This window comes from Lysobacter sp. DMC97, from assembly GCF_056313745.1.
Genome location: NZ_JBQUZR010000004.1, coordinates 338,585 through 394,575, shown reverse-complemented (window position 1 = coordinate 394,575; position 55,991 = coordinate 338,585). Strand labels below are relative to the sequence as shown.

Here is a 55,991-nt window from a genome sequence, read left to right as displayed (position 1 = left end):
TTGCCGGCGCCGCCGCGGCCGTCGTGGATGCGGTACGTGCCGGCCGAGTGCCAGGCCATGCGGATGAACAGCGGGCCGTAGTGGCCCCAGTCGGCCGGCCACCAGTCCTGCGAGTCGGTCATCAGCGCGGTGAGGTCGGCGACGACGGCGTCGAGATCGAGCGTGGCGAATTCGGCGGCGTAGTCGAAGTCCGCGCCCATCGGGTCGGCCTTCGACGAGTGCTGGTGCAGGAGATCGACGTTCAACTGGTTCGGCCACCAGTCGCGGTTGCCGCGGTGCGCGCCGGTCGCGGGGCGGGCGGCGCCCGAAAACGGGCACTTCGGTTCGGTCGTCATGGGGGTCGCTCCTGAAGGGGTGCGCCCACGGTAGGCCTTTGCGAGGGATCGTGAAAATCGTTTGTTTCGACGATTTCGATAGTCAAAGACTATTTATCGATGCCCGGATGCCAGACACGACGACGGCGGGCCTGCGCCCGCCGTCGTGTCGATGCCGCGGGCGTGCGCGATCAGCGGTTGCCGCCACCCAACAGCCCGCCGCCGATCTTCAGCAGGTCGCCGAGGCCGAGCTGGCCGTCGCCGTCCTGGTCGAGCACGGCACCCAGCAGGCCGCCGCCGACGCCGCCCTGCTGGCGGACCGCCTGGTGCTCCTGGCCGAGGATCGCCCCCAGCACCTGCGCCGTGGCGCCGCCGCCGAGGCCCGAGGCCGCCGCGGGCGCACCGCCACCGCCATCCGCGCCGCCGCTGAACATGCGCTTGGCGAGGTAGGCCAGCACGATCGGCGCGAGGATCTTCATCAGCTGCCCGGCGCGGTCGCTGCCGAGGCCGGTCGCGGTGCCGAGGTGCTGCTCGGCGGTCGCCTGCTGGCCGCCGAAGATGTGGCCGAGCATGCCGGCGCCGTCGGTCTGCCGGGACTGCGCGCCGCCGAGGACCATGCCGAGCAGGCCGCCGAGGTCCGGGGCCGCGGCGTGGTCGCGCTGCAGCGCGCCGAACAGGGCTTCCGCGCCCTGCGGCTGGCTGGCGTTCTTGCCCAGCGCGCCCATCAGCAGCGGCAGGGCCGCCCCGACCGCGCCCGCCGCCTGGCCGTCGTCGACGCCGAGCTGCTGCGCGATCTGCTGCAGCGGCGCGCCCTGAAGCTGGGAAAGGAGGTCGTTGGTGAGTGCGGTCATTGCGGGACTCCAGGTTCGGGCGGCCATGCCGCGGAAGAGACGGCTACTGTAGCGCCGGCCCTGCAATCGATGTCGCGGTTCCGGGCTTTTTCGAAGCAGCGGACGCGCGGGCCCGCTCGACCGGCGCCGCTCCCCCGCGGATCGCGGCGATCTGCGTCGCGACGGCGTCTGCGCATCGTCCCGTTCCCGCCGTTCCATGATTGCCTGCCGGGAATTGCCTGTCGGAAGCGCATGTGGCAGCGTCCGGGTCATCCACGGGTGCGGGTCCGGTCGTCGCCGAGCGGAAGCGAGGTGGACGCTGCGCGGACCAGGCCCGTATCTCCGCGGCAGGACGACCGGCGTCCCGCCGCGCATCCCCGACCGAGGACGCCATGGGACGCCTGACCTTCGCCATCAACCTCACCCTGGACGGTTGCGTCGACCATCGTGAAGGCATCGTCGACGACGAGACGCAGGCCTTCTTCATCCGTCTCATGGACGAGAGCGGCGCGATGCTGTGGGGCCGTGTCACCTACGAGATGATGGAAAGCCACTGGCCGGCGGTCGCCCGCGGCGATGCGGCGGTGCCGCCGGTGATGCGCGATTGGGCGGTCAAGCTGGAAGCGAAGCCGAAGTACGTGGTGTCCACGACGCGCCAGGATTTCCCGTGGTCGCACAGCCACCACATCGCCGGTGACCTGCGTGCCGGCGTGCAGGCGCTCAAGGACGCGACGCCGGATGGCGTGCTCCTCGGCAGCGGCCGGCTCGCGGCTGCGCTGGACCGGCTGGACCTGATCGACGACTACCGGTTGCTGGTCCACCCGATGATCGCCGGCCACGGCCCGACCCTGTACGCAAGCGGGTTGCCTGCCACGCGACGACTCGACCTTGTCGCGGCGACACCGCTGCGCAACGGTGCGGTCGCCATGCACTACCGGCGCGCGCGCTGACGCGCGGCCCCGGTGCAGTTGCCTGGCTGTCGCCTCACTCGCCCATGATCACGTCGAAGTCGCCGGCGAGCACGCGGTCGATGCGGCCCGTGCGCCAGCCGCGCACGGCGTCGCGCACCAGCGGCGAGGGCGCGGCGCGGTAGCGGCGGCAGATGCGCAGGTCGTCGTCGGCGGGCGGCTGCGCGGGCCGCGTGCGGCCGGGCAGGTCGGGGGCGACGCGCACCGCGCAGGCGACGCGCTGCACGCCGTCGTCGCCGTCTTCCTCGGCGACGTGCAGGCCGTGCTCGGCCTCCAGCAGCGCCAGCGCGCCGAACCCGCTCACCGCCAGCTGTGCGCGGCCGCGCTGCGGGTCCTGCGCCAATACGTCGACGCGCATGTTGCGGCGCTCGGCCCACGCCATGTACATCGCCAGCCACTGCTGCCACCAGCGCCGGGTGCGCGCGGGATCGCGTTTGAGGTCGGCTTCGCCTACGACCAGCCACAGCAGCGCGTCCTGCGGCTGCCGGTCGGCCACCGCGTCGACCGCGAGCTGCATCAGCCACAGCAGTTGCGCGTGGCGACCGATGAAGCCGGCGTCGGCGCCGTCCCGGGCCAGCCGCGCATCGAGGCGCTGTGCGGTGTCGAACGCGTCCTCGATGCGGTGCCGGCGTTCGATCCGGTCGAGCACGACGAAGCGCTCCGGCGCATTCCAGAACTCCGACGCCTGCATCGTCGCGTAGTCCGCGTCGCGCGCTGCGGTCCAGACATCATCGGCCAGCATCGATCCGAGTCGCACGAACGCGGTATGCAGCGCGGTGATCGCCGCCGGTGACGCGTCCGGCGCATGGACCAGCGCACGCGGATCGGTGTCGACGTTCGCGACGACCGCGGTCGTCGACGCCGCCTGCGCCGGCGCGTTCGGATCGACGAATTCGACTTCAAGCCGATCGCCGGCGCTGCGCACGAACAGGAACTGGTCGCCCTGCGGCGTGCGGTGCTCGACGATGCTGCGCGCCAGCGGCGCGAGCAGGTGCTGTTCGATCGCGCGGCGCAGCGGACGCGCGCCGAGGTCGGGCGTGAAGCCGCGGTCGAGCAGGAATTCGATCGCCGACGGTTCCCATTCCACCGCCCAGTCCCGATTCCTGAGGCCGCGGCGGGTCATCGCGCGCTGCAGTTCCTTGTGCAGGATTTCCCGCATGAGGGTGCGGTCGAGCGGCTGGAACAGCACGATCCGGTCGAGGCGGTTGAGGAACTCGCGGCGGAAGGTCTCGAACAGTGCCTTCTCGACCACGCCGCGCGACCAGCCGCCGGCGGCCGAGGTGAAGCCCGGGCCGGCGCTGCGCGACAGCGTCGAACCGACGTTGCTGGTGAGGATCACGATGCTGTGGCGGAAGTCGGCGACGTTGCCGCTGCGGTCGCCGAGGCGGCCGTCGTCGAACACCTGCAGGAACAGGTCCCACACCTTCGGGTGCGCCTTCTCGAATTCGTCCAGCAGCACCACCGAGAACGGCTGCTCGCGGATGCGCGACACCAGCGAACGCGCGCTGCCGTCGCGCGAGACCTCGGTCAGCCGCCACGCGCTGTCCTCGGACTGGTATTCGCTCATGTCCAGCCGCAGCAGGCGTTCGGCGCTGCCGAACAGCAGCTCGCCCAGCGCCTTCGCGAGTTCGGTCTTGCCGGTGCCGGTGGGGCCGGCGAACAGGAACACGCCGATCGGCCGGCCCGGATCAACCAGGCCCGCCTTCAGCATCGAGATGCGGTCGACGAGGCAGTCGACGGCTTCGTCCTGGCCGAGCACGCGCTTGCGGAAGAACGCGCGCAGCGTGTCGAGATCGAGACTCTGGCGATCGTCGATGACCTCCAGCGGCAGGCCGCTGCGGCGCGCGATGCCGTGCAGCAGCGCATCGGGCGTGAGCGGCAGCGCGCGCGGTTCCGCGGCGACGGCGGTGCGCAGGCCGTCCTCCAGCAGGCGCAGGCTGCGGCCGGGTTCGTGCTGGTCGGGAAAGAACTGCGCGGCCATGCGCTGCGCTTCGTCGAGCGTGCGCGCATCCGCGACGGTCGCGCCCAGCGCGGCCTCGCGCGCGGTGCGCCAGCGCGCGAGCAGGTCGCGCATCTCGGCGTTCGACGGCGCGGCCAGCGTCACCGTCTTCGCGAGATGGCGCAGTGCCGGGCGCGCGATCAGCAACTGCGCGAGCTGCGCCGGCGACAGTTCGCCGACCATGCGCAGGCGGCCGCGCTCCATCGCCGGCAGCAGCAGGTCGAGGATGCCGCGCGGGTCCTGGCTGTGCGCGCCCTTGTGCAGAAGGTCGTGGAAATCCTGCACGCGCCACAGCGCCTTCGGGCGATCCAGCGCGGACAGCAGTTCGCGCATGCGCTCTTCCAGTTCGCCGATGTATTTCTGCCCGGCCAGCACCTCGGCGGCGGAGGCCTCGAACAGCAGCCAGCCATCGTCGCGCAGCCGCGCGAACAGCCGATCGACCAGCACCGTCTTGCCGGTGCCGCCGTCGCCGGCGACCAGCACCGACACCGGCGGCGTCGCCAGCAGCAGATCGTGCAGGCGATCGACCTGCCGCTCCAGCGCGGGATGGTCGACGATGCCGAACGCATCGTCGGCCGCCGCGGGCGACCAGATCCGGCCGACGCCGCCGAGCGCGCGATGTTCGTTGCGGCGCGCGGCTTCGGCCTCGACCTGCGCGAGGTAGGGCGCGAGCACCGGCGACTGCAGCAGTTTCAGGCCTTCGGCCAGTTGTCCGAGGTCGTGGTCCTCCAGCGTGTCGACCGCCATCGGTGCGGTGCCGGGCGCGTGCGTCCCGGCCCATTCGAGGGTTTCGCGCATGCGCTTGCGCAGCGGCGGTGCGTCCCACCACCACTTGCGCACGTGGCGCAGGAACGCGGGCAGCGCGGACGCATCGTCGCGGCTGCGCAGGTAGTCGAGCATGTACCACGCCGGATAGCGACCGACGCCGGCGCTGGCGGCGAACGCGTCGACGGCGGCGATGTCGGTACGCGCGGGCAGCGCGGCGTAGATCATGCTGGCGAGCACGTAGCCGTCGCCTTCCAGCAGTTCCAGCACTTCGCGCGGCGAGAGCACCAGGGAGGACAACAGCGCGACGCCTTCGCGGAACTGGGCGAAGCCGGCGATGTCCTCGGGCCGCTGGATGCGGTCGTCCTCGGCCTCGATCTCGCGGCGCAGGCGATGCAGGCGGTCGAGCGGGTCTTCGATCGGCGCTGCCTCCGTCGCCGGCGTTTCGGGAGCGGGAGGCGCGGTGTCCGCCGTCGCCGGCGCATCATCGGTCGGCGGCGCGATCGCGGCCGTGTCGCCCGTTGCGATCGCGGTGTCGTCGGCGATGCGCGGCGACGGCGCGTCGCCCGGCGGGCGGCGCAGCCAGAGCGTCAGCACGACGCCGAACAGCAGGCCGGCGATGAAGAGGGCGAGGGTCACGTGGCGGACTCCGTGTCGGACGCAGCGACGCACAGTGTAGGCGGAGGCCGTCGCGGCCGCTGCGTCGGACTACGGTTTCTTCTTCCTGATGCGTTCCATCAGGTCGACGACCTTGTGCTCCGCGTCGCGCTTCATCGCGCGGTGCCGGCGCGCCAGCCGGAAGCGGCGGGCGATGTCGTCCACGCCGTTGCGCCAGCGCGTTTGCAGCGACTTGCCGAGCGGGCGCAGCACGCGCCAGGCGCGATGGCCGTCCAGCGGCGCGACCGGCAGCAGGTTGAAGGCGATGATCCACAGGTTCGTCCAGATCAGCACCCGGAACAGCGGCGCGAGCTGGATCGAGAGCATCGGCGACAGCGTGCCGATCGCGGCCGACAGCGCCAGCGCCACCAGCAGCACCGTCGCCTGCGCCAGCACGCCGCCCCAGGCGATGAAGACGTCGTCGCGTTCGCGCGCGGGCGCCGCATGGCGGCACAGTCCGTGCAGCAGGTAGAGGCGGATCTCGTGCACGCGTACCCGCCGCGACTGCGCGGCGATGGCGTGGCCGAGTTCGTGGATCGCGAGCAGGCCGAGGAAGCCGGCGAAGGTCAGCAGCGCCGGCAGCCACTGGCGGTAGCGGTAGCCGAACCACGCCAGTCCCAGCCACACCGACCAGTGCAGCAGCACCGGAACGCCGCGCCAGCGGCCGAGCGACCACAGTCCCTGTGTCATGGCGGTGTCCTCCGTGGCGCGCGCATGCGCGCTATTCCAGCGCCTTCAGCCGGTACAGCGCTTCCAGCGCCTGCTTCGGCGTGAGTTCGTCGGGATCGATCGCGGCCAGCGCATCGAGCGCGGCCGACGACGGCGAGAACAGGCCGAACTGTTGCGGCGTGTCCAGCGCCTGCGGCGTGAGCACCGGCGCGGGCGTGTCGCGGCGCTGTTCGAGTTCGGCCAGCCGGCCGCGGGCCTCGCGCACCACCGCCTTCGGCAGGCCGGCCAGCGCGGCCACCTGCAGGCCGAAGCTGCGGTCGGCGGGGCCATCCTTCACCGCGTGCATGAAGACGAGCGTGTCGCCGCCTTGCTTGTCGTGGTGCTCGACGGCGTCGAGATGCACGTTGGCGATGCCGCTTCCGGCTTCGGCCAGCGCGGTCAACTCGAAGTAGTGGGTCGCGAACAGGGTCCAGCAGCGGTTCGCGTGCGCGAGGTGCTTCGCGCAGGCCTCGGCGAGGGCGAGGCCGTCGTAGGTCGAGGTGCCGCGGCCGATCTCGTCCATCAGCACCAGCGACTGCGGCGTGGCGTGGTGCAGGATGTAGCTGGTTTCGCTCATCTCGACCATGAAGGTCGACTGGCCGCGGGCGAGGTCGTCGCCGGCACCGATGCGGGTGAGGATGCGGTCGATCGGGCCCAGCGTCGCGGTCGTCGCCGGCACGAAGCTGCCGATGTGCGCGAGCAGCACGATCAGCGCGTTCTGGCGCATGTACGTCGACTTGCCGCCCATGTTCGGGCCGGTGATCACCAGCATGCGGCGATCGGCGTGCAGGTCGAGGTCGTTGGGCTCGAACGGATCGTCGCGCACCGCTTCGACGACGGGATGGCGGCCGCGCTCGATGCGCAGCACCGCGTCCTCGACCAGCCGCGGCCGCGACCAGTCGAGTTCGCGCGCGCGGTCGGCGAAGCAGACCAGCACGTCGAGTTCGCTCAGCGCCGCGGCGCAGCGCTTCAGCGGTTCGAGATGCAGGTTCAGTTCGTCGAGGAGCTGTTCGTACAGCACCTTTTCGCGCGACAGCGACCGTTCGCGCGCCGACAGCACCTTGTCCTCGAACGCCTTCAGTTCCTCGGTGATGTAGCGCTCGGCGCCGGTCAGCGTCTGCCGGCGGGTGTAGTGCACCGGCGCCTTGTCGGCCTGGCCCTTGCTGATCTCGATGTAGTAGCCGTGGACGCGGTTGTAGCCGACCTTCAGCGTCGGGATGCCGCTGCTTTCGCGCTCGCGGGCTTCGAGGTCGATCAGGAACTGGTCGGCGTGCGTGCTGAGCTGGCGCAGTTCGTCGAGTTCGGCGTCGTAGCCTTCCGCGATCACGCCGCCGTCGCGCGCCAGCAGCGGCGGCTGCGGCACGATCGCGCGCTGCAGCCACGCCGCCTGCGCGTCGTGTTCCCCCAGTTCGGCGACCAGTGCGAGCAGCCGCGGCGAATCGATCCCGTCCAGCGCGTTGCGCACCTGCGGCAGCAGCGATAGCGCGTCGCGCAGCGTCGACAGATCGCGCGGGCGCGCGCTGCGCAGGGCCACGCGCGAGAGGATGCGCTCGACGTCGCCGAGGCCGCGGAAGGCTTCGCGCACGTCGGCGTCGGCGCGCGAGTCGATCAGCCGCTCCACCGCGTCGTGGCGCTCGCCGACGATGCGGCGGTCGCGCAGCGGGCGATGCAGCCAGCGCCGCAGCAGGCGGCCGCCCATCGGCGTGATCGTGGTGTCGAGCACGCCGAGCAGCGTGTGCCGCGTGTCGCCGTCGACGCGGGTGTCGAGTTCGAGATGGCGGCGGGTCGCGGCGTTCATCGCGATCGCGCCGTCGCTGGTCTCGATCCGGATCGAGGTGAGGTGCGGCAGCCGCTGCTTCTGCGTCTCTTCGACATAGCCCAGCAGCGCCCCGGCGGCGGCGATGGCGAGCGGCTTGTCCTCGATGCCGAAGCCGCTGAGGTCGTGCAGCGCCTGCCCCGAACCGGAGGCCGGCGCGAAGAAGCGCAGCAACTGGCGGCGGCCGCTGTCGGGATCGAACAGCCACGGCGCGCGGCGACGCAGGCCGCCGCGATCGACGATCGCCGCCGGCCAGCCGTCCTCGTCGGGCACCAGCAGTTCGGCGGGATCGAGCCGCGCGAGTTCGGCGTCTAGTTGGTCGTCGTTGGCGATCTCGTTGACCAGGAAGCGGCCGCCGGCGAGATCGGCCCAGGCCAGGCCGTACCCGCTCTTGCCACGCGCCACCGCCATGAGCAGCGTGTCGCGACGATCCTGCAGCAGCGCTTCGTCGGTGACCGTGCCCGGCGTGACGATGCGCACCACCTTGCGTTCGACCAGACCCTTCGCCAGCGCCGGATCGCCGATCTGCTCGCAGATCGCCACCGATTCGCCCAGCGCGACCAGCCGCGCGAGATAGCCTTCGTACGCATGCACCGGCACGCCGGCCATCGGGATCGGCTGGCCGGCGGAGGCGCCGCGCTGGGTCAGGGTGATGTCGAGCAGCCGCGCGGCCTTGCGCGCGTCGTCGTAGAACAGTTCGTAGAAGTCGCCCATCCGGAAGAACAGCAGCACGTCCGGATGCTCCGCCTTGGCGGCGAAGAACTGCTTCATCAGGGGCGTGTGTTCCTGCGGGGGCTGGGGCTTCATCGGGCGATCGCGGCGGCGGGGGAGGCGTCCGCGGCGGTGGCGGGACGCGCCGTGGACCGGGGCATCCCCGGCGTGCCCGCGGAGCCGCCCATGATAGGGAATCCGGCGGGGCGGCGGCCACGCGCCGTCGTGGTCATCGACGCGGTGTCATCGGCCCGGCCTCATTCGTCGTGCATCTGCGCGAAGCGCTCGGCGAGGAAGTCGATCAGCCCCCGCACCGACGGCAACTGGCCGCGGCGCGAGGGGAACACCGCGTGCACGATCTCCTCGCGCGGCGCCCAGCCGTCCAGCACGTGCACCAGCCGGCCTTCGGTGACGAGGTCGCGGGTCACCATCATCGGCAGCTGGACCACGCCCACGCCGGCCACCGCGGCGTCGCGCAGGGCCAGCATGCCGCGGGTGACGAACCGCGGCTGGTGGTGGATCGCGACGTGCGCGCCGTCGGGGCCGTGCAGGTCCCAGACGTGCTGGTTCTGCGGCAGGCCGAGGTCCATGCTCGGCCAGCCCATCAGCGCGGCCGGGGCGTCCGGCCGGCCCAGCCGCGCCATCAGCGCCGGGCTGGCGACCAGGCACTGCTTGCGCGTCGCCAGCGTGCGCATCGCGAGGTCGGAATCGGCCAGCGGCGGCGGGCGGACCCGCAGCGCGAGGTCCAGCCCTTCGCCGAGCACGTCGACCCGGCGGTTGGTGGCGTCCAGGTGCAGCTCGACCTGCGGATGCTGGCGCAGGAAGTCCGCCAGCATCGGCCCGACGCGGATGTCGAGCAGGGTGGTCGGGCAGCTCATGCGCACGATCCCGCGCGGCTCGGCGCGGGTGCGCTGGATCGCTTCTTCGGCCGCGGCGGCCTCGACCAGCGCGGCGCGGGCGTGGCCGTAGTAGGTGCGGCCGAGGTCGGTCACGACGAACTTGCGGGTCGAGCGCTGGATCAGGCGCACGCCGAGGCGTTCCTCCAGCAGCGCGATCCGCCGGCTGAGCTTGGACTTGGGCATGCCCAGCGCCCGCCCGGCCGGGGCGAAGCCGCCGTGGTCCACCACCTGCACGAAATAGAAGAGGTCGTTGAGGTCCTGCATCCCGGCACCCGTGGCTCTTGTCCCCATGTTCATGCGCCATCGTTCATTCGATGGGACGATCATTCCACGAATCGGCGGCTACCGCCCGCATCGTTCGAAAAAGAAGATGAGCGCCTCGGAGGCACTTCCGCCTCCCCGACACCGGAGCGACCCATGAGCACCACCCTCGTCCGCGACAAGAAGATCCTCGGGATCGGCCATGCCCCCGGCCGGCATTGGGTCGGCGACGGCTTCCCGGTGCACGGCATGTTCGGCTACAGCGGCCCGGGCGTGGCCCAGCGCAGCCCGTTCCTGATGCTGGACTACGCCGCGCCCACGACGTTCTCGCCCAACCCCGGCGGCCGCCGCGGCGTCGGCCAGCACCCGCACCGCGGCTTCGAGACGGTCACGATCGTCTACGCCGGCGAGGTCGAGCACCGCGATTCGACCGGGCAGGGCGGGGTGATCGGCCCCGGCGACGTGCAGTGGATGACCGCCGGCAGCGGCATCCTCCACGAGGAATTCCACTCCGAGGCCTACAGCCGCAGCGGCGGGCCGTTCGAGATGGTCCAGCTGTGGGTGAACCTGCCGGCGAAGGACAAGATGACCACGCCGGGCTACCAGGCGGTGCTCGGCAGCGCGATCCCCGAGGTGGCACTGCCCGACGGCGCCGGCCGCGTGCGGGTCATCGCCGGCGACTTCGACGGCGCGCAGGGCCCGGCCCGCACCTTCACCCCGATGAACGTCTGGGACGTGCGGCTGGTCGCCGGCGCGACCGCGACGCTGCCGCAGGCCGAGGGCTGGACCACCCTGCTGGTGGTGCTGGACGGCACGGTGCAGGTCAACGGCGAGGCGGTGCTGCGCCAGACGCAGATGGTCACGCTGTCTACCGAAGGCGAGGGCGTCGTCATCGAGGCCAACGCCGACGCCAAGGTGCTGCTGTTGGCCGGTGCGCCCATCGACGAGCCGGTGGCCGGCTACGGCCCGTTCGTGATGAACACCCAGGCCGAGATCGCCGAGGCCATCCGCGATTTCAACGCCGGCAAGTTCGGCCGGATGTCCTGACGGCCTCGCCGGCGCCGCGCCGGCGACCGTTCCTTCCCCGCGTTCCCTTCGACCAGGAGCTCCGCCATGACCCGAATCCTTGCCCTCTCCGGCAGCCTGCGCGCCGCCTCGTTCAACACCGCCCTAGCGCGCGCCGCGCAGCGCCAGGCACCCGATGGCGTCGAGGTCGAGGTCGCCACGCTGCACGGCATCCCGCTGTACGACGGCGACCTCGAAACCGCCTCGGGCATCCCCGAGGCCGTGCAGGCGCTGCGCGCGAAGATCATCGCCAGCGACGGCCTGCTGCTGGTCACGCCCGAGTACAACAACGGCATCCCCGGCGTGTTCAAGAACGGCGTGGACTGGCTGTCGCGCACCGGCGACGCGGTCTTCGCCGGCCGGCCGGTCGCGCTGATCGGCGCCTCGCCCGGCGGCTTCGGCACGATCCTGTCGCAGGCCCACTGGTTGCCGGTGCTGCGCACGCTGAAAACCCGGTTCTGGGCCGAGGGCCGGCTGATGGTGTCGAAGGCGCACACGCTGATGGACGCGGACGGCGAACTGGCCGACGCCGCCACCCTGGCCCAGCTGCGCCAGTTCGTCGAAGGCTTCGCCGGATTCGCGGCCGGACGGCGCACGCCGGACTGAGACTGCGTTGTCATTCCCCTCGTGATCCGCTTCGTGCCTTGCCGGACTCGTGCCCGGCAGGCGGGCTGTGTTACCGTCGCGGCGCTGCGTCACAGTTCATCGAAGGGTCGCCCCGTCGCCGTTTCCCCCCACGGCGTCCCCGGGACGGCATCCGTCCCCATCGACGAACCGGCGCCGCCACGACAACGACAAGACACGGTCCACGAATCGCGACGAGGGGAACGATGATGAATCGCCATGCACCGCAACGCACGCGGCTGAGCCATGCACTGCTGATCGCCATGGTCGGCCTGATGCAGGCACCGCTGGCGCTGGCGGCCGAACCCGCCGGTGACGACGACCAGGCGGCCACGCTCGACAAGATCACGGTCACCGCGCAGAAGCGCGAAGAAGCACTCCAGGACGTGCCGGTGATGGTCACCGCGCTGTCCCGGCGCACGCTCGAACAGAACGGCGTCCACGACATCCGCGAACTGCAGACGGTGGTGCCCGGCCTCACCGTCACCAGCACGCAGAGCGAATCGCAGACCGTGGCCCGCATCCGCGGCATCGGCACGGTGGGCGACAACGCCGGCCTGGAATCCTCGGTCGGCGTGGTCATCGACGGCGTATACCGCCCGCGCAGCGGCGTCGGCTTCACCGACCTCGGCGAGCTCGAACGCATCGAAGTGCTGAAGGGCCCGCAGGGCACGCTCTTCGGCAAGAACACGTCCGCCGGCGTGATCAACGTCGTCACCCGCCGCCCGACCTTCCAGCAGCACGTCGAGGCCGAACTCACCGCCGGCAACTACGGCGCGCTGGGCGTGGCCGGGTCGTACAGCGACGGCATCAACGACGTGGCCGCGTTCCGGCTGTACGGCGCCATGCGCACGCGCGACGGCTACATGGACGTGCACACTGGCGCCGGCCCGCGCACCGAGAAGGAAGACCAGGACCAGAACTTCCACGCCTTCCGCGGCCAGCTGCTGCTGCAGCCCAGCGACACGCTGGACATCCTGCTGACCGGCGACTTCACCAACCGCGACGAGAACTGCTGCACCAGCGTGACCACGATCCGCGGCCCGACCGCGGCGATCATCGACGCGCTGGCGGCCGATTCGGGCGTCATCCCGGTGGCCGATCCGTTCTCGCGCCAGGCCTGGGCCAATCGCGGCACCCAGCAGTACATCAAGGACAAGGGCATCAGTGCCGAGGTCGACTGGCAGACGCCGTGGTTCGATGGCGCGAAGCTCACCTCGATCACCGCGCAGCGCAACTGGGAGTCGACCAACGGCATCGACTTCGACTTCAGCTCGGCCGACCTGCTGTACCGCAATCCGCAGAAGGGCGACAACTACACCGCCTTCGACACCTTCAGCCAGGAATTCCGCCTGACCGGCAGCACCGACAAGGTCGACTGGCTGGTCGGCGCGTTCTACGCCGACGAGAACCTCAGGCGCAACGAGTCCTACCGCGTCGGTTCGGCGTACGAGCCGTACCTGTCGATCGCGCTGCTCTCGCGCATCAACCCCGCGCTCGGCGCCAGCCCGACCGCGGCGCTGTTCCTGTCGCAGGCCTCGGGGCGTCCGTTCGGCACGGTGTTCGCCGGCCACGCCGCGTCCGATCGCTACGTGCAGGATTCCAAGAGCATGGGGTTGTTCACCAACAACACCTGGCACGCCACCGACGCGCTCGACCTGACCCTCGGCCTGCGCTACACCGCCGAGAAGAAGGACCTGTCCTCGCGCTACAGCAATCCGAACGGCGGCCTCGGCTGCGGCGCGATGCTGGCGAACCCGGCGCAGGTGGTCGCGGCGCTGGTCGCGCGCGGGCTGACCGTCGCGCAGGCGTCCGCAGCGGCATCGTCGGTGGTCGGCTTCGCCTGCCTGCCGTGGACCAACGTGCGCCACGATGGCCGCGCCACCGACCAGAGCCGCAGCGAGCGCGAATGGTCCGGCACGTTCAAGGCGGCCTACCGCTTCAACGAACACGCGATGGCCTATTTCTCGGCCGCGCGCGGCTACAAGGCCGGCGGCTTCAACCTCGACCGCGTGCAGTCCAACACCGGCCTGTCCAGCGGCACCTCGGGCATCGTGCCGGTGGACGATACCTCGTTCCCCGGCGAGTTCGTCGACAGCTACGAGCTGGGCACGAAGACCACGTGGCTGGGCGGCAACCTGCTGCTCAACGCCACGCTGTTCCACCAGACGTATTCCGACTTCCAGCTCAACAGCTTCCTCGGCACCAGCTTCGTGGTGCGTTCGATCCCGAAGGTGACCTCGCAGGGCGTCGACGCGGAACTGCTGTGGAAGACCGGCGGCTGGATGGTGCAGGGCGGCCTGACCTACGCCGATACCCGCTACGGCAATGATCCGCTGCCCGATACCGACCTGGTGCTGCTGCCCGGCAGCCGCCCGAGCTTCGCGCCGGAGTGGTCGGCCACGGCGTCGGTGGGCTACGACTGGCGCATCGGCGGGCTCAAGGCCGGCGCGCACGTCGGTGCGAAGTACATGTCGAAGTACAACACCGGCTCCGACCTCGACCCGCAGAAGATGCAGGACGCCTACACGCTCGCCAACGCCCGCTTCACGCTGGGCTCGGCGAACGACCGCTGGAGCGTCGAGCTGTGGTCGCAGAACGTCACCGACGTCGACTACTACCAGGTCGTCATCGACACGCCGCTGCAGACCGGCTCGTGGAACGGCTTCCTCGGTACTCCGCGTACCTACGGCGTGACCTTCCGCGTGAAGTACTGACGCTCGCGGCATCGCGCCCAAGTTTGACGACGCGCCCGACGGCCCGCCTTGTGCGGGCCGTCGGCGTTCCGGGGCCGTCGCGCGTGGCCGGCGACGCTCCCGGGACCTCCCCGGCCGCTATCATGCCGGCGATGCCCGGACCTCCGCCGGGCGCCGGAACCCGCATGCCCCTGCCCACCGATTCCGAGCTCAGCGTCCGCGCCGAGGCCCTCGGCCTCCGTTTCCGCGCCGCAAGGCTCAGCCTCGTCACCGCCGAAAGCTGCACCGGCGGCTGGATCGCCAAGACCGTCACCGACATCGCCGGTTCGTCCGACTGGTTCGACTGCGGCATGGTCGCCTACAGCTACGAAGCCAAGCAGGCGATGCTCGGCGTGCGTCCCGAGACACTGGAACAGCACGGCGCGGTCAGCCGCGAGACCGTGATCGAAATGGTCTCCGGCGCGCTGGTGCACTCCGGCGCAGGCGTGGCGGTCGCCGTCACCGGCATCGCCGGCCCCGGCGGCGGTGCGCCCGACAAACCCGTCGGCACGGTGTGGATCGGCTGGAAGCGCCGCGGCGGCTACGCCCGCGCCAAGGTCTTCCACTTCGAAGGCGACCGCGAGGCCGTGCGCCGGCAGACGGTGGCGGCGGCGCTGGAGGGATTGGACGATCTGCTGGGCGCGCCCTGATCGATGGCGGGCCTCCTGCCGCGGCGCCCGGCGATGCGCGATCTTCTGTTCGCGTCGATCTTCGCGCTGTGGTGCGTCGCGTGGCCGGCCGGGCTGGTGTGGCTGGTCGATTCGGCGCCGGCGTTCGTGGCGTTGCTGGACGACGTCGCGCCGCGCAAGGCGATCGAGTCGTTCTCGCCGCTGTCGTACCGGCTGACGCTGTGCGCGCTGGGCGGTATCGCGTTCGTCGGAATGGGGTTGCTGCTGCGCCTGCGCCGATGGCTGGATCCGCAGGCGCAGGCCGTGCAGGCGATGCGCTGGACGTTCTCGTCGCGGAGTTTCAACGCGACGCTCCTGTTCTCGATGATGGTGGTCACCAGCCTGTTGCTGGCCGGATTCTCTGCGGAATCGCTGGCGCTGTCGTTGCCTGCATTCCCCGATGCGGGCCGCTTCTTCGTGGCTTGGTGGTTCCCCATCGCGCTGGCCACTCCCGTGGTCATCCTTATCCTGGCGTTTTTCCTCTTGTTCAATCCGGACACGCTGGCGCGCAACCGTCTGGAACGCTGGTGGCGGCCCTTCTGGCCGGGCCTGCCTGCGCTGGTGGTGGCGGTCGTCGGCTGGGTCCTCGTCCCCGCCGTGATGGCGCAGGCGAAAGCGCCCATGTTCTTCGTGATCCCCGCGGCGGGCGGGATGCCGGCGGGTGCGATCGACATCATCGGTTACGTGATCGAACTGCTTTTCGATCTGCTCGTCTTCGCGTTCCTGTTCTCCCGGCGCAGCGGGCCCGGGCTTCGTGACGCGCTGCGCCGGCTGTTCCGTTGGTCGACGGTGCGTGCCCACATCGGGCTGGACGCGCTGGTCATCGCCTGGATGCTGGTCATCGCGGCGCCCCTGCTGTCCCTCGGCGTGTTCGACGCCTACATCCTGCCGAGCTTCGAGGCATGGCGGCAGGAAAGCGGGGACGGGGCGACGACGCGGCTCGCGGCGTGGGCCGACGTCCTCAACAGTCTGCGCGGGTTCGAGACACCGCCGCTGCTCCTGCTCATGCCGTTGGACCTGTGGCTGCAATTTGTCCTCGGGCGACTGCTGTACCGGACCGCGTTCGCCGTCCCGGCCGGCGAGGCACCCATTCCCGAGCGTTGACGGGCCGGGTCGTTAGTAGTAATACTACTAACCATGGACCTGACCGATACCCAACACGCCATCCTCGCCCTGATCGCCGAGCGCATCGCCGCCGACGGGGTGCCGCCCTCGCAGACCGAGATCGCCCACGCCATGGGCTTCAAGGGCGTGCGGGCGGCCCAGTACCATCTGGAGGCGCTGGAGCAGGCGGGCGTGATCCGCCGGGTGCCGGGTCAGGCGCGCGGCATCCGTCTGGTGCACGAGCCGGCCAACGAGGCGCTCGACCAGTTGCCCGAACCCGCGCTGCCCGACCACGCGCTGCGCCTGCCGGTGCTGGGCCGCGTCGCCGCCGGCCTGCCGATCGGCGCCGACCTGCGCTCCGACGACTACGTCCTGCTCGACCGCGCGCTGTTCTCGCCCGCGCCGAACTACCTGTTGAAGGTGCAGGGCGATTCGATGGTCGACGAAGGCATCTTCGACGGCGACCTGATCGGCGTGTACCGCACCCGCGAGGCGCGCGACGGCCAGATCGTGGTGGCCCGCATCGACGACGAGATCACCGTGAAGCTGCTGAAGAAGGGCAAGGACCGCATCCGCCTGCTGCCGCGCAACCCGGACTACCGGCCGATCGAGGTGCTGCCGGACCAGGATTTCGCGATCGAGGGCCTGTACTGCGGCCTGGTGCGGCCCAACCGCTGAGCGCGATGCGGACTTTTCCGACCCCGCGCCCCGGCCATTCCCGATCCCGTCCGCACCCTCGTTTTCCTACCTTTTCCGGGCGTCGCAGGTTTTGCGACGGATGCTCCCTAACCTGACGCCACTCCGGTTCCACACCGCCTTTCACAGCTACATCCACTGACGAGGATTCCACGATGGACGAAAACAAGAAGCGCGCGCTGTCCGCCGCCCTGAGCCAGATCGACAAGCAGTTCGGCAAGGGCTCGGTCATGCGTCTGGGCGACCGCCCGGTCGAGGTGGTCGAGGCCATCGGCACCGGCTCCCTGATGCTGGACATCGCGCTCGGCATCGGCGGCCTGCCCAAGGGGCGCGTCGTCGAGATCTACGGGCCGGAATCCTCCGGCAAGACCACGCTCACCCTGCAGGCGATCGCCGAATGCCAGAAGGCCGGTGGCACCGCCGCCTTCATCGACGCCGAGCACGCGCTCGACCCGACCTACGCGCAGAAGCTCGGCGTCAACGTCGACGACCTGCTGCTGTCGCAGCCCGACACCGGCGAGCAGGCGCTGGAAATCGCCGACATGCTCGTGCGCTCCAACGCCGTCGACGTGGTGGTGATCGACTCGGTCGCCGCGCTCACGCCGAAGGCCGAAATCGAAGGCGAGATGGGCGACCAGCTCCCCGGCCTGCAGGCCCGCTTGATGAGCCAGGCGTTGCGCAAGCTCACCGGCAACATCAAGCGCAGCAACTGCCTGGTGATCTTCATCAACCAGCTGCGCATGAAGATCGGCGTGATGATGCCCGGCCAGAGCCCGGAAACCACCACCGGCGGCAACGCGCTGAAGTTCTACGCCTCGGTGCGCCTCGACATCCGCCGCATCGGCAGCATCAAGAAGGGCGACGAGATCATCGGCAACCAGACCAAGATCAAGGTCGTCAAGAACAAGCTCGCCCCGCCGTTCAAGCAGGTCGTCACCGAAATCCTCTACGGCGAAGGCATCAGCCGCGAGGGCGAACTCATCGACATGGGCGTCGACGCCAAGCTGGTCGACAAGTCGGGCGCCTGGTACGGCTACGGCGGCGAGCGCATCGGCCAGGGCAAGGAAAACGCCCGCCAGTACCTCAAGGAGAACCCTGCGGTCGCGGCGAGGCTGGAAGCCGAACTGCGCTCGAAGTTCGTCGCCGCCGACGCCCCGCGCACCGAGGGCGATGACGACGACAAGGAAGATTGAAGGATGCGGAGGGGGCGGGCCCGGAAACCTCGTCAGTGGACGGCCCGCCCCTGAAGCACATTCGCGCTCGCCAGCGAGTGACGAATGTGCCGACAACCGATCCGGCGCGTCATGGACGGCGTGCCGGCGACGCGGGGCCCCAAACCCGCGTTGCATCGCGATGTTGCTCGCCGGCGGCATCGCTCGCCGGGAAACCCCAGGAAGGCGGTTTCCCGGTTTTTTTCGTGGTCGATGGAAGACGCCTGCTGACAGACCCTGTCAGTGGTGCGCCGGAGAATGCAGGCCTGCCTCGCACACCTCCCACGGAGCACCGCGCCATGCATGACGAAACCTCTTCCCGTTACCTTGGCGGCTGCCTCTGCGGCGCCGTTCGCTACGTCGCCACCGGCACACCGCCAATCGAAGGCAACTGCCATTGCCGCGACTGCCGTCGCGTGTCCGGCAGCGCCTATGCGCCGACGCTGTTCTTCCCCGTGGACGCGGTGGAGATCGCGGGCGAACCGGCGTGGTACGAGAGCACCGGCGGCAGCGGCCAGCCGATCCGTCGCGGATTCTGCGCGACCTGCGGGACGCAGCTGTTCGGCCGGCCCACGCTGCGGGCAGGCATGATCGGCATCCGTGCCGGCACGCTGGACGATCCCGCGCAGTACCGGCCGCAGGCGGACATCTTCACCGCGCATGCACCGTCGTGGGATCGCATGCTCGACGCCACGGCGAAATTCGAAACCGCGCCCTCCCTGCCGCCGGCATGACGATCGGGCGACGGCATGTCCTGGGCATCGCGTGCATCCTGGCTGCCGCGGCCGTGCTGCCCGGCTGCGCCACACTGACTGGAGGAGAACGCACGATGTTCGGTCTGATCGGAAGCCTGCGCGCCACGCCCGGCCAGCGCGATGCCCTCATCGCGATCCTGCTCGACGGCATCGCCGGCATGCCCGGCTGCCTGAGTTACATCGTCGCCCGCGACGCCGAGGACGACGACCTGCTGTGGGTCACCGAAGTCTGGGATGCCGAATCCAGCCACAAGGCGTCGCTGTCGCTGCCGCAAGTGCAGGCGGCGATCGCGAAGGCGCGGCCCATCCTCGCCGGCTTCGGCAGTCACACCGTCACCGCGCCGGTGGGCGGGCATGGCCTGTCGCCATCGGCGGCATCCGGATAGGATGCCTGCACCTCACCGGCGGGAGTGCGCCATGCGTCGTCTGTTCCTTGCGGGCCTGCTGTTGCTCGCGTGCGCCGGCGTCCGTGCCGGCGAGCCGCCGAAGGCGGAGATCCACCTCACGCCGGGCGCGCCGCCGCCGTCGCCCGAGGTCGTCGCTGCCCTCGCCGAGAAGGACCGCCAGCTGTTCGACGCCGTCTTCGGCTGCAAGCTCGACGTGCTCGCGACGCTGGTCGCGGACGACTTCGAGTTCATCCACGACAAGTGGGGACGCAACGCAACCTCGGGTGCCGCGTTCATGCAGAGCATGCGCGACAACTGCAAGGCGCAGGAGACCGGGCAGAACTTCCGCGCCCGCCGCGAGCTGGTCGAAGGCAGCATGCGCGTGTACATGCTCAACGGCTTCGGCGCGATGCAGATGGGCGAGCATCGCTTCTTCGCGCTCCAGCCCGGTCAGCCGGACCGGCTGACCGAGGCGGGCAAGTTCATCGATGTCTGGCAGCAGGTCGACGGCCAGTGGAAGCTGGCGCGGGTGATCAGCTACGACCACCAGTTGGCCGAGTGAGCCGGCGCCGCGGTCGGCCGTGGTTCGGGTCGGCGTTCAGACCGAGAACACCACCGTCCGCTGGCCGTTGAGCAGCACGCGGTCGTCCAGCCAGCAGCGCAGCGCCTGCGCCAGCACGCGGCGCTCGATGTCGCGGCCGATGCGGATCAGGTCGGCCGGCGTGTCGTGGTGGCTCACGCGCTGCGTGTCCTGCTCGATGATCGGGCCCTCGTCGAGGTCCGCGGTGACGAAGTGCGCGGTCGCCCCGATCAGCTTCACGCCGCGGGCATGCGCGCTGTGGTACGGCTTCGCGCCCTTGAAGCTCGGCAGGAACGAGTGGTGGATGTTGATGCAGCGCCCGGCCAGCTTCCCGGACAGTTCGTCCGACAGCACCTGCATGTAGCGCGCCAGCACCACGAGTTCGGCGCGCGTCTCCTCGATCAGCGACCACAGCCGCGCTTCCTGCTCGGCCTTGCCGCCCGGCGGCAACGGCAGATGGTGAAAGGGAATGCCTTCGAAATCGAGGTGGCGGTAGGTCTCGCGCGGATGGTTGGAGACGATCGCCACGATGTCCATCGGCAGCTCGCCGTTGCGCCAGCGGTAGAGCAGGTCGGCGAGGCAGTGGTCGAACTTCGACGCCATCAGCAGCACGCGCCGGCGCTCGCCGCGGTCGCGCATCGTCCACTGCATGCCGAAGCGCCCGGCCGGCACCGCGAACGCCTCGCGCAGCGCCTCGAACGACGCGCCGGTTTCGACCAGCGAGAAGACGGTCCGCATGAAGAAGCGGCCGCTGTCGGGATCGCTGTACTGCTGCGATTCCAGGATGTTGGCGCCATGCCCGAACAGGTGGCCCGAGACGGCGTTGACGATGCCGGGTTTGTCGGGGCAGGAGAAGGTCAGGACGTACTGGCGCGGGGACATGCAGACTTCACGAACGGAGGCGGGTCCGTGACTGTACACGCTGGCGGCCGGCCGCCGCGGCTGGCGTCGTTTGCAGCCGGCACCGCCGTGCCGGGCGCAGGTGGGTCAGCGGTCGCCGTCCACCGCGCGCCGGCCCAGCGCCGGATCGTCGGTGAAGAAAGCGTCGATGCCCAGCGCCAGCGCATCGCGGATCTGCCGCACCGAACCCGCTTCGCTGCGCGCGGCCGGGCCGCCGTCGCCGGCATACGCGCCGAGGAAATGGTTCTCCGGGCGGAAGGTGTAGACGATCACCTGCAAGCCGGCGGCGTGCGCCGCGTCGACCAGCGCGCTGCGGCCATCGCGCGGGTCGAGGTCGCGATACGCCGGGCCGATGGCATCGGCGTACTGCGCCACCTCGCGCAGGCCGTCGGCGCGCATGAGGTCGCCGTAGCGGCGCGGATGACCCGCGGCCACGGTGTCGTACGGCGTCTCGTGCGCGCTGCCGAACAACTGCAGCAGCCGCACGTTGGAGTCGCGTGGCACCTTCGCGCGCAGTGCGCGCAGGTTCGCGATCTCGAACGACTGGATGAGGACCGGCGCGGTGCGCGTGTACGCATGCGCGCGCAGCGCGTCGAGCAGGCGATCCTCCATCGCGAGGCCGGCCTGCGCGAAATGGGTCGGATGCTTGATCTCCGGCGCCAGGCCGATGACGTGGCCGCGGCGTGCGGACTCGGCGGCGACGAATTCCACGATCTCGTCGAAGGTCGGAATCTCGTACTGCCCATCGCGCGCGGTGCCGCGCAGTTCGGGCAGGCGCTCGCGCGCCCGCAGCGTCTTCAGCTCGGCCAGCGTGAAGTCCTCGGTGAACCAGCCGGTCACGCGCTCGCCGTCGATGGTCTTCGTCGTCTTGCGCGCGGCGAACTCCGGATGCGCGGCCACGTCGGTGGTGCCGGAGATCTCGTTCTCGTGCCGCGCGACCAGCACGCCGTCGCGGGTGCTGACGAGGTCGGGCTCGACGATGTCCGCGCCGTCCTCGATCGCCTTGCGATAGCTCTCCAGCGTGTGCTCCGGCCGCAGCGCGCTGGCGCCGCGGTGGCCGATGACGAGGGCGTGCACGGGCGGCGAAGGCATGCGGGCGTTTTCCTGCGGTGCGGACGCGCATCCTGCCACGACGGACGCGATCGCGAGGAGGCAGGCGGGCAGGAGGTGACGCAGGGAGATCGGGCGCATGCGCACAGTGTCGCCCAAGCGTGCGACAACGGCATGTCGATGCGGCAGGACGCTCACGTCGCGGGTGCGTTCGGGCGCCGCGAGGCGAGGGCGTCGGCCTGCCGCGTCGGTTCCGGCAGCCGGTAGCGGCCGACCTGCCGCAGCACCAGCGGTACCACGCTCGCCATCGCGACGCGGTGCCCGGGCGAGACCACCAGCGGCAGGCAGCGCGGCTTGCTGCGCAGCAGCCAGCCAACCTGGCGTCCGCGCAGGCGCAGCGGCACGTGCGCGCCGCGGACGTCGTCGAGCGGGCCGTCGGGCGTGCCGGCGAGGATCTTCTTCGCGACGCCGAGGGTGGGCAGCCCGGTCACGAGGCCGAAATGCGCGGCGATGCCGAGCCCGCGCGGATGGGCGATGCCCTGGCCGTCGACGAACACCAAGTCCGGCGTGCGCGAGAGTTGCGACAGTGCCGCGAGCAACGCCGGCAGTTCGCGGAACGACAGCAGGCCGGGCACGTAGGGCATCGTCGTCGGCACGCGCGCGACGTGCGCTTCCAGCACCTCGGCCGTTTCCGCATCCAGCAGCACCGCCGCGGCGCGCGTGGTGGTGCCCTCATCCTCGAAGCCGACGTCGAAGCCGGCGATGGTCCGCAGCGGCTGCGCGAAACCATCCTCGAGCGAGACCTGCGCCGCCAGCGTGCGCTGCAACGTGCGCGCGCCGGCGATGCTGCCGTCCCAGTCGGCGAAGGGCGTGGCGGCTTCGACCTGCGCAGGGCGCGGGATGGGGTCGTCCGTCATCGTCATCGATCGGTCCTCCTGCGTTCGCGGAAGTCGATCGTGTCCCCGCCGGTCTGAATTGCGCCGGAAGCGCAGGCCCGGAGGTCAGACGCCGTAGAACCCGCGATACCACGCGACGAAATTCTTCACGCCGACCTCGACCGGCGTGGTCGGCTGGTAGCCGGTGTCGCGGGCGAGGGCGGAGACGTCGGCGGCGGTGTCGGGGACGTCGCCGGGCTGCAGCGGCAGCAGGTTCATCGTCGCCTTGCGGCCGAGACACTCTTCCAGCACTTCGATGTAGCGCAGCAGTTGCACCGGATGGTTGTTGCCGATGTTGTAGACGCGGTACGGCGCCGACGACGTGGCGGGCGTGGGGTGGAGCGGGTCGTGCGAGGGATCGGGGCCGGGCACGCGGTCGAGGGTACGGATCACGCCCTCGACGATGTCGTCGATGTAGGTGAAGTCGCGGGTGTGTTTGCCGTGGTTGAAGACGTCGATCGGTTCGCCGGCGAGGATCTTCTTCGTGAACAGGAACAGCGCCATGTCCGGGCGGCCCCACGGGCCGTAGACGGTGAAGAAGCGCAGGCCGGTGGTCGGCAGGCCGAACAGGTGGCTGTAGGTGTGCGCCATCAGTTCGTTCGATTTCTTGCTGGCCGCATACAGGCTGACCGGATGGTCGACGCTGTCCTCCACCGCGAACGGCAGCTTGCGGTTGGCGCCGTAGACCGAACTGGACGAGGCGTAGACCAGATGCTCGACGCCGCGATGGCGGCAGGCTTCCAGGATGTGCAGGAAGCCCACGATGTTGCTGTCGATGTAGGCGCGCGGGTTTTCCAGCGAATAGCGCACGCCGGCCTGCGCGGCGAGGTTGACCACGCGCTGCGGTTGGAAGGCGTCGAACGCGGCTTCCAGTGTGTCGCGATCTTCCAGCGAGCCCTTCACGAACGAGAAGCCCGGCAGCGGCGTCAGCCGCGCGAGGCGCGCGTCCTTGAGCGTCGGGTCGTAGTAGTCGTTGAGGTTGTCGTAGCCGAGGACTTCGTCGCCGCGCGCGATCAGGCGCTCGGTGAGTCGGGAACCGATGAAGCCGGCGGCGCCGGTGACGAGGATGCGCATGGGGGTGTCCGCGACGTACGAAGCTGCAATTTTAGGCGCGAATGGTCGGAGATGTGCGATCCGGACTCCGCCGACGCAAACCGCCCCCTCCCCAACCCTCCCCCGCATGCGGGGGAGGGAGATTCGCGCGCAGCGCGAATGGGTGGGGGCACGCAACTCCCCCGCATGCGGAGGAAGGAGATTCGCGCGCAGCGCAGTCGAGGGCCTCAGCGTCGCCCGCAGACCTGGGGCATCAGAGCCGCCCGTCGACCTGGTCGCGCGGCAGCACGCCCTTGACGTCGAACAGCACGGCGCCGGGCTTGCCGAAGCGGCGGATGCCTTCCACGCCGAGGGCGACGAATTCGCGATGGGCCACGGCGAGGATCACCGCGTCGTAGGCGCCTTCGGCCGGCGCGTCGGTCATCGCGAGGCCGTACTCCTCCTGCGCGAGGTGCGCGTCGACCCACGGGTCGTGCACGTCGACCTGCGCGTGGTAGCTGCCCAGTTCGGCGAGGATGTCGACCACGCGGGTGTTGCGCAGGTCCGGGCAGTTTTCCTTGAACGCCAGTCCCAGCACGAGGATGCGCGCGCCGGCGGTGGGCAGGCCGCGCTTCGTCATTTCCTTCACCGTGCACTGCGCGACGTGCGGTCCCATGCCGTCGTTGATGCGGCGACCGGCGAGGATGACGTCGGGGTGGTAGCCGATCTGCTGCGCCTTGTGCGTGAGGTAGTACGGATCGACGCCGATGCAGTGGCCGCCGACCAGGCCGGGCTTGAACGGCAGGAAGTTCCACTTGGTGCCCGACGCGGCCAGCACCTCGTGGGTGTCGATGCCGAGGCGATGGAAGATCAGCGCCAGTTCGTTGATCAGCGCGATGTTGACGTCGCGCTGGATGTTCTCGATGACCTTCGCCGCTTCCGCCACGCGGATGCTGCTGGCCTTGTGCGTGCCGGCGGTGATGATGCCGCCGTACAGCGCGTCGACGAAGTCGGCGACTTCCGGTGTGGAACCGGAGGTGACCTTCATGATGGTTTCCAGCCGATGCTGGTGGTCGCCCGGGTTGATGCGTTCGGGGCTGTAGCCGGCGTAGAAGTCGACGTTGAATGTCAGGCCGGATTCGCGCTCGACGATCGGCACGCAGGCTTCCTCGGTGGCGCCGGGATACACGGTCGATTCGTAGATCGCCACGCCGCCCTTGCGGATCGCGCGGCCGACGGTGCGGCTCGCCGATTCCAGCGGACGCAGGTCGGGACGCTTGTACTCGTCGATCGGCGTGGGCACGGTGACGATGAAGACGTTGCAGCCTTCGAGGTCTTTCGCGTCGCAGCTGAAGCTCAGTTGCGCGGCGGCGCGCAGCTCGTCCTCGCTGGTTTCCAGCGTGCGGTCGTGGAAGCGCCGCAGCTCGTCCACGCGCTGCGCGTCGATGTCGAAACCGACCACGGGATGATGCTTTCCGAATGAGGCGGCGAGCGGCAGGCCCACGTAGCCCAGGCCGATGACGGCGATGCGGATGTCGTTGCGATCGGGCAGTGCGGCCTGCATGAGAGAGGGATTCCGTGTCTGGGCAGTGGAGATTCTACCGTGCGCCGCATGGCACACGTCGCGATCGGCCGTGCGGTCTTGCCCGCTCCGGGCCTTTCCCGCAGCATGGCGGCCGGCCCGGCAAGGGCCCGGCGACGAGCCAGGCAGGCGGGCAATCGCGGTTCGGCGTCACTCACGTGAAAAGCGCTGTCGTCCGGTCATCCGGCTCCGCGGCGGGTCCGTGTTCCCACGATCCAGCTTCATGACCCAGCTTCATGACCCAGCTTCCCGGAGGTTGCATGCGCGTTCTGGTCTGCGGTGGTGCCGGTTACATCGGCAGCCACACCTGCGTCGCGCTGGCCGCGCGCGGTCACGAGGCGGTGATCGTCGACAACCACGTCAACAGCGCACCGGCGGTGCTCGATCGCCTCGCCCGGCTGATCGGCCACGCGCCCGAAGCGCATCGTGTCGATGTCCGCGACGCCGCCGCGCTCGACCGCGTGTTCGCCGCAGGCCGTTTCGATGCCGTGATCCACTTCGCCGCGCTCAAGTCGGTCGGCGAATCGGTGTCCAGGCCGCTCGAATATTTCGACAACAACCTCGGCGGCACGATTTCGCTGCTGCGCGCGATGCAGGTGCACGGCGTGCCGCGGCTGGTGTTCAGTTCGTCGGCGACCGTCTACGGCGAGCCGGAAAGGCTGCCGCTGGACGAATCCGCGCGACTGTCGGTGACCAATCCCTACGGCCGCACCAAGCTGATGGCGGAGGAGATCATCGCCGACGCCTGCGCGGCCGACCCGCGGTTGAGCGCGATCAGCCTGCGCTACTTCAATCCGGTCGGCGCGCATCCGTCGGGCCTGATCGGCGAGTCGCCGAACGGCATCCCGAACAACCTGATGCCCTACGTCTGCCAGGTCGCGGTGGGGCTGCGACCGCGCCTGCAGGTGTTCGGCGGCGACTGGCCGACGATCGACGGCACCGGCGTGCGCGACTACATCCACGTGGTCGATCTCGCGCGTGCCCACGTGCACGCGATCGAAGCGCTGGCGGGCGAGGGCGGTGCGGCGCCGGCGACGGGCCATCCGCTGCATGGCCACAGCGCGATCAACCTCGGCGTGGGTCGCGGGATCAGCGTGCTGGAATTGGTGCGCGCGTTCGAGGCCGCGAGCGGTCGGCCGATTCCTTTCGACATCGTCGATCGCCGCGTCGGCGACGTGGCCGAGGTCTACGCCGATCCGCAACTCGCCGAGCACCTGCTGGGCTGGCGCGCGGAACTCGACGTCGACGCGATGTGCCGCGACGCGTGGCGCTGGCAGTCGATGAATCCGAACGGCTACGAGGTCTGAAGCCCGCGGACGAGCGCGTCCGCGACGGCCTCGGGCCGGCGCATCCAGGCGAAATGATCGGCGCGCGTGCCGAGCTGTGCGGCGTCGAGCACGCTGCGATGCACCGCGACCGGCCGCAGCTTGCCCAGCAGCCAGTCCAGCGAACCCGACGGCACCAGCCAGTCGTCGGCCAGCCGCACCGCATCGACTTCGACCTGCACGCCGGCGAGTGCGGCGTCCAGATCGGTCGCCATGCCCGCGGCAGCGTAGCGTCCGCTCAGCCCGCTGCGGGCCCAGTCGCGGATCACGCCGCGGGCCTCGCGTCCGCCGAAACCGATCGTCCGCCCCGGCAGATGGCCGCGGCGATCCGCCAGCCACGGCGCGAAGCGATAGGCCAGCGGCAGCAGCCAGCCGCGTGGCGCCGGGAAGCTGCGCCAGTACGGCGCGCCGCCGGCGACCAGCCACAGCCGCTGCGCCGCAGCGGGCTGCAGCGCGAGCAGGCACGTCGCCAGCTGCGAGCCCAGGCTGTGGCCGCCGACGATCCGCGGCATGTCCGGGCAGGCGGCCTGCATCGCCGCGAGCGCGGCCGGCAGGTCGTCTTCCAGCAGGGTGCGGTAGCCCCAGTTGCGATCATGGCCGGCACGGACGTCGCTGCTGCCGTGGCCGCGCCATTCGTGGACGAACACCGCGACGCCGCGCGCGGACAGCGCTTCGGCGAAGGGCAGGTAGTGTTTCGCGGCCACGCCCAGCGCGGGCAACCACAGCAGCGCCGCGACCGGCGTCGCCGGCCGGCGCACCAAGAGCCGGAAGCGATGGCCGTCGGTGGCGGCGACCGGCAGGCCGTCGTCGTCCAGGCCGTCGTCGATCGCGGGCGCTTCCGCGTCGCGCGGTGACGCGGTCACGCGGGTTCGGCGGCGCCGAAGTGGTCCAGCACCAGCACGTTGCCGCGGCCCGGGCGCGTTCCGCCGAGCAGCGCGCGATGCACGTAGTCCGAGGCACCGCGGCAGGCGTCTTCCAGCGACGCACCCAGCGCCAGCCGCGCGGCCAGCGCGGCCGCCAGCGTGCAGCCGGTGCCGTGGGCGTTGACGTCGAGCCGCGGGTGGACGATCTCGCGATGCATCCGCCCGCCGGTGTCGCGGCGCGCGGAGAACAGGTCGATCACGGTGTCGCCGCCCTGCAGGTGGCCGCCCTTGAGCAGCACCGCGCCGGCGCCGAGGTCCAGCAGGTCGTCGCAGGCGGTGCGCATCGCGGCCAGGTCGGGGATCGACCGGCCCAGCAGCAGCTCGGCTTCGTGCAGGTTCGGGGTGATCACCGTCGCCATTGGCAGCAGGCGCTTGCGCACCACTTCGATCGCGCTGTTCGCCAGCAGCTGCGCGCCGGAGGTCGCGACCATCACCGGGTCGACCACGATGAACTGCGGGCAGTGCTGGTCGAAGGCCTTGACCACCGCTTGCACGGTGTCGGCGTTGCCGAGCATGCCGGTCTTCACCGCGCCGATGTCGAAATCGTCGAAGCAGGCCGCGATCTGCGCGCGCAGGAACGGCAGCGGCGGCGATTCCACCGCCGTCACGCCGCGGGTGTGCTGCGCGGTCAGCGCGGCGATCGCGCTCAGCCCGTGGATGCGGTGGGCGGCGAAGGTCTTGAGGTCGGCCTGGATGCCGGCGCCGCCGCCGGAATCCGAGCCGGCGATGGTGAGGGCGGAAACGGGACGGGTCACGACGGGTCATCCTCCATTGCGGTGCCTGCGATCAGTTCCTGCGCCAGGGTCAGCGCCGCATCGTAACCGGGAACGATGTGCAGCATGCCGTGCCGGGGGTGCAGGTGCATCTGCGCGAGCACCCGCCGGGGCTGCGCCTGCAGGCCGGAGACGATCAGGACGATGCCGCGGCGCTGGCAGCGTTCCAGCAGCGCCTCCAGCGCGTGCACGCCGCTGGCGTCGATCACCGGCACCAGCCGCATGCGCAGGATGAAGATCTTCGGCGGGACCCGGAACTGGTCGAGCAGGTCGTCCAGGCGGTTGGCGGCGCCGAAGAACAGCGGCCCGCTGATCTGGAACGCCTCCACGCCCGCCGGCAGGCGCTCGCGCTGGGTCGGGTCGGCGCCGTCGTCCTCGTCGCCGCCCGTGCCGCCCTGGATCTCCACCGCCTCGGCCATGCGGAACATGAAGACGAACGCCGCCAGCACCACGCCGACCTCGATCGCCACGGTCAGGTCGAAGAACACCGTCAGCAGGAACGTCGCCAGCAGCACCACGCGATCGCCCTTCGGCGCCGACAGCGTGTGGCGGAAGGCTTCGACCTCGCTGATGTTCCAGGCCACGATCAGCAGGATCGCCGCCAGCCCGGCCAGCGGCACGTAGCGCATCAGCGGCGCCAGCAGCAGCATGAACAGCAGCAGGAACGCGGCGTGCAGCATGCCCGCGAACGGCGTGCGGCCGCCGGCGCGGATGTTGGTGGCGGTGCGCGCGATCGCGCCGGTCGCGGGCAGGCCGCCGAACAGCGCCGAGGCGGTATTGGCCACGCCCTGCGCGACCAGTTCCATGTTCGAGCGATGGCGGCCACCGGTCATGCCGTCGGCGACCACGGCCGATAGCAGCGATTCCACGCCGGCGAGGAAGGCGATGGTGAACGCGCTCGGCAGCAGCTCGCGGATGCGATCGAACGGGATCTGCGGCAGGTCGAAGGTCGGCAGCGCCGAGGGCAGGCCGCCGAACTTGCTGCCGATGGTCTCCACCGGCAGCGCGGCGCCGGCCGCGGCCAGCGTGCACAGCAGCAGCGCGATCAGGAACCCCGGCCACGCGGGGCGCCAGCGGCGCAGTCCGAGGATCGCGACCAGCCCCAGCACGGTCAGCGCGATCGTCGCCGGCTGCGCGCTGCCGAGGTGCGCGGCATAGGCTTCCCAGCGCGGCAGGAACTCGGCCGGCACCTGGCCCATGCGCAGGCCCAGCGCGTCCTTCACCTGGCTGGAGAAGATGCTGACCGCGATGCCGGCGGTGAAGCCGGTGACCACCGGCTGCGGCATGTACTTCATCAGCGTGCCGAGCCGCAGCAGGCCGGCGGCGATCAGCATCAGCCCGGCCATCAGCGTGCACAGGATCAGCCCGCCGTAGCCGAACTTCTGGATGATCGCGAACACCACCGGGATGAAGGCCGCGGTCGGCCCGCCGATCTGCACCTTCGAGCCGCCGAGGAAGGAGATCAGGAAGCCGGCGATGATTGCCGTGTGCAGGCCCTTCTCCGGCGTGGTGCCGCTGGCGATCGCCAGCGCCATCGCCAGCGGCAGCGCGACGATGGCGACGGTCAGGCCGGCGATGGCGTCGGCGCGCAGGTCGGCCAGCCGGTAGCCGCCGCGCAGCACGGTCAGCGCCTTGGGTGTGAAGCCGCTGCGCCAGTTCGCGGGGCTCATATGGCGGTCTCCTTCAGGCGCACGCCGCGGCCCTGGCCCTGGCTGGGCTGGCCGTTGCCGATGAGTTCGACGCCGGCCGCGTCCAGCGCGTCGACGATGCGGGTGAGGGTGGCGACCATGCCGCGCACGTGGCCCTGGCTGGCCTCCATGCGCTGGATGGTGGGCAGGGACACGCCCGACAGTTCGGCCAGCCGGCGCTGGTCGATGCCGAGCAGGGCGCGCGCGGCGCGCATCTGGGCTGAGGTGATCATGCGGACTCCATCGGAGGACCGCAGTATCCATGTCCCAGATCGCTTGTATCAAGTATCAGATGGTCGAAGTGATGTATGAAACATCATTTGGCCGGGCGCGCGGGCGGATCCTCCCACAGCGCCATGTCGTCCGGGATCAGCGAGTGGACCACGCTCTCCACCGAAGTCTCGCCCACCAGCAGGCCGTTGCGGGCGATGCCCTCGCAGACCGCGCCCAGCTTCATCGCCACGCGCAGGCTGGCGCGGTTCTCGGGTACCACCTGGATCGTGATCCGGCGCAGGCCCAGGGTGTCGAAGCCGAAGCGCACGACCTGCCGCGCCGCCGCCACCGCGATGCCGTGGCCGCGCACGGTCTCGACGACCCAGTAGCCGAGGTTCGCGCTGCGGTGCGCGGGAATCCGCTGGTTCAGCCCGACGCTGCCGAGCAGGGCGCCGGTGGCGGCGTCGAACACGCCGAAATGGTGCTCCGCGTCGCCCTCGCGCATCCGCGTGCAGAACGCGATCCAGCCCTCGGCCTGGGCGAGGTCGTAGGCGGGCGTCGCCCACGGCAGCCACGGCGACAGCGACGGCAGCGACGCGCGCACCGCCGCGTGCAGCATGCCGGCATCGTCGGGACGCCACGGGCGGATGACGGGGCGGAAGGCAGCATCGGTCATGGCGGTTCCGGGGACGGCGATGTCGACGATGGTAGCGCCACGGTCGCGTTGCCGCGCGTCAGCGCACCATGCTGCGCATCAGCGCGACGACCTGCTCGCGCTGGCGGTTGGGCATGCGCCGCAGGCAGCGCAGGCAGTCGAGTTCGAGGTCGCTCTCGGCGCACGCGGACGGTTCGTCGTCGGGCGCGAACGGTGCCGCGTCCTCCGCACGCGGCGGACCGTGTCCCAGCGCCAGCCATTCCATCCGCGTGCCGGTGCAGCGCGCGATCGCGATGAGGTGGCGCGTGCTCGGTGCGTTGCCCGCGGGATGTTCCCAGCGCGTCACCGCGCCGCGCTGCACGCCGAGGCGCGCGGCCAGTCCGCTCTGGCTCAGGCCGCAGAGGCTGCGTGCGCGGCGGATCCGTTCGTTCAACGTCGGCATCGTGCGGCCCTCCATGGACGTGGACAACGCGACCTGCACCTCTGGAAGTTGTATCAAAACGCTTTCCCCCGCAATGGGAATGCAGCCTGCACGACGCGCGCGATCGATCGATTCGATCGCGCAGCCGCGCGGCGCGCATCGACCTTGCGCACGGTCGCATCTCCGGCGCGGTCGCATCGATGGCATCGATGATCGCGCGTCGCCCGATCCGCCGGCCTGCGCGTTTCCTGCGCGATATCGCGCCATGTGCGCCGCTTCGGACATTGTCGGCCGCATCGCGATCGTCGAGATTCGGAGCGCGGGCCAGTACCCGCTCCAGGACAAAGGGGTTTGACATGCGTTCGATCCTCAGGAAGTCGATCCTCATCGCCGCCGCGTGCCTCGCGCCGGCCGCCGTGGCCGGCGTCTCGTGGTGGTCGTCGACGATCACCCGCGACGGACGCGCGCCGGAAGCGATTCGCGGCGAACTCGCCGCGAACATCGTGAAGACGTGGTCCACGGACGCCGCCGCGCGGCATGGCGTGTCGCCGCAGGCCTGGTCCGCGCGGATGGCGCCGACCTTGCACCAGGTCGACATGGCGAACCTCGAACGCGCCGCAGGCGAGCCGACCCTCGACGGCATGCAGGCCGCGCTGCTCGGCGCGTCCACCGCCAGGCGCGCCGGTGCGCCGACCAAGCTGGGCGCGGCCGGCGCCGATCTGGTCTACACGCCGCTGACGCCGTGCCGCATCGTCGACACCCGCGTCGTCGGCGGGCCGATCGGGAACAGTGGCGCACGCAGCTTCATCGCGTACAGCGCGTCGGGTTTCGCCGCGCAGGGTGGCGATCCCAGCAACTGCGGCATCCCGCAGAACGCTTCCGCGCTGCAGGTGAAGCTCACCGCGTCGCGTCCCATCCTGGACGGCTACTTCACGGCGTATGCGTCCGATGTCGCGCGGCCGCTGGTGTCCTCGCTCAACTACCTCGCCGGCAAGGACACGTCCAACGGCGAGATCGTCTCGCTCTGCCGCCCGGGCTGCGCCACGCAGTTCACGCTGTTCACCTATGCGCAGAGCGATGCGGTGATCGACGTCGTCGGCTACTACATGGAGCCGGTGGCATCGGCGCTGGACTGCACGGTGGCGCAGCAGACCGGCAGCCTCGATCTGCTCGGCGGCCTGCAGACGCGTTCGGTGAATTGCCCGGTCGGCTATGCCGCGACCAGCGGCGGCTGCGGCGGGCCGCTGGGAATCGGCATCAGCAACTCGCAGCCGGTGATCACGTCCGGGCAGCCCACCGGTTGGCGCTGCGATCTGGTCGGTTCGCTGCTGTCGGTGCTCACGTACCAGGTCAGCGCGACCTGCTGCCGCACCGCGGGACGTTGAGTCCGCGCCGCACGCGAATCTCCGGGGGAGAGCCTTCGCGCAGGGACGCGCAACGAAAACGCCCGCCGATCGGCGGGCGTTTTCGTCGGCAACGCGAACGCCGTCAGAGCACTTCCGAGGCGTAATCCGCCAGCCGCGAACGCTCGCCGCGACGCAGGGTGATGTGCGCGCTGTGCGCCCAGCCCTTGAAGCGGTCGACGGCGTAGGTCAGGCCGGAGGTGGTCTCGGTGAGGTAGGGCGTGTCGATCTGCTCGACGTTGCCCAGGCAGACGATCTTCGTGCCCGGGCCGGCGCGCGTGATCAGCGTCTTCATCTGCTTGGGCGTGAGGTTCTGCGCTTCGTCCAGGATCAGCCAGCGGCTGAGGAAGGTGCGGCCGCGCATGAAGTTCAGCGAACGGATCTTGATGCGCGACGCGAGCAGGTCATTGGTCGCCGCGCGGCCCCAGCTGCCGCCCTCGGCGTTGTTCGGCATCAGCACTTCGAGGTTGTCGGTCAGCGCGCCCATCCACGGCGTCATCTTTTCCTCTTCCGTGCCGGGCAGGAAGCCGATGTCCTCGCCCACGCTCACCGTCGCGCGGGTCATGATGATCTCGCGGTAGCGCTGCTGGTCCATCGTCTGCGCCAGGCCCGCGGCCAGCGCCAGCAGCGTCTTGCCGGTGCCGGCGGTGCCGAGCAGCGTCACGAAGTCGATGTCCGGATCCATCAGCGCGTTGAGCGCGAAGTTCTGCTCGCGGTTGCGCGCGGCGATGCCCCACACCGCGTGCTGGTGGCTACGGTAGTCGTCGACGATCTGCACGGTGATGCGGTCGCCGTCGACGCGCGCCACGCGCATCTCCGCTTCCTCGTCGCCGGGCAGGAACAGGAACTGGTTCGGGAACCAGTCCTCGTCGCCGTCGCGGGTGAATTCGTAGAAGGTGCGGCTCTTCTCGGTCCACGAGCGCAGGTTCGCACCGTGGCGCTGCCAGAAATCCTCCGGCAGCGCGGAGACGCCGGTGTAGAGCAGACTGAAGTCGTCGAGCGCGCGGTCGTTCTCGTAGTCCTCGGAGGCGATGCCCGCGATCGAGGCCTTGATCCGCAGGTTGATGTCCTTGGAGACGAACACCACCGGCGTTTCGGCCGAGGTTTCCTGCAGCAGCAGGATCGCGCCGAGGATCTGGTTGTCCGGCATCACCGCGCCGAAGCGCTTGGCCGAATCGAAACTGCCGGTCTGGAAGCGCAGCTTGCCGATGCTCTCGGCCGCACGCAGCTGCAGGCCCTTCGGCCGGGTCAGCGGGATGCCGGTGACGAGCTTGTCGGTGCCGTGCGCCTCGATCAGTTCGTTGATGAAGCGGCTGACCTGGCGCGCGTTGCGGCTGGCTTCGGAGGTGCCCTTCTTCGCGTTGTCCAGTTCCTCGATGACCTGCATCGGCAGGAAGACGTCGTGCTCCTCGAACTTGAACAGCGCGGTGGGATCGTGCATCAGCACGTTGGTGTCGAGGACGTAGATGCGCTTGCCTTTGGTCATCATGCGGATGCGGGGCCTCGGCCCGTGGGCGGGAACGTGGAGGAAGGCGGGAATGGGAACAGAAGCGCATGACGCGCGCGCGACGAGGCCGCCGCGACCCGCGGGGCGGGGCGTCGGCGCAACCTGAAACGAGCGTCGGTCACTGCGACTGTGCGGCCTGGAGCGCGTCGAGCACGGCCCGGGCGTGGCCCGGCACCTTCACGCCGCGCCATTCGGCGGCGAGCTTGCCCTTCGGGGCGATCAGGAACGTGCTGCGGACCACGCCGAGCACCTTCTTGCCGTACATGTTCTTCTCGCCGATCACGCCGAAGGCGTTGCACAGCGCTTCGTCGCCGTCGCTGACCAGCGGGAACCTGAATCCCTGCTTCGTGCAGAAGTTCTGGTGCGACTTGATCGAGTCGCGCGACACGCCCAGCACGTCGGCGCCAAGCTTCGCGAACTCCGGCAGCAGCGCGTTGAAGTCCAGGCCCTCGGTGGTGCAGCCGGGAGTGGAATCCTTCGGATAGAAATACAGCACCAGCCAGCGGTCGGTGCGGGCCGAGAGCGTCGTCGTCGTGCCGTCGGACAGCGCCAGCGGCAGGGCGAGGGTGGACTTGGGAAGCGCTTTGCCGAGGACGGGAAGGGGCGCGTCGGTCATCGTCAGAACTTCATCGGGTCCATGATGGCGTCGAGGTTCAGATGGTCGCAGAACTCGAGGAAATCGTCGCGCAGCGCCGCGATGTGCATGTCGGCCGGCACGCCGATGGTGACCTGCGCCGAGAACATGTCGGCGCCGGTCTGCATCGCGCGGTAGCGGGCGCAGTGCAGGCTTTCGATGGTGATGCCCTGGCGGTCGAAGAAGTCCGCCAGCTGGTAGAGGATGCCCGGCTTGTCCGCGGCCACCACTTCGACCACGTACGGCAGCAGGTTGGACTGCGGCGGCTTGGGGCCGGTGCGGTACCAGATCAGCTTGAAGCCTTCCTCGCGCTCCAGCCGGGTCAGCATGGCCTCGAGCTTGGCGATCGCGTCCCACGGGCCGACCGCCAGCGCCGTGACCGAGACGTCGCGGCCGACGGTGGACAGGCGGGCGTCGACGAGATTGCAGCCGCTGTCCGAGATCCGCCGGGTCACCGACAGCAGCGGCGACTGCGGATGCGTCGTGTAGGCGTTGATCAGCAGGTAGTTCTCGTTCGGCGCAGGCCGGGCAGCGGGGGAAGACTCGGTCAAGGTGGCGTCCGCGGCGGGAAGTGGTGCGAAGAGGATGGTGCGCAGGTCCGTCGTGCGCACGGCGCCGGGGACACGGTGGTCAGCATACTGGTCCATGGTTTCGCGCCGCAAGGCAAACCTTGTCCTCGCCGGGGTGCCGGCGCGCGCCAAGTGATTGATTCCCGGTTCCCGGACACGGTGTCCGCGGGGCTTGCGCCGGTCCCGCAGGAAGGCAGTGTCGCGTCCCGGTGCCCCGGATTCGCATGGGATGGCCTGTTCAGACCTTCCCAAGTAACATCGCCGCACCGTCGTCGCCCGCGTGCGGCTTCCGGTTCCGCTCCACTCTTCTCGCTCCCTCTTTTTCCGTCAGGCATTCCCAGGGCATCCGCGTGCACCTCTCCGGCAGCATCACCGCGCTGGCCACGCCGTTCACGGCGTCCGGCGCCCTCGATTCCGACGCCTGGGACCGGCTGCTGGAGGCGCAGATCGCCGCCGGCACGCAGGCCGTGGTGGTGGCCGGTTCGACCGGCGAAGCCAATGCCCTCGACGATGCCGAATACGACGCGCTGCTGCGCCGGGCCGTGGCCGTGGTCGCGGGCCGGATCCCGGTCCTCGCCGGCACCGGCCTGCCGAACACCGCCAGGACCATCGCCCTGACCCGTCGCGCCGCCGACTGCGGCGCCGACGCTGCGCTGGTGGTCACGCCGCCGTACGTGCGCCCGACGCAGGCCGGGCTCGTCGCCCATTTCCTCGCCGTGGCGGAGCAGGGCGGTCTGCCGGTGGTGCTCTACAACGTGCCCGGCCGCACCGGCTGCGACCTGCTGCCGGCGACGGTGGCCGAACTGGCGCCGCATCCCGGCATCGTCGGCATCAAGGAAGCCCGGATCGAACCCGAGCGGATGGACGCGCTGCTGGCGCTGGCCTCGCCCGGCTTCGCCGTGCTGTCCGGCGACGATCCGACCGCCGCCCGCGCGATGCTGGCCGGGGCGGCCGGCGTGATCTCCGTCGCCTCGAACGTGATTCCCGCCGCGATGCGCCGGCTCTGCGACCTCGCCCGCGCGGGCGATCGCGCCGCCACCTCCGCGCTTGACGCCGCGCTGGCGCCGATCTTCGATTTCATGGGCGTCGAACCCAATCCGATCCCGGTCAAGGCGATCCTCGCCCGCCAGGGCATCGGCCACGGGCTGCGCCTGCCGCTGACGTCGCTGTCGGCCGCGCATGCCGCCGCCGCGGACGCCGTCGCCGCGCAGGTCGCGACGCTCGAACGCGACGTGGCCGCCGCCGGCACCCGTTTCGCCGCTGCGGGCTGAGCCCGCGGCCGCACCGTTTCCTCCAGGAGTCCGCATGTCCCCGATCCGCCCGAATCTCCGCCTCACCTCGTCCCGCGTCGTGCGGGTCGCGACCCTGGTCGCGATGTCCGCCGCGCTGCTCGGCGCCTCGGGCTGCCACTGGTTCCACAAGAAGGACTACTACTCGGCGGATGCGGCCAACCGCCCGCTGGAATTCCCGCCGGCGTTCGATGCCGCCGAAGCCGAGCGCGCGTCCCGGCCGACCGGCCCGGTGACGCGTTCGTCCCTGCCCGGGGGCGGCGACTCGCCGGTGGTGCAGGCGTCGAGCTTCGCCATCGCCGGCGACCGTGCCACGGCGTTCGCGAAGGTCGGCGAGGCGCTGGCGGCGACGCCGGACCTCAAGGTCGCCAACCGCGCGCAGTTGCTGGGCGCCTTCGACGTCGACTACGGCGGCGAGAAGTTCCTGCTGCGCATCACCGATCTGGACGGCGGCCGCAGCCTCGTGGCCGCGGTCGATCCGCGCGGTCTCCCGGCCGGTGGCCAGGCCGCGGCGAAGCTCATCGCGTCGCTGAAGAAGACCCTCGGCGGGCAGTAAGCGCGCCCGTCGCCGGCGGACACGAAAACGGGCGCCTTGGCGCCCGTTTTCCTTTGCATCGCCGCAAGCCGGGGCCAGCGGCGATCCGGGTCTGCGACGTATGCCGGTCAGCGCTGCAGCAGCGACAGCTTGTCGGGCTTGCCGTCCCATTCCTTGGCATCGGGCAGCGGCTCCTGGCGCGCGGTGATCACCGGCCAGCCCTTCGACAGCTCCTTGTTGAGCGCGACGAATGCCTCCTGGCCGGCCGGGACGTCGTCCTCGGGGTAGATCGCGTTGATCGGGCATTCCGGCTCGCAGAGCGTGCAGTCGATGCACTCGTCCGGATCGATCACGAGGAAGTTGGGGCCTTCATGGAAGCAGTCGACCGGACAGACTTCGACGCAGTCGGTGAATTTGCACTTGATGCAGTTTTCGGTGACGACGAAAGGCATGGGTTCGGTCGGGTCGGGGACGCAGGGCCGCATAGTGTAAGCCGTGCGCGCCCCGGGGCGAAGCCACGGCGATGCACGGGCGACGACCGTGCATCCTGCGGCCGGCGATTCCGGTCTGCGAACCCGCCGAACCAGTTCGTCGAACCCGGGGTTCGATCCCTGCGGTCACGCAAAGAAAAACCCGCGTCTCGCGACGCGGGTTTTCCGGGATTGGCGCTCCCTACGGGATTCGAACCCGTGTTTTAGCCTTGAGAGGGCCACGTCCTGGGCCTCTAGACGAAGGGAGCATTGGAAAGATCGGACTCCGTGGTCGGTACCGGGTTCGTTGGCCGCGAGGGCCGCGCCGGGAGGGCGGGATCGAACGGTCGGTGCCGACATGCCTGCTAGTATAGCGGGTCCCCCGGTCTTGACCAACCTCCTGTTCCATTCGAGCCAGCGATCACCGTTTGATGACCGAATCCACATTTCCGCCGGCCGCCTCCAGGACGATTCCCCGGGACCAGCACGCCATCTCGCGCAAGGACATCAGTCCGAGTGCCTTGCGCGTGCTGTATCGCCTGCACGAGAGCGGCTACGCCGCCTATCTGGTCGGTGGCGCCGTCCGCGACCTCCTGCTGGGCGAGCATCCCAAGGATTTCGACGTGGCCACCAATGCCACGCCGGAGCAGGTCAAGCATCTGTTCCGCAACTGCCGGCTGATCGGTCGCCGTTTCCGTCTGGCGCACGTGGTCTACGGCCGCGAGATCATCGAGGTCGCCACGTTCCGCGCCAACAGCGACGATGGCAGCGGCGACCGCGAGACCGACGAGGACGGGCGCGTGCTGCGCGACAACGTCTACGGCACGATCGAGGACGACGCCGTCCGCCGCGACTTCACCGCCAACGCGCTCTATTACGCGATCGCCGATTTCTCGGTGCGTGACGACGTCGGTGGCTTCGAGGACGTGCAGAACCGGGTGCTGAAGCTGATCGGCGATCCCGAGACCCGCTACCGCGAGGACCCGGTGCGCATGCTGCGCGCGGTGCGCCTCGCGGCGAAGCTGCGCTTCACCATCGATCCGGCCAGCGCCGCGCCGCTGCCGGTGCTGGCGCCGCTGCTGCAGGAAGCGGCCTCGGCGCGCCTGTTCGAGGAATGCCTGAAGCTGTTCCTGTCGGGCAATGCCGAAGCGAGCTTCCTCGGGCTGGAAGCGCACGGCCTGCTGCCGGCGCTGCTGCCGGAGACCGCGAAGGCGCTGGCCGCCAATCGCAGCGGTGCGCTGCGGCGGATGCTGCTGGCGGGCCTGAAGGCCACCGACACCCGCATCGCCGCCGACGAGCCGGTGTCTCCGGCGTTCCTGTTCGCGGTGCTGCTGTGGCCGGCGTATTGCCGCACGCTGGCGATGCTGCAGGCGCAGGGCGTGCATCCGGCCGAAGCCGAACGACGCGCTGCCGATCGCGTGACCCTACACCAGGTGAACACGGTCGCGCTGCCGCGCCGGTTCTCGCTGCCGATGCAGGAGATCTGGCTGTTGCAGTCGCGCTTCCCGCTGCGCCAGCGCAAGCGCGTGGTGCGCCTGCTGGCCCAGCCGCGGTTCCGCGCGGCCTACGACTTCCTGCTGCTGCGGCAGGCCGCGTCGCCCGATCACGCCGCCGACATCGCCTTCTGGGCCGAGGCGCAGCGCGATCCCGACCATGCGCTCGCGGTCGCGGCCCTGCGCACGGCGCCGTCCGACGAGGACGACGGCGGTAGCGGTGGCGAGGGCGACGCCGCGCGGACGCCCCGTCGTCGCCGGCGCCGCCGGCCGACCGCCGTCGGCCACTGATTTCCGGCAGGGCAGACGACGTGGTGGCGCAGCGTCGCGACCCGGTGGTCGCCTACGTCGGTCTGGGCGGCAACGTCGGCGACAGCCTGGGCACGCTGCGCGGGGCCGTCCACCGGCTGATGACCGTGCCGCGCAGCCGCTATCTCGGCGCCTCGCGCCTCTACCGCACGCCGGCCTGGGGGCTCGAGGAGCAGGCCGACTTCGTCAACGGCGTGGTCGCGCTGGAAACCGCGCTGCCGCCGCGGCTGCTGCTGGACGAACTGCTGCGGATCGAACGCGACTTCGGCCGCCGGCGCGTGCCCGGCCGGCGCTGGGGGCCGCGCAGCCTCGACCTCGACCTGCTGCTGTACGGCGACCAGATCGTCGAGACCGCCGGCCTGCGCGTCCCGCACCCGCACCTGCACGAGCGGGCCTTCGCGCTGGTGCCGCTGCTGGATCTGGTCGACGACCTGATCATCCCGGGGCAGGGCAGCGCCCGCGCCGCGCTGGACCGGCTCGGCCGCGCCGGCATCGCCCCGCTGCCGGAACGCTGAGGCGCACCGGCCGGCAGTGCCGGCCAATTCCCCCGAACTGTTACCCTTTACGCCCCGCGGCCGGTCCGCGGCGCCTTCCGGAGCGACATGGCCCTTCCCGACGACAAGCCCTGGACCGTGCCCGCGCTCGCCGATGCCAAGCGCGACGGCCGCCGGCTGGCGATGCTGACCGCCTACGACGCCGTGTTCGCGCGGGTCCTCGATCGCAACGGTACCGACCTGATCCTCGTCGGCGATTCGCTGGGCATGGTGGTGCAGGGCCACGATTCGACCCTGCCGGTGACGGTCGACGCCATCGCCTACCACACCGCCGCCGTCGCCTCGCATCTCAAGCGCGCGCTGCTGGTCGCCGACCTGCCGTTCCAGGCCGACGCCACGCCCGAACGCGCGCTCGACGCCGCCACCCGCCTGCTGCAGGCCGGCGCGCAGATGGTCAAGCTCGAAGGCGCCGGGCCGCACAAGCTCGAGGTCATCCGCTTCCTCGTCGAACGCGAGATCCCGGTGTCCGCGCACCTCGGCCTGACCCCGCAGTCGGTGCTGCGCTTCGGCGGCTTCAAGGTGCAGGGACGCGAGGAACGCGCCGCCGCGAAGCTGCGCGAGGACGCGCAGGCCGTGGCCGACGCCGGCGCCGCGCTGCTGGTGCTGGAATGCGTGCCGACCCCGCTGGCGCAGGCGATCACCGCCGCCAGCCCGATCCCCACCATCGGCATCGGTGCCGGCCCGCACTGCGATGGCCAGGTGCTGGTGCTGCACGATCTGCTCGGCCTCGACGGCGGCCATCGCCGGCCGAAGTTCGTGAAGGATTTCCTCGCCCACGGCGGCTCGGTCGCCGGTGCGGTGCAGGCCTACTGCGCCGCGGTGCGCGACGGCACCTTCCCCGATGCGGAGCACGCCTACCAATGAGTCGACTGATGCCGCTGTTCCCGGCCGCCGTCGCGGTCGCGCTGCTCGCCTCGACGCTCGCGGTCGCCGCGCCGCGCGACGTGCCGGTCGTGGTGGGCGAAGAGGCCGAACTCGACGCCTGCGGCAGTTGGGCGAAGGTCAAGGGCCTCGACCCGAAGGGCGACGGATTCCTCGCCGTGCGCGGCGGACCGGGGTCGGCCTACGCGCTACGTGATCGCTTGCGCGAAGGCGACGAATTCTTCGTCTGCAGCTACTCGCGCGACAACAAGTGGCTGGCGATCGTCTATCCGCGCAAGGGACAGCACCCCGGCGACTGCGGCGTGTCCACGTCACTGTCGAAGCCGACCGCATACCACGGCCCCTGCGCCTGGGGCTGGGTCCACGGCAAGTGGACCGAATTCCTGGCCGGCTGAGCCCGTCCCGGCGCCTCGCACACTCCTTTCGGAAGCCCATGATCGAAACCATCACCGACCTGTCGCGCCTGCGCGAACGCATCCTCGGCTGGCGCCGCGAGGGGCTGCGCATCGGCTTCGTGCCGACGATGGGCAACCTGCATGCGGGCCACTATTCGCTGGTCGCGCTGGCGCGGCAACACGCGGACCGGATCATTTCCAGCGTGTTCGTGAACCCGACCCAGTTCGGGCCGAACGAGGACTTCACCCGCTACCCGCGCACGCCCGAAGCCGACACCAGCGGGCTCGAAGCCGCCGGCTGCGATGCGCTGTGGCTGCCGACGGTGGAATCGATGTATCCGTTCGGTGTCGATCTCGCGGTGCGCATGCGCGTGCCCGGCGTCGCCGACGTGCTGGAAGGTGCGCATCGCCCCGGGCATTTCGACGGTGTCTGCACGGTGGTCGCGCGCCTGTTCAACCAGGTGCAGCCGGACGTGGCCGCGTTCGGCAAGAAGGACTACCAGCAGCTCGCGGTGATCCAGCAGATGGTCACCGATCTGGCGTATCCGCTGACGCTGCTGCGCGGCGACATCGTGCGCGAGGCGGACGGCCTCGCGATGAGCTCGCGCAACCAGTACCTGTCGCCGACCGAGCGCGTCACCGCCGCGGAAATCAATCGCACGCTGCACTTCATGCGCGAACGCCTGGAAAGCGGCGCGCCGCGCACCGAGGTCGAAGCCGAGGCGACGCTGCGCCTGGTGCGCGCCGGTTATCTCGTCGACTACGCCGCGATCCGCGCGCCGGACCTGTCCGAGCCTGCCGACGGCAGCGGCCCGCGCGTGGCGCTGATCGCGGCGCGGCTGGGCCGGACCCGATTGATCGATAACATCGAATTCAACATCGGCGAACTCGTCGTCGATTGAGGCGTTGCGCCGGCGTAGCGGAACGCGTCGGCGCTGGATTCGTATGCAGCGGCCGCGCGCCCGTCCCGCCGCGGCGCGATCTGGCAAGATAACGGCCTCGCGCACGCTTTCGAGGTCGTCATGTCCCTGCCGCCCGATGCCCTGTCCGCCGCGCTGCTGCCGCATGCACGGCGCCTCGACGCCACGCCCATCGCCCGCCTGATCGCCGACGACCCGACGCGGCCGCGCGATTTCGCGCTGCGCGTCGGCCCGCTGTACGCGAACTTCGCGCGCCAGCACGTCGATCGCGACGCGGTCGAAGCGCTGTTCACGCTGGCCGAGGCCGCGGATCTGTCGTCCGCGATCCGCCGCCTGTTCGACGGCCATCCGGTGAACGCCACCGAAGGTCGCGCCGCGCTGCACACGTCGTTGCGCAGCGAACTGTCCGACACCGTCCACGCCCGCGAGGCGTCCGCGCAGGCGCGCGAAGCCCGCGCGCGCATGGCCGCGCTGGTCGCGCAGGTGCGCGCGTTGGGCGTGACCGACGTGGTCAGCGTCGGCATCGGCGGCTCCGACCTCGGCCCGCGGCTCGTGGTCGACGCGCTGCACGATGCGGTCGACGGCGAGGCCGGCCTGCGCGTGCACTTCGTGTCGAACGTCGACGGCAACGCCGTGCGCCGCGTGCTCGCGCTGCTGGATCCGGCGAAGACCGCGGCGGTGCTGATTTCCAAGACCTTCGGCACCCAGGAAACGCTGCTCAACGGCCGCGTGGTGCGCGACTGGCTGGGCGACGACCGCCGCGTGTACGCGGTCAGCGCGAACGTCGATCGCGCCGCCGCGTTCGGCATCGACGCGGACCGCATCCTGCCGATGTGGGACTGGGTCGGCGGCCGCTATTCGCTGTGGTCGGCGGTGGGCTTCCCGATCGCGCTGGCGATCGGCATGGACGGCTTCGAGCGGTTGCTCGCCGGCGCCGCCGTCATGGATGCGCACGTCCACGCGACGCCGCTGCGCGAGAACCTCGCGGTGTGGCATGCGCTCACCGCGGTCTGGAACCGCAACGCCGAACATCTCGCTTCGCAGGCGGTGCTGCCGTACGACGAACGCCTGCGCCTGCTGCCGAATTACCTGCAGCAGTTGGTGATGGAAAGCCTCGGCAAATCGGTGCGCCTCGACGGCGACCTGCTGACCAACGACACCGTGCCGGTGTGGTGGGGCGGAGCGGGCACCGACACCCAGCACAGCTTCTTCCAGGCGCTGCACCAGGGCACGCAGATCGTGCCGGCCGACTTCATCGGCGTGATCCGCGCCGACCACGCGCACGAAGCGAACCATGCGGCGTTGCTCGCCAACCTGCTGGCCCAGACCGAAGCCTTCGCCAACGGCCGCGCCAGCGACGATCCGCATCGCGCCTACGCCGGCGATCGCCCGAGCACACTGCTGCTGCTCGACGCGCTCACGCCGGAATCGCTGGGCGCGCTGATCGCGCTGTACGAACACAGCGTGTACCTGCAGGCGGTGCTGTGGGGCATCAACGCTTTCGACCAGTTCGGCGTCGAACTCGGCAAGGAAGTCGCGAATGCCCTGCTGCCTGCGTTGCGCGGCGAAGGCGAGGCCACGGACCCGGTGACGCAGGCGCTGCTGGCGGAGATTCGCGCGCGCGGCTGATCCTGCTTCTGGTAGAGCGGCCTTCAGGCCGCTGCTTTCGAGAGACAAAAGAGCAGCGGCCTGAAGGCCGTTCTACCAAAAGCAACATTCGGCCGAACTGCGTTCCGCTCTAAGCTGCGATGCCATGTCGCGCCAGCGCCCATTCGACGTGTTCGCGCACCATCGCGCTGTCGAAGGTCGCGGCGTCGAGGGTGCGGCGGGCTTCGAGCGCGGCGACGACTTCGGGTGTCGTCGGCGCATTGCCCAGCGCAATCGCGAGGTTGCGCAGCCAGCGGGCGTAGCCGCTGCGGCGGATCGGCGAGCCTTCGGTGCGTTGCAGGAATTCGTCTTCGGTCCATCCGAACAAGTCGACCAGCGACGCCTTGTCGAGATCGTTGCGGGTGCGGAAATCCGGCTCGTCCGTGCGCTGCGCGAACTTGTTCCAGGGGCAGACGAGCTGGCAGTCGTCGCAGCCGAAGATGCGGTTGCCGATCAGCGGGCGCAGGTCTTCGTCGATCGCGCCTTCGTGCTCGATGGTGAGATAGGCGATGCAGCGGCGCGCGTCGAGCCGGTACGGCGCGACGATCGCCTGCGTCGGGCACACGTCGATGCAGCGCGTGCAGGTGCCGCAGTGCGCGGTCGCCGGCGGATCGACCGGCAGCGGCAGGTCGACGTAGAGTTCGCCGAGGAAGAACCACGAGCCGCCGTCGCGATCGATCAGGCAGGTGTGCTTGCCGATCCAGCCGAGGCCGGCGTTGCGCGCGAGGGCGCGCTCCAGCACCGGCGCCGAGTCGACGAACACGCGATGCCCGAACGGCCCGATCTCCGCGGCGACGCGGTCGGCCAGCTTCTGCAGGCGCATGCGCATCAGCTTGTGGTAGTCGCGGCCCAGCGCGTAGCGCGCGACGTAGGCGCGTTCGCCGTCGTCCAGCGTCGCCCAGGCTTCGTCGGGATCGCGGCCGTAGTCGAGGCCGACCGAGATCACCCGCACCGTGCCCGGCACCAGTTCCGCCGGCCGGCTGCGCTTGTCGCCGTGCTCGGCCATCCAGCGCATCGACCCGTGCAGCCCCTGCGCCAGCCAGTCGCGCAGATGCGTCTCGTCTTCGTGCAGCGCCACGTCGGCGATGCCACAGCGGCGGAAGCCGAATTCGCCCGCCAGCGCCTTGATGCGCTGCGCCAGGGCGTCGAGGTCGGGCGTCGATTCGCGGTCCACCGCGGAAGTATAGAATCCCGGCATGCGCCCGTTCCCGCTCCACGATCTGCCGAAGCTCTACCGCAGCGGCGCCGTGCGCGCCGCCGAGCAGGCCGCGATGGCGCGGTTCGGCCTCGACGAGGACGACCTGATGGCGCGCGCCGGGCTCGCGGCCTGGCGCCTGCTGCTGGAACGCTGGCCGCAGGCGCAGCGCATCGGCATCGCCTGCGGGCCGGGCAACAACGGTGGCGATGGCTACGTGCTGGCCGAACTGGCCCGCGCCTCCGGCCGCCACGTGTTCGTGGTGCGGCTGGACGACAGCGTGAAGCCCGGCGCCGCGCAGCGCGCGGCCGAGGCCTTCGTGCAGGCGGGCGGCGAGGTGTCGACCTATCGCCCCGACGGCGCATTGCCGTCGGCCGACGTCTGGGTCGACGCGCTGTTCGGCATCGGCCTGCATCGCGCGCTGGACGGGGCCGCTGCCGCCTTCGTCGCGGCGCTGAACCACGACGCGCCGATCCTCGCCCTCGACGTGCCGTCCGGCGTCGATGCCGACACCGGCGACGACCACGGTCTGTCGGTGCGCGCGACGATCACCCAGACCTTCATCGCCGGCAAGCCCGGCCTGTTCACCGGCCGCGGCCGGGTCGCGGCGGGCGAGGTGGTGATCGATCCGCTGGGGCTGGTTGAACACGTCTTCGGCGATCTGGAACCGGCGGCGCTGCTCGCGCGGCCACCGGCACTCGCGCACGGGTTCGCGCCGCGCGCCCGCGACGCGCACAAGGGCCATTTCGGCACGGTGCTGTGCATCGGCGGCGATCACGGCTACGGCGGTGCGATCGCGCTGTGCGCCGAAGCCGCGCACCGTGTCGGCGCCGGGCTGGTGAGTGCGGCGACCCGCGCCGAGCACGTGCCGGTGCTGCTGGCGCGTCGCCCGGAAACGATGGCGCGCGCGGTCGATACCACCGACGCGCTGTGGCCGCTGCTGGATCGCTGCACGGTGATCGCCGTCGGTCCGGGACTCGGGCACGAGGCGTGGGGGCGCATGCTGCTCGACGCCGCGCTCGCCGCGGGCCGTCCGACCGTGGTCGATGCCGATGCCCTGAATCTGCTCGCGGCTACGCCGGAACGCCTGGCGGGGCATCCGCTGGCGGTGTTCACGCCGCATCCGGGCGAAGCGGCGCGCCTGCTCGGCCGCGCCGTCTCCGAACTCGAAGCCGATCGCGTCGGCGCCGCGCGCACACTGGCCGAGCGCACCGGCGGCGCGGTGGTCTGGAAGGGCGCCGGCACGGTCATCGCCGCGCCCGGCGCGACGCCGGTGCTCGTCGATGCCGGCAATCCCGGCATGGCCACGGGCGGCATGGGCGACGTGCTCACCGGCACGATCGCCGGCCTGCTTGCGCAGGGACAGGCGCCATTCGAGGCCGCGGTCTGCGGCGCACTGCTGCACGCCGCCGCCGGCGATGCCGCCGCGCGCGAGGGCGGCGAACGCGGCCTGCTGCCGTCGGACCTGTTCCCGCACCTGCGCCGGCTGGCGAACCCGGGCGCCGGCGCGTGAGCGACCCGGTCGACCTCTTCCTCGCGGATGCCGAGGCCACCGCGCGGCTGGCGCAGGCGCTGGCACGGACGGCACCGCGGCCGGCGGTCGTGCTGCTCCACGGCGACCTCGGCGCCGGCAAATCCACGCTGGCCCGCGCCTGGCTGCGGGCGCTGGGCGTGATCGGCGCGATCCGCAGCCCGACCTACACGCTGGTCGAGCGCTATCCGCTGGCGACCGGCGGCGAGGCCCTGCATCTGGACCTGTACCGGATCGGCGACGGTGCCGAACTGGAATTCCTCGGTCTGGACGACGCCGATGCGCTGCTGTGGCTGGTCGAATGGCCGGAGCGGGGCGGGGATGCGCTGCCGCCGGCCGACCTGCGGATCACGCTGGCGATGGAGGCCGACGGACGGCGCGCGACGCTCGTTCCCCTCGGTCCGGCCGGGACGCCGTGGCTGGCCCGGGCGACGGCCGGGCAGTCGCTTGCCGCACCAACCTGACCCTGAGCGAAAGGAAGTTCCGTCAGGTCACGGATTATCAAGGGAAAACCGCTTGAAAAATCCCCGGGCTGGTGGTTGACTACCGCCCATGCGCGTGAAGGGGATCACTGTTCAGCAGATCATCCTGGGCCTCGCCTTGCTGGCGGCCCTGTGCTGGAACCTTGCCCACGCCAATGAAATCAGCCAGTTGCAGGTGACCGAGGGTCCCACCGGCACCCGTGCCGAGCTGCATCTGAGCGCCGAGGCGCCGTACCGCACGCTGCGGCTGTCCAATCCCGAACGTTTCGTCGTCGATCTGCCCGACACCGCGGCCGCACGCCTGCGGCTGCCCGCGCCGGCCGGCGTCGTCCGCGCCGTGCGCAGCGGCCAGCCCGCGCCGGGCACCACCCGCATCGTCTTCGACCTCGCCCAGCCGGTCGTGCCGCTGAAGCCGCACGTCGAGCGTGCCGGCGATGGCAGCGTCCGCCTGGTGCTGGAGTGGCCCGGCGACGGCAAGTTCGCCGCGACGCCGCCCGCGCCGGTTCCGGCAGCGTCTGTTCCGGCAGCGCCAGTCCCGACCGCTCCGATTCCTGCCGCGCCGCAGCCGTCGGCACCGACTGTGTCCGCGCCGGCGTCGACGGCCGGGACGACTTCGCCCGCGACCAACCGCCCGATGACGCCGGCCGCCCCGGGCGTGCGTCCGGCCATGCCGACGACCCCGCCGGCCTCGGCATCGCAGCCGCCGGTCGTGCAGGCGCCGCCGCTCGCCGCTCTGCCGCCCGCCGACAAGCCGGTCGACAAGCCCGCGCCGGCCGCCGATCCGCTGCCGCCGCCCGGCAAGCCGCTGCGCGACCTGCGCCCGGGCACGCGGCCGCTGATCATCGCCATCGACGCTGGCCACGGCGGGCAGGATCCCGGCGCGCACGGCCCGACCGGCAAGCGCGAGAAGGACGTCACCCTCGCCATCGCCCGCGAACTGGCCCGCCAGGTCAACGCCACGCCCGGGCTGAAGGCCTACCTCACCCGCGACACCGACGTCTTCCTGCCGCTGCCGCGCCGCACCCAGCTCGCGCGCCAGGCGAAGGCGGACATGTTCATCTCGATCCACGCCGACGCGGCCGAGAACCGCGCCGCCAAGGGCTCGTCGGTGTTCGTGCTGTCGCTGCGCGGCGCGTCCTCGCAGCGCGCGCGCTGGCTCGCCGACAAGGAAAACGCCGCGGACATGATCGGTGGCGGTGCGCTGCCGCGCGCCGACAACACGCTGGCGTCGGTGCTGATCGACCTCACCCAGAGCGGCCAGATGAAGGCCTCCGAGGATGCGGCCGGCCACGTGCTGTCCGGACTCAAGGCGATCGGCAACAACCACAAGCCGGGCATCGAGCGCGCGAACTTCGCGGTGCTGCGCACCTCGGACATGCCGGCGATGCTGGTCGAGACCGCGTTCATCTCGAACCCCGCCGAAGAGAGCCGCCTGACCGATCCCGCCTACCAGCGCACGATCGCGAAGGCCGTGCTGCAGGGCGTCGACACCTATTTCACGCGGCAGCCGCCGCCGGGCACCCTGTACGCGGTGCGTGCGCGCATGTCCGAGGCGACCGTCGTCGCCAGCGCCGGCAGCCTGACCGCGAACGGCGGCAGTCCGTAATCCCGCAACGGTCGCGGCGACGCGCACGGTTCGCCGCTGCGGGCGGGCGGTATCATCCCGGGTCATCCCCCGACGCCCCACGGCGACCGCGCCCGACGTGACCATCCGCCCGCTGCCCGACACCCTCGTCAACCAGATCGCCGCCGGCGAGGTCATCGAACGCCCGGCGTCGGTGGTGAAGGAACTGGTGGAGAACGCGATCGACGCCGGCGCGCGCCGCATCGACATCGACCTGGAAGAGGGCGGCGTGCGGCTGATCCGCATCCGCGACGACGGCGGCGGCATCGCGCCGGACGAGCTGGCGCTCGCGGTGCAGCGTCACGCCACCAGCAAGATCGCATCGCTGGACGATCTGGAAGGCGTGTCCACGCTCGGTTTCCGCGGCGAGGCGCTGCCGTCGATCGCGTCGGTGAGCCGGTTCCTGATCGCCTCGCGCCGTCACGACGACGACCGCGGCACCGCGCTGAACGTCGACGGCGGCAAGGTCGGCGACCCGATCCCGAAGCAGCAGCCGACCGGCACCACGGTCGAGGTGCGCGACCTGTTCTACAACGTGCCGGCGCGACGCAAGTTCCTGCGCGCCGAGCGCACCGAACTGGGCCACATCGAGGAATGGCTGCGGCAGCTGGCGCTGGCGCGCCCCGAGGTCGAACTGCGCGTGAGCCACAACGGCAAGCCGCTGCGCAGGTACAAGGGCGACGGCGACGCGCTGTTCTCCGGCGACCGCCTCGGCGAGACGCTGGGCAAGGAGTTCCTCGACCACGCGCTGCGCGTCGACCACGAAGCGCCGCTGTCCACCGACAGCCGCAGCCTGATCCGCCTGCGCGGCTGGATCGCGCAGCCGGCGTATTCGCGCGCCGGCACCGACCAGCAGTACCTGTTCGTCAACGGCCGCGCGGTGCGCGACCGCAGCGTGGCGCATGCGGTGAAGCAGGCGTACGCGGACGTGCTGTTCCACGGCCGCCAGCCGGCGTACGTGCTGTTCCTCGACGTCGATCCGCGCCGCGTGGACGTCAACGTGCATCCGGCCAAGCATGAAGTGCGCTTCCGCGATGCGCGCGCCATCCACGATTTCGTCTACCGCACGCTGCAGGCGGCGCTGGCCGAGACCCGCGCCGGCGCGCCGGCGGGCGCATCGACGGCGGAGGCGTTGCCCGCGTTCGGCGAGATGCCGTCGTCATTCGCGCAACCGGGCGTCGGTGCGCCGTCGCCGATGGCGTGGAACCGGCCGATGCCGCAGACCGGCCTCGGCCTGCGCGTGGACGACGCGCGCGCGGCGTATGCGGCGCTGTATGCCGGACCGCCGTCGTCCTCGCCGCAGCCCGCGGTGCGGCCGCTGCCGGAGACCGCCGACGGCGAGGTGCCGCCGCTGGGCTACGCCGTCGCGCAGCTGCACGGCATCTACATCCTCAGCGAAACCGCGGACGGCCTCGTCGTGGTCGACATGCATGCCGCGCACGAACGCATCGGCTACGAGAAGCTGAAGTCGGCGCACGACGGCGTCGGCGTGCGCGTGCAGCCGCTGCTGGTGCCGCAGACGCTGGCGGTGTCCGAACGCGAGGCCGAGGCCGCGGAGCGCGAGACCGACACGCTGGCGGCGCTGGGCTTCGAGGTCACCCGCAGCGGGCCGCAGACGCTGATCCTGCGCGGGGTGCCGGCACTGCTGGCCGACGGCGACATCGAAGCGCTGTTGCGCGACGTCGTCGCCGATCTGGTCGAGCACGGCGCCTCGCGGCGCGTCGCCGGTGCGCGCGACGAACTGCTGGCGACGATGGCCTGCCACGGCGCGGTGCGCGCCAACCGCCGGCTCACGCTGCCGGAGATGAATGCCCTGCTGCGCGAGATGGAAGCCACCGAGCGCTCCGGGCAATGCAATCATGGCCGTCCGACCTGGGCGGCGTTCACGCTGGGCGAGATCGACCGCTGGTTCCTGAGGGGGCGCTGATGAAGACGAAACACCTGACCGTCGCGATGCTGGCGGGCCTGATCGCGATGACCGCCTGCGACCGCACGCCGCCCGCGGCATCGACGACGCCCGCGCCGACGCCTGCCGCGGCACCTGCCGCCGCGCCGGTGCCGGCCGATTACGTCGCCGGCGAAGACGCGTGGCGGCGCGAACAGGACGCGGCGCTGCGCGATCCGAAGAGCAGCTGGCTCACCGTCGTCGGCCTGCACTGGGTGACGCCGCAGACCCGCACCGTCGGCAGCGCCGAGGGACAGGACCTGCGCCTCGCGTTGGGCCCGGTCCGGCTGGGCATCGTCAACCTGGACGGCACGCAGCTGCATTTCACGCCCGCTCCGTCGGCCGACGTGACCGTGGACGGCAAGCCGGTCGTGGGCCGCATCGCGCTGCAGGACGACAAGTCCGGCGCACCGACGCGGCTGTCCTACGACGGCGGCAAGGGCACGCTGTGGGTGATCGAGCGCTCGGGCCGCTACGGCCTGCGCGAACGGCATGCGGACGCGCCGGCGCTGAAGGCCGTGGTGCCGCAGGTCTACTGGCCGGTCGATCCGTCGTGGCGCGTCGAGGCGACGCTGGAACCGCACCCGGCGGGCACCACGATCGAGATCGTCAACGTGCTCGGCGACCGCAACCAGGTCCCGAATCCCGGCGCGCTGGTGTTCACGCGCGACGGCAAGTCGTTCCGCATGGAAGTGACCGGCGAGAACCTGTCCGAACTCTCGGGCGTGTTCGCCGACCGCACCAACGGCCGCGAGAGCTACGGCGCCGGGCGCTTCATCGACCCGCAGGGGCCGGATGCGCAGGGCCGCTACGTGCTCGACTTCAACCGCGCCTACAACCCGCCGTGCGCGTTCACCGCGTTCGCGACCTGTCCGCTGCCGCCGCCGTCGAACCGCCTGGACCTCGTGGTGACCGCCGGCGAAAAGAAGTATCCCGGCAGTCCGCACTGACCCCGGTACCGACCCCCGGCACCGACCCCCGGCACCGACCCTCAACCCTGATCCCGACTGCGCCAACGGAGGGCGCTGCACGATGCCCGCGAGCCTTGCCATGACGATCCCCGCGCCTGGAATCCGTTCCCGATCGATGCGCCCGTTCGCCGCCCTGCTGCTGCCGCTGCTGGGCGTGCTCGCCGGCTGCGGCGACAAGGCCGGCGAGAAGATCGCCGCGCCCAGCGCAGAGCAGCAGCAGTACATCGCCGGCGAGCAGCTCTGGCGCACGCAGCGGCGCGAGGCGCTGGTCACGCCCGACGGCTGGACCACGCTGGTCGGCCTGCACTGGCTCACGCTGAAGTCGCACTACATCGGCAGCGGCGAGCGCAGCGGCATCCGTCTCGCGGCGGGGCCGGTGGCGCTGGGCATGGTCACCCGCAACAACGGCTCGGTGACGTTCACGCCCGAGCGTGGCCTCGTGCTCACGCTCGACGGCCAGCCGCTGACCGCTTCGCGGGTGGATTTGCGCACCGATCGCGAAGGCCCGGCCAGCGTGGTCGGGTTCGACGACGGCCGCGGCCAGATGACGGTGATCGACCGCGCCGGCAACCTCGCGTTGCGCATCAAGCACGCCGATGCGCTGACCCGCACCCAGTTCAAGGGGCTCGACTACTGGCCGCCGCAGCTCGACTGGCGGATCACCGCGAAGTTCATCCCGCACCCGGCCGGCACCACGCTGGACGTGGTCGACATCGCCGGCATGACCGAGACGCTGCCGAATCCCGGCGCGCTCGAATTCCAGCGCGACGGCCGCACCTTCCAGCTCGAGACCCTCGACGAGGGCGACGAAACGCTGTCGGTGATCTTCGCCGACAACACCAGCGGCCACGAGACCTACGGCCAGGGCCGGCGCATCGACGTGCTGCGCCCCGACACCAGCGGCCAGGTGGTGATCGACTTCAACCGCGCCTACAACCCGCCCGCGGCCTTCACCCTGTTCTCGACCTGCGCGCTGCCGCCGAACCAGAACCGCATCGATCTCGCCGTCACCGCCGGCGAGAAACGCTACGGCGGCCCGCGCCAGTGACCGGCGGCCCGTCCCGCGTCTCCCCCGCACGCACAAGGATTCCCATGCGCCTGTTCCCGTCGTCCCGAATGCTCCGCACCCTCGCGCCCGCGCTGCTCGCTGCCGCACTGCTGCCGGCGATCGCCGGCGCGGCCGCCAAACCGGCGCCCGCCGCGTCCGCCTCGACCGCCTCGCCGCCGGTGCCGCTGCTGTGGAAGGTGTCGGATGCGGACAACGCGATCTACCTGCTCGGCTCGTTCCATGTGCTGAAGGCCGACGACTACCCGCTGTCGAAGGACATCGACGCCGCGTTCGACGACGCCGAGGCGCTGGCGTTCGAGATCGCGCCGGAAGAGATGACGTCGCCGCAGCTCGGCATGGCGATGGCCAAGGCCGCGCTGCGCACGGACGGCAAGCGGCTGGGCGACACGCTGCCGCCGGAGACCGCGAAGCAGTTCGATGCCTGGGTCGCCGCGAACGGCGATGCGCTGATGAAGACCGGACTCCCCGGCCCGGCGTTGCAGATGTTCGAGCCGTGGTTCGCCGGCATGATCGTGTCGCTCACCGAGATGGGCAAGTTCGGGCTCGATCCCGCCAACGGCCTCGACATGCGCATGATCCAGCGCGCGGCCGGCGCGTCGAAGCCGGCGACGGGCCTGGAGCTGGGCAGCGACCAGATCGCGCTGTTCGACGGCATGGAACCCGACCAGCAGGTGCAGTTCCTGCAGGAATCGCTGGGCGATGCCGAAGGCGCGCGCCAGGAGATCGAAAAGCTGCACGCCGACTGGCGCCGCGGTGATGCGAAGGCGCTATGGAACGGCATGGCTGCGGACATGCGCGCGAAGTATCCGGCGCTGTACCAGCGCATCAACGTCGCCCGCAACGACGCCTGGGTGCCGAAGCTGCAGCGCATGCTCGACGACGCGCACGACAAGGACACGCTGGTGGTGGTCGGCAGCCTGCACCTGCTGGGCAGCGACGGCGTGGTCGAGAAGCTGCGCGCGAAGGGCTACAAGGTCGAGCGCGTCTGCTCGGGCTGCACCGACGCGTCGGCGAAGTGAGGCGTTGACCGCGTGCCGGCGACCGCGGCTCAGCCGTGGCCGCCGCGCTCGCGCAGGTTGTCGAGGATGACGATCTTCTGCCAGATCTTCGACGACAGCCCCGTGGTCAGGCCCTGGATGTCGTTGACCGCGGCCAGCACCTCGCTGTCATCGAGGTCTTGCGCGTACAGCGCGGCGATCTTGCTCAGGATCGACAGCAGTTCGCTGCAGTAGTCGAGATAGCGCGACAGCCCGAAGGCGTCGAGATCGTGCCGCGGCGACGAGGCCGTCGCGGCCTCGGGCGACAGCAGATGCTCCGGATCCTTGGTCAGCTGGTGCATGTCGATCACGTGCGCCAGGCTGCGCAGCTGGTGCAGCGCGCGCAGGGCGGCGCGCCGCTGCTTGCGCGCTTCCAGCGACAGCAGGAACACCACGGCGATGCCGAGGAACACGACGTCGTTGATCGCCGATTCGACGATCTGCAGCAGCGGGAACAGTTCGAGCCGCGACGACGTGGCGGGCATCGAGACGACCATCGCGACCAGCATCGCCGCGCCGAGCGCCAGCACGGCCCAGATCCACAGCCGCTGCGCGGGGCGCGGCCGGCGCACCGCCGCGATGTCGGCGCGGGTGTCCTGCGCCACCGCCAGCACTTCGGCCGCGACCTTCGACAGCCCCGAATCCGGGAAGCGCTCTGCGATGCGTGCGCTCAGTCGCGCGGCCGTGACGATGATCGCCTGCGGATCGAGCGCGCGGTAGCTCACGCCGGCGCGGGCTCGGTGGAGGTGAGCATCGCGATGCAGTCGACCGGGCAGGCGGGGACGCACAGCTCGCAGCCGGTGCACAGCGGTTCGATCACCACGTGCATGTGTTTCGCCGCGCCGATGATGGCGTCGACCGGACAGGCCTGGATGCACTTGGTGCAGCCGATGCAGTCGTCCTCGACCACGAGCGCCACCTGTGGCGGCTTGTGCGTGCCGCGCGTGCGGTCATACGTGCGCGCGGGCACGCCGAGCACGCGCGCCAGCGCGCGGGCGCCGGCGTCGCCGCCGGGCGGGCAGCGGTCGATGTTGGTTTCGCCGCGCGCCATCGCCTCGGCGTAGGGCCGGCAGCCGGCGAAGCCGCACTGGCCGCACTGCGTCTGCGGCAACAGCCGGTCGAGGCGTTCGACGAGATCGACGGTCACGGCGTGGCCGGCGCGTCCTTCGCGTTGCACCAGGCGTCGTAGCCGCCCGGCGAATTGTCGAAGCCTTTCTCCTTCGCCAGCTCCCACGGCCGCACGCACTGCTGCACGCGCGCGCACCAGGCGTAGCCGGCGGCGGGGAGGCAGCCGTGCGCGTCGCGGTCGCCGCCGATCGGGCGCGGCGCGTCGGCGGGCGCCGCGGGCGCGGGCGTGTCGCGCGACGTGCCCGCGCAGGCGGCGAGCGCGAGGCAGGCGAGGGCGCAGAGCGTGTGGATCGATTTCATCGGAGCGGCTCCTCGATCAGCGGACGGGCATGCCGGGCTGCGCGCCGGCGTCGGCATCCAGCAGCGCGAGCGCGCCGCCGTCGAAGCCGGCGGAGAGGATCATCCCTTCGCTCAGGCCGAAACGCATCTTGCGCGGCGCGAGGTTGGCGATGAACACCACGTTGCGACCGACCAGCTTCTCCGGTTCGCCGTAGCTGCCGCGGATGCCCGAGAAGATCTGGCGCTTGCCCAGCTCGCCGGCGTCCAGCTCGAAGCGCAGCAGCTTGTCCGAGCCGTCGACGAACTCGCACGCCAGTACCTTGCCGATGCGCAGGTCGAGCTTCGCGAAATCGTCGATGCCGATGTAGGCCGGCGCGTCGGTCGTCGCCGGTTCCGGGGCCTTCTCCGCGGCTTTCGGTGCATCGGGCTTCTTCACGGGCGCGGCGGGGACGGCGGGCTGCAGCGATTCCTTCGAGGCTTCGGTCATGGCGTCGATCTGTTTCGGGTCGATTCGGGTGAAGAGCGGAGTGTAGGGCTGGATCGCGTGGCCGAGCAGCGGCGCGTCGAGATCGGACCACTGCGTGACCGGCGACGCGAGGAAGGCTTCCGCCTGCGTCGCGAGGTTCGGCAGCACCGGCTTGAGGTACGCCGCGAGCAGGCGGAACAGGTTGAGCGCGGTCGTGCACACGGCGTGCAGGCGTTCGCTGCTGCCGGCGACCTCGGTCTGCTTCGCGATCGCCCACGGCGCGCTGTCGGCGACGTAGGCGTTGGCTTCGTCGCAGGCTTCCATGATCGTGCGCAGCGCGGCGGCGGCGTTGTTCGCGGCATACGCCTCGACGATGGCCTCGCGGCGAGCGAGCGTGGTCGCGTACAG

General features: G+C 70.8%; 54 protein-coding genes and 1 tRNA gene (2 of these 55 running past the window's edge). 28 read left to right on the top strand and 27 right to left on the bottom strand.

Going from position 1 to position 55,991, the window contains the following annotated elements:
• Nucleotides 1-335 carry the beginning of a catalase/peroxidase HPI gene (gene katG / locus ACT53Q_RS10970; RefSeq protein WP_476186677.1) on the bottom strand. Its footprint begins 1,873 nt before the window's first position, so the window shows 335 of its 2,208 coding nt (coding positions 1-335); it begins with the start codon at nt 333-335; its stop codon lies off the left edge, out of view.
• Nucleotides 336-505: 170 nt separating this feature from the next.
• Nucleotides 506-1,165: a DUF937 domain-containing protein gene (locus ACT53Q_RS10965; RefSeq protein ID WP_476186676.1), complete on the bottom strand. Its 660-nt coding sequence runs from the start codon at nt 1,163-1,165 to the stop codon at nt 506-508.
• Nucleotides 1,166-1,536: 371 nt separating this feature from the next.
• Between ACT53Q_RS10965 and ACT53Q_RS10960 the strand changes: the two genes are divergently transcribed.
• Entirely contained in the window at nt 1,537-2,094 is a 558-nt protein-coding gene (locus ACT53Q_RS10960) for a dihydrofolate reductase family protein (RefSeq protein ID WP_476186675.1), read from the top strand.
• Between the two features lie 34 nt (nt 2,095-2,128).
• On the opposite strand, the gene ACT53Q_RS10955 is transcribed toward ACT53Q_RS10960, so the two are convergent.
• The 4 genes from ACT53Q_RS10955 to ACT53Q_RS10940 all read right to left on the bottom strand — a co-directional run bounded on the left by ACT53Q_RS10955 (nt 2,129) and on the right by ACT53Q_RS10940 (nt 9,964).
• Nucleotides 2,129-5,515: an AAA family ATPase gene (locus ACT53Q_RS10955; protein ID WP_476186674.1), complete on the bottom strand. Its 3,387-nt coding sequence runs from the start codon at nt 5,513-5,515 to the stop codon at nt 2,129-2,131.
• A gap of 69 nt (nt 5,516-5,584) precedes the next feature.
• The gene (locus ACT53Q_RS10950; protein WP_476186673.1) at nt 5,585-6,223 is read right to left on the bottom strand and encodes a zinc metalloprotease; all 639 of its coding nucleotides are present in this window, start codon (nt 6,221-6,223) and stop codon (nt 5,585-5,587) included.
• A gap of 31 nt (nt 6,224-6,254) precedes the next feature.
• Entirely contained in the window at nt 6,255-8,864 is a 2,610-nt protein-coding gene (gene mutS, locus ACT53Q_RS10945) for a DNA mismatch repair protein MutS (protein ID WP_476186672.1), read from the bottom strand.
• Between the two features lie 161 nt (nt 8,865-9,025).
• The gene (locus ACT53Q_RS10940) at nt 9,026-9,964 is read right to left on the bottom strand and encodes a LysR family transcriptional regulator (protein ID WP_476186671.1); all 939 of its coding nucleotides are present in this window, start codon (nt 9,962-9,964) and stop codon (nt 9,026-9,028) included.
• A 120-nt stretch (nt 9,965-10,084) separates the two neighbouring features.
• On the opposite strand from ACT53Q_RS10940, the gene ACT53Q_RS10935 reads away from it, so the two are divergent.
• The 10 genes from ACT53Q_RS10935 (at nt 10,085) to ACT53Q_RS10890 (ending at nt 19,734) form a co-directional block, all read left to right on the top strand.
• Nucleotides 10,085-10,975, top strand: coding sequence for a pirin family protein (locus tag ACT53Q_RS10935; RefSeq protein ID WP_476186670.1), 891 nt, complete (start codon nt 10,085-10,087; stop codon nt 10,973-10,975).
• 66 nt (nt 10,976-11,041) lie between these two features.
• On the top strand, nt 11,042-11,599 hold the full coding sequence (locus ACT53Q_RS10930; protein ID WP_476186669.1) for an NADPH-dependent FMN reductase: 558 nt from the start codon (nt 11,042-11,044) through the stop codon (nt 11,597-11,599).
• A 227-nt stretch (nt 11,600-11,826) separates the two neighbouring features.
• On the top strand, nt 11,827-14,334 hold the full coding sequence (locus ACT53Q_RS10925) for a TonB-dependent receptor (protein WP_476186668.1): 2,508 nt from the start codon (nt 11,827-11,829) through the stop codon (nt 14,332-14,334).
• Between the two features lie 164 nt (nt 14,335-14,498).
• Nucleotides 14,499-15,002, top strand: a complete 504-nt coding sequence (locus tag ACT53Q_RS10920) for a CinA family protein (RefSeq protein ID WP_476186667.1) — start codon at nt 14,499-14,501, stop codon at nt 15,000-15,002.
• 96 nt (nt 15,003-15,098) lie between these two features.
• Nucleotides 15,099-16,124: a hypothetical protein gene (locus ACT53Q_RS10915; RefSeq protein ID WP_476186666.1), complete on the top strand. Its 1,026-nt coding sequence runs from the start codon at nt 15,099-15,101 to the stop codon at nt 16,122-16,124.
• Between the two features lie 33 nt (nt 16,125-16,157).
• The gene (gene lexA, locus ACT53Q_RS10910; RefSeq protein WP_476186665.1) at nt 16,158-16,802 is read left to right on the top strand and encodes a transcriptional repressor LexA; all 645 of its coding nucleotides are present in this window, start codon (nt 16,158-16,160) and stop codon (nt 16,800-16,802) included.
• 173 nt (nt 16,803-16,975) lie between these two features.
• Nucleotides 16,976-18,013 (top strand): recombinase RecA, encoded by a 1,038-nt coding sequence (gene recA / locus ACT53Q_RS10905; protein WP_476186664.1) that lies wholly within the window; start codon nt 16,976-16,978, stop codon nt 18,011-18,013.
• 317 nt (nt 18,014-18,330) lie between these two features.
• Nucleotides 18,331-18,765, top strand: coding sequence for a GFA family protein (locus ACT53Q_RS10900; protein WP_476186663.1), 435 nt, complete (start codon nt 18,331-18,333; stop codon nt 18,763-18,765).
• A 95-nt stretch (nt 18,766-18,860) separates the two neighbouring features.
• Nucleotides 18,861-19,172, top strand: coding sequence for a putative quinol monooxygenase (locus tag ACT53Q_RS10895; RefSeq protein WP_476186662.1), 312 nt, complete (start codon nt 18,861-18,863; stop codon nt 19,170-19,172).
• A gap of 31 nt (nt 19,173-19,203) precedes the next feature.
• The gene (locus ACT53Q_RS10890; protein ID WP_476186661.1) at nt 19,204-19,734 is read left to right on the top strand and encodes a nuclear transport factor 2 family protein; all 531 of its coding nucleotides are present in this window, start codon (nt 19,204-19,206) and stop codon (nt 19,732-19,734) included.
• A gap of 36 nt (nt 19,735-19,770) precedes the next feature.
• On the opposite strand, the gene purU is transcribed toward ACT53Q_RS10890, so the two are convergent.
• The 5 genes from purU to ACT53Q_RS10865 form a co-directional block, all read right to left on the bottom strand.
• Entirely contained in the window at nt 19,771-20,634 is an 864-nt protein-coding gene (gene purU, locus ACT53Q_RS10885) for a formyltetrahydrofolate deformylase (RefSeq protein WP_476186660.1), read from the bottom strand.
• 105 nt (nt 20,635-20,739) lie between these two features.
• A complete protein-coding gene (locus ACT53Q_RS10880) occupies nt 20,740-21,744 on the bottom strand; it encodes a glycerophosphodiester phosphodiesterase (protein WP_476186659.1) in 1,005 nt (334 codons plus the stop codon).
• Between the two features lie 152 nt (nt 21,745-21,896).
• Nucleotides 21,897-22,619 carry a deoxyribonuclease V gene (nfi, locus tag ACT53Q_RS10875; protein WP_476186658.1) on the bottom strand — a complete coding sequence of 241 codons (723 nt, stop codon included), beginning with the start codon at nt 22,617-22,619 and terminating at the stop codon, nt 21,897-21,899.
• Between the two features lie 84 nt (nt 22,620-22,703).
• Nucleotides 22,704-23,711, bottom strand: coding sequence for an NAD-dependent epimerase (locus tag ACT53Q_RS10870; protein WP_476186657.1), 1,008 nt, complete (start codon nt 23,709-23,711; stop codon nt 22,704-22,706).
• A gap of 232 nt (nt 23,712-23,943) precedes the next feature.
• Nucleotides 23,944-25,233: a nucleotide sugar dehydrogenase gene (locus ACT53Q_RS10865; RefSeq protein WP_476186656.1), complete on the bottom strand. Its 1,290-nt coding sequence runs from the start codon at nt 25,231-25,233 to the stop codon at nt 23,944-23,946.
• Nucleotides 25,234-25,511: 278 nt separating this feature from the next.
• Between ACT53Q_RS10865 and galE the strand changes: the two genes are divergently transcribed.
• Entirely contained in the window at nt 25,512-26,558 is a 1,047-nt protein-coding gene (galE, locus tag ACT53Q_RS10860; RefSeq protein WP_476186655.1) for a UDP-glucose 4-epimerase GalE, read from the top strand.
• Here the strand turns inward: galE and ACT53Q_RS10855 are convergent.
• The 6 genes from ACT53Q_RS10855 to ACT53Q_RS10830 form a co-directional block, all read right to left on the bottom strand.
• The gene (locus ACT53Q_RS10855) at nt 26,546-27,439 is read right to left on the bottom strand and encodes an alpha/beta hydrolase family protein (RefSeq protein ID WP_476186654.1); all 894 of its coding nucleotides are present in this window, start codon (nt 27,437-27,439) and stop codon (nt 26,546-26,548) included. The two genes, galE and ACT53Q_RS10855, sit on opposite strands and share 13 nt — an antisense overlap.
• Entirely contained in the window at nt 27,436-28,254 is an 819-nt protein-coding gene (gene thiD, locus ACT53Q_RS10850) for a bifunctional hydroxymethylpyrimidine kinase/phosphomethylpyrimidine kinase (RefSeq protein WP_476186653.1), read from the bottom strand. The genes ACT53Q_RS10855 and thiD overlap by 4 nt, the downstream gene beginning before the upstream one ends.
• Nucleotides 28,251-29,942 carry a SulP family inorganic anion transporter gene (locus ACT53Q_RS10845; protein WP_476186652.1) on the bottom strand — a complete coding sequence of 564 codons (1,692 nt, stop codon included), beginning with the start codon at nt 29,940-29,942 and terminating at the stop codon, nt 28,251-28,253. The genes thiD and ACT53Q_RS10845 overlap by 4 nt, the downstream gene beginning before the upstream one ends.
• On the bottom strand, nt 29,939-30,193 hold the full coding sequence (locus ACT53Q_RS10840) for a helix-turn-helix domain-containing protein (RefSeq protein ID WP_476169931.1): 255 nt from the start codon (nt 30,191-30,193) through the stop codon (nt 29,939-29,941). Before ACT53Q_RS10840 ends, ACT53Q_RS10845 begins: the two co-directional genes overlap by 4 nt.
• Before the next feature lie 83 nt (nt 30,194-30,276).
• On the bottom strand, nt 30,277-30,849 hold the full coding sequence (locus ACT53Q_RS10835) for a GNAT family N-acetyltransferase (RefSeq protein WP_476186651.1): 573 nt from the start codon (nt 30,847-30,849) through the stop codon (nt 30,277-30,279).
• 58 nt (nt 30,850-30,907) lie between these two features.
• Complete coding sequence (locus tag ACT53Q_RS10830; RefSeq protein WP_476186650.1) at nt 30,908-31,270, bottom strand: helix-turn-helix domain-containing protein; 363 nt, start codon at nt 31,268-31,270, stop codon at nt 30,908-30,910.
• A gap of 335 nt (nt 31,271-31,605) precedes the next feature.
• Here ACT53Q_RS10830 and ACT53Q_RS10825 point away from each other — a divergent pair, with 335 nt between their 5' ends.
• Nucleotides 31,606-32,634 carry a hypothetical protein gene (locus tag ACT53Q_RS10825; protein WP_476186649.1) on the top strand — a complete coding sequence of 343 codons (1,029 nt, stop codon included), beginning with the start codon at nt 31,606-31,608 and terminating at the stop codon, nt 32,632-32,634.
• 103 nt (nt 32,635-32,737) lie between these two features.
• On the opposite strand, the gene ACT53Q_RS10820 is transcribed toward ACT53Q_RS10825, so the two are convergent.
• The 3 genes from ACT53Q_RS10820 to ACT53Q_RS10810 all read right to left on the bottom strand — a co-directional run bounded on the left by ACT53Q_RS10820 (nt 32,738) and on the right by ACT53Q_RS10810 (nt 35,440).
• The gene (locus ACT53Q_RS10820) at nt 32,738-34,138 is read right to left on the bottom strand and encodes a PhoH family protein (RefSeq protein WP_476186648.1); all 1,401 of its coding nucleotides are present in this window, start codon (nt 34,136-34,138) and stop codon (nt 32,738-32,740) included.
• Nucleotides 34,139-34,277: 139 nt separating this feature from the next.
• Nucleotides 34,278-34,775, bottom strand: a complete 498-nt coding sequence (locus ACT53Q_RS10815) for a peroxiredoxin (protein WP_476186647.1) — start codon at nt 34,773-34,775, stop codon at nt 34,278-34,280.
• Between the two features lie 2 nt (nt 34,776-34,777).
• Nucleotides 34,778-35,440, bottom strand: a complete 663-nt coding sequence (locus tag ACT53Q_RS10810) for a glycine cleavage system transcriptional repressor (RefSeq protein ID WP_476186646.1) — start codon at nt 35,438-35,440, stop codon at nt 34,778-34,780.
• Nucleotides 35,441-35,712: 272 nt separating this feature from the next.
• Here ACT53Q_RS10810 and dapA point away from each other — a divergent pair, with 272 nt between their 5' ends.
• Nucleotides 35,713-36,633, top strand: coding sequence for a 4-hydroxy-tetrahydrodipicolinate synthase (gene dapA / locus ACT53Q_RS10805; protein WP_476186645.1), 921 nt, complete (start codon nt 35,713-35,715; stop codon nt 36,631-36,633).
• A gap of 34 nt (nt 36,634-36,667) precedes the next feature.
• A complete protein-coding gene (locus ACT53Q_RS10800) occupies nt 36,668-37,207 on the top strand; it encodes a hypothetical protein (protein ID WP_476186644.1) in 540 nt (179 codons plus the stop codon).
• Between the two features lie 107 nt (nt 37,208-37,314).
• Here ACT53Q_RS10800 and fdxA read toward each other — a convergent pair whose 3' ends face one another.
• Both fdxA and ACT53Q_RS10790 read right to left on the bottom strand, forming a co-directional pair.
• The gene (gene fdxA, locus ACT53Q_RS10795) at nt 37,315-37,638 is read right to left on the bottom strand and encodes a ferredoxin FdxA (protein WP_476186643.1); all 324 of its coding nucleotides are present in this window, start codon (nt 37,636-37,638) and stop codon (nt 37,315-37,317) included.
• Between the two features lie 211 nt (nt 37,639-37,849).
• Nucleotides 37,850-37,925: transfer RNA gene (locus ACT53Q_RS10790), tRNA-Glu, on the bottom strand.
• A 162-nt stretch (nt 37,926-38,087) separates the two neighbouring features.
• On the opposite strand from ACT53Q_RS10790, the gene pcnB reads away from it, so the two are divergent.
• From pcnB to pgi, 6 genes are all read left to right on the top strand, one after another.
• A complete protein-coding gene (gene pcnB, locus ACT53Q_RS10785) occupies nt 38,088-39,440 on the top strand; it encodes a polynucleotide adenylyltransferase PcnB (protein WP_476186642.1) in 1,353 nt (450 codons plus the stop codon).
• 23 nt (nt 39,441-39,463) lie between these two features.
• Nucleotides 39,464-39,973 carry a 2-amino-4-hydroxy-6-hydroxymethyldihydropteridine diphosphokinase gene (gene folK / locus ACT53Q_RS10780; protein WP_476186835.1) on the top strand — a complete coding sequence of 170 codons (510 nt, stop codon included), beginning with the start codon at nt 39,464-39,466 and terminating at the stop codon, nt 39,971-39,973.
• Between the two features lie 87 nt (nt 39,974-40,060).
• Nucleotides 40,061-40,876 carry a 3-methyl-2-oxobutanoate hydroxymethyltransferase gene (panB, locus tag ACT53Q_RS10775; RefSeq protein ID WP_476186641.1) on the top strand — a complete coding sequence of 272 codons (816 nt, stop codon included), beginning with the start codon at nt 40,061-40,063 and terminating at the stop codon, nt 40,874-40,876.
• The gene (locus ACT53Q_RS10770) at nt 40,873-41,289 is read left to right on the top strand and encodes a hypothetical protein (RefSeq protein ID WP_476186640.1); all 417 of its coding nucleotides are present in this window, start codon (nt 40,873-40,875) and stop codon (nt 41,287-41,289) included. Before panB ends, ACT53Q_RS10770 begins: the two co-directional genes overlap by 4 nt.
• Before the next feature lie 38 nt (nt 41,290-41,327).
• Nucleotides 41,328-42,191 carry a pantoate--beta-alanine ligase gene (gene panC, locus ACT53Q_RS10765; protein WP_476186639.1) on the top strand — a complete coding sequence of 288 codons (864 nt, stop codon included), beginning with the start codon at nt 41,328-41,330 and terminating at the stop codon, nt 42,189-42,191.
• Nucleotides 42,192-42,311: 120 nt separating this feature from the next.
• On the top strand, nt 42,312-43,838 hold the full coding sequence (gene pgi, locus ACT53Q_RS10760; RefSeq protein ID WP_476186638.1) for a glucose-6-phosphate isomerase: 1,527 nt from the start codon (nt 42,312-42,314) through the stop codon (nt 43,836-43,838).
• Between the two features lie 109 nt (nt 43,839-43,947).
• On the opposite strand, the gene queG is transcribed toward pgi, so the two are convergent.
• Entirely contained in the window at nt 43,948-45,054 is a 1,107-nt protein-coding gene (gene queG, locus ACT53Q_RS10755; protein ID WP_476186637.1) for a tRNA epoxyqueuosine(34) reductase QueG, read from the bottom strand.
• Between queG and ACT53Q_RS10750 the strand changes: the two genes are divergently transcribed.
• From ACT53Q_RS10750 to ACT53Q_RS10720, 7 genes are all read left to right on the top strand, one after another.
• Entirely contained in the window at nt 45,053-46,564 is a 1,512-nt protein-coding gene (locus tag ACT53Q_RS10750) for an NAD(P)H-hydrate dehydratase (protein WP_476186636.1), read from the top strand. The genes queG and ACT53Q_RS10750 overlap by 2 nt on opposite strands.
• Nucleotides 46,561-47,046, top strand: a complete 486-nt coding sequence (gene tsaE / locus ACT53Q_RS10745) for a tRNA (adenosine(37)-N6)-threonylcarbamoyltransferase complex ATPase subunit type 1 TsaE (protein ID WP_476186635.1) — start codon at nt 46,561-46,563, stop codon at nt 47,044-47,046. The genes ACT53Q_RS10750 and tsaE overlap by 4 nt, the downstream gene beginning before the upstream one ends.
• Before the next feature lie 88 nt (nt 47,047-47,134).
• Complete coding sequence (locus ACT53Q_RS10740) at nt 47,135-48,670, top strand: N-acetylmuramoyl-L-alanine amidase (protein ID WP_476186634.1); 1,536 nt, start codon at nt 47,135-47,137, stop codon at nt 48,668-48,670.
• 97 nt (nt 48,671-48,767) lie between these two features.
• The gene (gene mutL / locus ACT53Q_RS10735; protein WP_476186633.1) at nt 48,768-50,615 is read left to right on the top strand and encodes a DNA mismatch repair endonuclease MutL; all 1,848 of its coding nucleotides are present in this window, start codon (nt 48,768-48,770) and stop codon (nt 50,613-50,615) included.
• Nucleotides 50,615-51,583, top strand: a complete 969-nt coding sequence (locus ACT53Q_RS10730) for a DUF1684 domain-containing protein (RefSeq protein ID WP_476186632.1) — start codon at nt 50,615-50,617, stop codon at nt 51,581-51,583. The genes mutL and ACT53Q_RS10730 overlap by 1 nt, the downstream gene beginning before the upstream one ends.
• 136 nt (nt 51,584-51,719) lie before the next feature.
• On the top strand, nt 51,720-52,652 hold the full coding sequence (locus ACT53Q_RS10725) for a DUF1684 domain-containing protein (protein ID WP_476186631.1): 933 nt from the start codon (nt 51,720-51,722) through the stop codon (nt 52,650-52,652).
• Nucleotides 52,653-52,696: 44 nt separating this feature from the next.
• A complete protein-coding gene (locus ACT53Q_RS10720; protein ID WP_476186630.1) occupies nt 52,697-53,692 on the top strand; it encodes a TraB/GumN family protein in 996 nt (331 codons plus the stop codon).
• Nucleotides 53,693-53,721: 29 nt separating this feature from the next.
• Here the strand turns inward: ACT53Q_RS10720 and ACT53Q_RS10715 are convergent, their stop codons facing one another.
• The 4 genes in view from ACT53Q_RS10715 to metG are tightly spaced (at most 16 nt apart) and all read right to left on the bottom strand, a layout consistent with a single transcriptional unit that may run on beyond the window.
• A complete protein-coding gene (locus ACT53Q_RS10715; protein WP_476186629.1) occupies nt 53,722-54,435 on the bottom strand; it encodes a hypothetical protein in 714 nt (237 codons plus the stop codon).
• Nucleotides 54,432-54,857: an Rnf electron transport complex subunit RnfB gene (gene rnfB / locus ACT53Q_RS10710; RefSeq protein WP_476186628.1), complete on the bottom strand. Its 426-nt coding sequence runs from the start codon at nt 54,855-54,857 to the stop codon at nt 54,432-54,434. Before rnfB ends, ACT53Q_RS10715 begins: the two co-directional genes overlap by 4 nt.
• Complete coding sequence (locus ACT53Q_RS10705; protein WP_476186627.1) at nt 54,854-55,138, bottom strand: peptidase; 285 nt, start codon at nt 55,136-55,138, stop codon at nt 54,854-54,856. The genes rnfB and ACT53Q_RS10705 overlap by 4 nt, the downstream gene beginning before the upstream one ends.
• 16 nt (nt 55,139-55,154) lie before the next feature.
• Nucleotides 55,155-55,991, bottom strand: the final stretch of a protein-coding gene (metG, locus tag ACT53Q_RS10700; protein ID WP_476186626.1) for a methionine--tRNA ligase. 1,269 nt of this gene lie beyond the right edge of the window; the window shows 837 of its 2,106 coding nt (coding positions 1,270-2,106); its start codon lies off the right edge, out of view; its stop codon occupies nt 55,155-55,157.

Coding starts and splice junctions, on each gene's coding strand:
- ACT53Q_RS10965 (WP_476186676.1), bottom strand. CDS start 1,165: ATGACCGCACTCACCAACGACCTCCTTTCCCAGCTTCAGGGCGCGCCG.
- ACT53Q_RS10960 (WP_476186675.1), top strand. CDS start 1,537: ATGGGACGCCTGACCTTCGCCATCAACCTCACCCTGGACGGTTGCGTC.
- ACT53Q_RS10950 (WP_476186673.1), bottom strand. CDS start 6,223: ATGACACAGGGACTGTGGTCGCTCGGCCGCTGGCGCGGCGTTCCGGTG.
- mutS (WP_476186672.1), bottom strand. CDS start 8,864: ATGAAGCCCCAGCCCCCGCAGGAACACACGCCCCTGATGAAGCAGTTC.
- ACT53Q_RS10940 (WP_476186671.1), bottom strand. CDS start 9,964: ATGAACATGGGGACAAGAGCCACGGGTGCCGGGATGCAGGACCTCAAC.
- ACT53Q_RS10935 (WP_476186670.1), top strand. CDS start 10,085: ATGAGCACCACCCTCGTCCGCGACAAGAAGATCCTCGGGATCGGCCAT.
- ACT53Q_RS10930 (WP_476186669.1), top strand. CDS start 11,042: ATGACCCGAATCCTTGCCCTCTCCGGCAGCCTGCGCGCCGCCTCGTTC.
- ACT53Q_RS10925 (WP_476186668.1), top strand. CDS start 11,827: ATGAATCGCCATGCACCGCAACGCACGCGGCTGAGCCATGCACTGCTG.
- ACT53Q_RS10920 (WP_476186667.1), top strand. CDS start 14,499: ATGCCCCTGCCCACCGATTCCGAGCTCAGCGTCCGCGCCGAGGCCCTC.
- lexA (WP_476186665.1), top strand. CDS start 16,158: ATGGACCTGACCGATACCCAACACGCCATCCTCGCCCTGATCGCCGAG.
- recA (WP_476186664.1), top strand. CDS start 16,976: ATGGACGAAAACAAGAAGCGCGCGCTGTCCGCCGCCCTGAGCCAGATC.
- ACT53Q_RS10900 (WP_476186663.1), top strand. CDS start 18,331: ATGCATGACGAAACCTCTTCCCGTTACCTTGGCGGCTGCCTCTGCGGC.
- ACT53Q_RS10895 (WP_476186662.1), top strand. CDS start 18,861: ATGTTCGGTCTGATCGGAAGCCTGCGCGCCACGCCCGGCCAGCGCGAT.
- ACT53Q_RS10890 (WP_476186661.1), top strand. CDS start 19,204: ATGCGTCGTCTGTTCCTTGCGGGCCTGCTGTTGCTCGCGTGCGCCGGC.
- purU (WP_476186660.1), bottom strand. CDS start 20,634: ATGTCCCCGCGCCAGTACGTCCTGACCTTCTCCTGCCCCGACAAACCC.
- ACT53Q_RS10880 (WP_476186659.1), bottom strand. CDS start 21,744: ATGCCTTCGCCGCCCGTGCACGCCCTCGTCATCGGCCACCGCGGCGCC.
- nfi (WP_476186658.1), bottom strand. CDS start 22,619: ATGACGGACGACCCCATCCCGCGCCCTGCGCAGGTCGAAGCCGCCACG.
- ACT53Q_RS10870 (WP_476186657.1), bottom strand. CDS start 23,711: ATGCGCATCCTCGTCACCGGCGCCGCCGGCTTCATCGGTTCCCGACTC.
- ACT53Q_RS10865 (WP_476186656.1), bottom strand. CDS start 25,233: ATGCAGGCCGCACTGCCCGATCGCAACGACATCCGCATCGCCGTCATC.
- galE (WP_476186655.1), top strand. CDS start 25,512: ATGCGCGTTCTGGTCTGCGGTGGTGCCGGTTACATCGGCAGCCACACC.
- ACT53Q_RS10845 (WP_476186652.1), bottom strand. CDS start 29,942: ATGAGCCCCGCGAACTGGCGCAGCGGCTTCACACCCAAGGCGCTGACC.
- ACT53Q_RS10840 (WP_476169931.1), bottom strand. CDS start 30,193: ATGATCACCTCAGCCCAGATGCGCGCCGCGCGCGCCCTGCTCGGCATC.
- ACT53Q_RS10835 (WP_476186651.1), bottom strand. CDS start 30,849: ATGACCGATGCTGCCTTCCGCCCCGTCATCCGCCCGTGGCGTCCCGAC.
- ACT53Q_RS10830 (WP_476186650.1), bottom strand. CDS start 31,270: ATGCCGACGTTGAACGAACGGATCCGCCGCGCACGCAGCCTCTGCGGC.
- ACT53Q_RS10825 (WP_476186649.1), top strand. CDS start 31,606: ATGCGTTCGATCCTCAGGAAGTCGATCCTCATCGCCGCCGCGTGCCTC.
- ACT53Q_RS10820 (WP_476186648.1), bottom strand. CDS start 34,138: ATGACCAAAGGCAAGCGCATCTACGTCCTCGACACCAACGTGCTGATG.
- ACT53Q_RS10815 (WP_476186647.1), bottom strand. CDS start 34,775: ATGACCGACGCGCCCCTTCCCGTCCTCGGCAAAGCGCTTCCCAAGTCC.
- ACT53Q_RS10810 (WP_476186646.1), bottom strand. CDS start 35,440: ATGGACCAGTATGCTGACCACCGTGTCCCCGGCGCCGTGCGCACGACG.
- ACT53Q_RS10800 (WP_476186644.1), top strand. CDS start 36,668: ATGTCCCCGATCCGCCCGAATCTCCGCCTCACCTCGTCCCGCGTCGTG.
- fdxA (WP_476186643.1), bottom strand. CDS start 37,638: ATGCCTTTCGTCGTCACCGAAAACTGCATCAAGTGCAAATTCACCGAC.
- pcnB (WP_476186642.1), top strand. CDS start 38,088: ATGACCGAATCCACATTTCCGCCGGCCGCCTCCAGGACGATTCCCCGG.
- panB (WP_476186641.1), top strand. CDS start 40,061: ATGGCCCTTCCCGACGACAAGCCCTGGACCGTGCCCGCGCTCGCCGAT.
- ACT53Q_RS10770 (WP_476186640.1), top strand. CDS start 40,873: ATGAGTCGACTGATGCCGCTGTTCCCGGCCGCCGTCGCGGTCGCGCTG.
- panC (WP_476186639.1), top strand. CDS start 41,328: ATGATCGAAACCATCACCGACCTGTCGCGCCTGCGCGAACGCATCCTC.
- pgi (WP_476186638.1), top strand. CDS start 42,312: ATGTCCCTGCCGCCCGATGCCCTGTCCGCCGCGCTGCTGCCGCATGCA.
- ACT53Q_RS10750 (WP_476186636.1), top strand. CDS start 45,053: ATGCGCCCGTTCCCGCTCCACGATCTGCCGAAGCTCTACCGCAGCGGC.
- queG (WP_476186637.1), bottom strand. CDS start 45,054: ATGCCGGGATTCTATACTTCCGCGGTGGACCGCGAATCGACGCCCGAC.
- ACT53Q_RS10740 (WP_476186634.1), top strand. CDS start 47,135: ATGCGCGTGAAGGGGATCACTGTTCAGCAGATCATCCTGGGCCTCGCC.
- ACT53Q_RS10730 (WP_476186632.1), top strand. CDS start 50,615: ATGAAGACGAAACACCTGACCGTCGCGATGCTGGCGGGCCTGATCGCG.
- ACT53Q_RS10725 (WP_476186631.1), top strand. CDS start 51,720: ATGCGCCCGTTCGCCGCCCTGCTGCTGCCGCTGCTGGGCGTGCTCGCC.
- ACT53Q_RS10720 (WP_476186630.1), top strand. CDS start 52,697: ATGCGCCTGTTCCCGTCGTCCCGAATGCTCCGCACCCTCGCGCCCGCG.
- ACT53Q_RS10705 (WP_476186627.1), bottom strand. CDS start 55,138: ATGAAATCGATCCACACGCTCTGCGCCCTCGCCTGCCTCGCGCTCGCC.